This is a genomic window from Ochrobactrum sp. Marseille-Q0166 (genome assembly GCF_014397025.1).
In the GTDB taxonomy this organism is placed as follows: Bacteria; Pseudomonadota; Alphaproteobacteria; order Rhizobiales; family Rhizobiaceae; genus Brucella.
Window position 1 is genome coordinate 542501 of the sequence record NZ_JACJUO010000002.1, and the last position, 57671, is coordinate 600171.

Here is a 57671-nt window from a genome sequence, read left to right on the forward strand (position 1 = left end):
CTTAATTGAGTAAAGTGGAACAATCTGGAAAGGTTGGCTAGAGTGGGTGATAGCCCCGTACACGTAATGCGAGATTAAGTCCTTGAGTAGGGCGGGACACGTGAAATCCTGTCTGAACATGGGTAGACCACTATCCAAGCCTAAGTACTCGTGCATGACCGATAGCGAACCAGTACCGTGAGGGAAAGGTGAAAAGCACCCCGACGAGGGGAGTGAAATAGTACCTGAAACCGAATGCCTACAAACAGTTGGAGCCCAAGATTTGTTCTGGGTGACAGCGTACCTTTTGTATAATGGGTCAGCGACTTAGTGTAACGAGCAAGCTTAAGCCGGTAGGTGTAGGCGTAGCGAAAGCGAGTCTGAACAGGGCGTTCAGTTCGTTGCATTAGACCCGAAACCAAGTGATCTAGCCATGAGCAGGTTGAAGGTACGGTAACACGTACTGGAGGACCGAACCCATATCTGTTGCAATAGATCGGGATGACTTGTGGCTAGGGGTGAAAGGCCAATCAAACTTGGAGATAGCTGGTTCTCCGCGAAATCTATTTAGGTAGAGCGTCCAGCGAATACCCCCGGGGGTAGAGCACTGAATGGGCTATGGGGACTCACCGTCTTACTGATCCTAATCAAACTCCGAATACCGGGGAGTACTACTGGGCAGACACACGGCGGGTGCTAACGTCCGTCGTGAAGAGGGCAACAACCCTGACCACCATCTAAGGTCCCTAAGTTATGGCTAAGTGGGAAAGGATGTGAGGATCCCAAAACAACCAGGATGTTGGCTTAGAAGCAGCCATCATTTAAAGAAAGCGTAACAGCTCACTGGTCTAAATAAGGGTCTTTGCGCCGAAAATGTACCGGGGCTAAAGCCATACACCGAAGCTGTGGATGCACGTATGTGCGTGGTAGCGGAGCGTTCCGTAAGCCTGTGAAGGGACAGTCGTGAGACATCCTGGAGGTATCGGAAGTGAGAATGCTGACATGAGTAACGATAAAGGGAGTGAGAGACTCCCTCGCCGAAAGTCCAAGGGTTCCTGCTTAAAGTTAATCTGAGCAGGGTTAGCCGGCCCCTAAGGCGAGGCCGAAAGGCGTAGTCGATGGGAACCACGTTAATATTCGTGGGCCTGCAGGTAGTGACGGATTGCGTGTGTTGTGAGGTCTTATTGGATTGATCTTGCAGCGAAGCGGTTCCAGGAAATAGCTCCTGCATATAGACCGTACCCTAAACCGACACTGGTGGACTGGTAGAGAATACCAAGGCGCTTGAGAGAACTGCGTTGAAGGAACTCGGCAAAATGCACGCGTAACTTCGGAAGAAGCGTGACCCTTCTTTAGGCAACTATTGGAGGGTGGCACAGACCAGGGGGTAGCGACTGTTTACCAAAAACACAGGGCTCTGCGAAGTCGCAAGACGACGTATAGGGTCTGACGCCTGCCCGGTGCTGGAAGGTTAAGAGGAGATGTGCAAGCATTGAATTGAAGCCCCAGTAAACGGCGGCCGTAACTATAACGGTCCTAAGGTAGCGAAATTCCTTGTCGGGTAAGTTCCGACCTGCACGAATGGCGTAACGACTTCCCCGCTGTCTCCAACGCAGACTCAGTGAAATTGAATTCCCCGTGAAGATGCGGGGTTCCTGCGGTTAGACGGAAAGACCCCGTGCACCTTTACTATAGCTTTACACTGGCATTCGTGTCGGCATGTGTAGGATAGGTGGTAGACTTTGAAGCCGTGGCGCCAGCCATGGTGGAGTCATCCTTGAAATACCACCCTTACCTATATGGATGTCTAACTGCGGCCCGTTATCCGGGTCCAGGACCGTGTATGGTGGGTAGTTTGACTGGGGCGGTCGCCTCCTAAAGAGTAACGGAGGCGCGCGATGGTAGGCTCAGAACGGTCGGAAATCGTTCGTCGAGTGCAATGGCATAAGCCTGCCTGACTGCAAGACTGACAAGTCGAGCAGAGACGAAAGTCGGTCATAGTGATCCGGTGGTCCCGCGTGGAAGGGCCATCGCTCAACGGATAAAAGGTACGCCGGGGATAACAGGCTGATGACCCCCAAGAGTCCATATCGACGGGGTTGTTTGGCACCTCGATGTCGACTCATCGCATCCTGGGGCTGGAGCAGGTCCCAAGGGTATGGCTGTTCGCCATTTAAAGCGGTACGTGAGTTGGGTTCAGAACGTCGTGAGACAGTTCGGTCCCTATCTGCCGTGGGTGTAGGAATATTGATAGGATCTGTCCCTAGTACGAGAGGACCGGGATGGACGTATCTCTGGTGGACCTGTTGTCGTGCCAACGGCATAGCAGGGTAGCTATATACGGACGGGATAACCGCTGAAGGCATCTAAGCGGGAAACCCACCTAAAAACGAGTATTCCCTATCAGAGCCGTGGAAGACTACCACGTTGATAGGCCGGGTGTGGAAGTGCGGCAACGCATGTAGCTTACCGGTACTAATAGCTCGATCGACTTGATCACTCCCATTTACAATATCCATCGAACGAAGTTCGATGTCTCTTTTGTCCTTGCGAAGTAAACTTCGAAGATGACAATAAGCATACGACTGTATGCCGCCGAATGTTCGGCGCGCCCGCGCAGCCATTCACAAAGTGAATGTGGCGTGAGCGAAAATAACAGCACGAAAGACAACAGCTTCTCATATTTGTGTTCTTCGCCGACCTGGTGGTTATGGCGGAGCGGCTGCACCCGATCCCATTCCGAACTCGGCCGTGAAACGCTCCAGCGCCAATGGTACTTTGTCTTAAGACACGGGAGAGTAGGTCGCTGCCAGGTCTGCTAAGCACACAAATCAATCCATCTTCTCATAATTACAAAACAGTCACAAAACGCGTAGTTCGCCAAAAATAACAAACCGGTTCATAATAAAAACCATGGCGCGGGGTGGAGCAGCCCGGTAGCTCGTCAGGCTCATAACCTGAAGGCCGCAGGTTCAAATCCTGCCCCCGCAACCAATGATCCCTGCGATTGAAACAAGCCCTTGTCATGCAAGGGCTTGGTGTGTTGATTGCCGCTGGGAACTGACCCGGGGAGGGTGCGGACGAAAACTTGGACTGGTTTTACGTTACAATGCCAAGACTGTTTCGATTTTCGATTGGGCTTCGAGCACCAAGCGATATCTTGATCCGTTTCTCGTTGTACCACCGAATGTAGCCATCAACTTCATTGATAAACTGCTCGAGTGTGGTGCTCTTCCAATCGCTGGGATAAAAGTATTCTGTTTTCAGCCTTCCGAAGAAGCCTTCGCATGCAGCGCTATCTGGGGAACAAGCCTTGCGGGACATTGAGTGCACCAGCTTCGCATCACTGATCCTCGATAGGCAACCCGGCCAGCGATAGTGGGCACCCCGATCAGAATGCACTATTGGCCGTTTATCTGCGTCGCTCACAGTTTCGATGGCGGCATCGCGCATCGTGTTGACCAATTGCGCAGCTGGTCTCACTCCGATAGACCAGCTGATGACCAAACCATCGAAACAGTCGATGATGGGTGAGAGATACACCTTGCCAGCGGGGATATCGAACTCCGTGATATCAGTCAGCCATTTCTCATTCGGCGCTGTGGCCTGGAAGTCGCGATTAATAAGGTTCTCGGGTGCCGGACTAATTTCTCCAAGATAAGAGCGATATCGCCGCCGCTTTGGCGTGGCAACGATCAGGTTCTCTTGTTTCATCAAGCGCTGCACAACCTTCTATGAGATTGTAACGCATTGTTTGGCCAATGACGCCTGTAGCCTGCGGTAGCCGTAGCATCGACGGTTGGCTTCGAAGATTTCGGTGATGTTTTGACGAATAGTGAGGTACTTATCGCTCATCCTCATGCGGGTTCGATGGTAAAAATATGAGCTGCGCGCCAGGCCCAACTGAGCAAGCAGATCCGGGAGTTGATAAAGATCTTTTAGGGCGTCGATCTGAACCGCCCCGGCTTTACCGGAGACCTTTTGGTTTAAGTTATGCGGCCATGGCTGGCGCGTCCAGCATGGCGTAATATCGTTCTTCGGCCTCGGCTGGCGGTATGTTGCCGATGGGCTCCAGAAGGCGTCGGTTGTTGAACCAATCGACCCATTCCAAAGTGGCGAACTCCACGGCTTCGAAGTTTCTCCACGGTCCTCGTCGATGGATGACCTCGGCCTTATAAAGGCCGTTGATCGTTTCGGCGAGAGCGTTGTCGTAACTGCCGCCGACACTCCCGACGGACGGCTCGATGCCCGCCTCCGCCAGCCGTTCGGAATAGCGAATTGACACGTATTGCGAGCCGCGGTCGGAATGATGAACCAGCCCGCCCCGTTTGACGGGTCGCCGGTCATGAAGTGCTTGGTCGAGGGCATCGAGCACAAAGCCCGCATGGGCAGTCCGGCTCGCCCGCCAACCGACGATACGGCGTGCGAAGGCATCAATGACGAAGGCCACGTAAACGAAGCCCTGCCAGGTCGCGAAATAGGTGAAATCGGATAACCACAGCATGTTCGGCGCTGGAGCGAAGAACTGTCGGTTCACCCGGTCTAGTGGACATGGAGCGGACTTGTCCGACACGGTGGTTTTGATCGGCTTGCCGCGAATGACGCCTTGAATCCCCATTGTTCTCATAAGCCGCGCGACGGTGCAGCGGGCGATGTCGTAACCTTCTCGCTGCAATTGCCGCCAGACCTTGCGCACGCCATAGACCTGGAAGTTCTCGTTGAACACCCGGCGTATCTCGACTTTCATGGCAATATCATTGCGTTCGCGGGCCGACAGGCGGTCCACGTCTGTGCGCTTGGCGATGACCTCATAATAGGTGGACGGGGCAATCGGCAGCAGTCTGCAGATCGGCTCGACCCCGAGCACCGAGCGGTGTTCGTCGATGAAGGAGATCATCGCTTCAGTGGGCGGTCGAGCTCCGCCTGGGCAAAATACGCCGAGGCCTTGCGTAAAATCTCATTCGCCTGACAAAGCTCGCGGTTCCCCCGCTCCAGAGCCTTCATCTTCTCCGCCACGTCAGTCGGCAAACCCGCACGCTTGCCGCTGGCGACCTCCGCCTTCTTCACCCATTCATGAAGGGTATGCGCCGAGCAGCCGATCTTGGCCGCTATCGATGATACCGCCGCTCAGCGCGATGAGTGTTCGGCTTCATGTTCCGTCACCATCCGAACGGCACGGGCGCGGACTTCAGGAGAGAATTTGTTCGTCGTTTTGCTTGTCATAGACCCTACTTCTCACGAGTTGGAGTCTTCGGCAAAGCCGGGGCGGTTCACGGATTACCTTAACCAAGGTCGTACGCAACCGACGAAATGCTGCGGCCGCTTGTCGTTAAAATCCGAACGGCTTCGCGTTTGAAAGCTTCTGTAAATTCTTGTTGCTTCAGGTCTTCAGGCCATCCCGAAAAGTTTGAAGCGGTTCTCGGAGCAAGATTCTTTTAAAAAATATAGCATTTCAAATGACTCAAATAAAACTAGATATGCTCTAGTTCTCCTGTCAGTTTTTTCTAACAGAAGTCCTCCGATTTTGAAGGAGAAATCCAGCCTTGGATCAAAGCTATTTGTGAATATCGTGATAGTCTCTTGGACTCTCAAATGACGAAACTTTGCCCGCGGCTATAAATGGCCGCCTTTAGCTCTACTGCGGGACGATGAACTGAAGATTAGCGCCTTAAGGTCTCCTCTAAATCAAAGTAATTCGATCCAATTTCTCAAATCTGCTACGATCTTCGGATTGGCCAGCTTATTAGCGAAATTGTCTGCCCCATTTTTTTTGAGTGGGTGCTAATCAAATGCAGTTATTCGCATATAACGCAATGGCATCATTTAACTTCCATACTAGTCTACCATATGCTATTTACCGCATATGATTCATGGAGGATTAAAATGAGGCAGACTTGGCGGTGGTTTGGACCACAGGACCTGACTTCAGTTGATGACATGCGACAGGCCGGTGTAGAGGGTGTCGTTTCTGCCTTGCATCATGTCGCTACGGGTGCCGTGTGGACGCCCGAAGAAATTGCCCGGCGGCAGCAGCAAATAGCAATTATGAAGGATGGCGCGCCTTCGCATCTGAAATGGGAAGTGGTTGAAAGCCTGCCTGTTTCTGAAGACATAAAAAGGCAGTCCGGGGATTGGAAAATCCATATCGAGAACTGGAAAACCAGCATGATCAATCTGTCCCGTGCCGGGATAGAAATAATCTGCTATAATTTCATGCCGGTACTGGATTGGACAAGAACTGATCTTGCATGGCGGCTTGATAGCGGCGCAACGTGCATGCGTTTTGATCTGATTGATTTTGCGGCCTTCGATATTCACATTTTAAAGCGGTTCAATGCTGCTGAAAGTTTCTCAAGTAGTGTAGTTGAGGAAGCACAGCGACGTTTTGATGCCATGAGCGACGTGCGATGTCAGCAACTTGCATCGAATGTTGTTTACGGCCTGCCAGGTTCTGCAGAGACTTTCTCGCTTGCTGACGTGCGCCAGCAACTGGCCCTTTATGATAATATCAGCGAAGAGATATTGCGGCGTCATCTGATAGACTTTCTATCGGAGGTGGCTCCGCTGGCAGAGGAATTAGGGGTACGCTTATGTTGCCATCCCGACGATCCGCCTTTTCCGCTGCTTGGTCTTCCACGGATCATGTCTACGGAAAGTGATTATCGCAAGATCATGGAAGCCGTTAATATTCCTGCTAACGGGATTACGCTTTGTTCGGGTTCGCTCGGCACGCGCCGCGATAATGATTTGCCTGGTATGATGCAGCGGCTAGGCGATAGGGTTCATTTTCTGCATCTGCGCAATGTCATGATTGAAACAGATGATAATTTTGGCTCTTTCCACGAGGCTGGGCATCTTGAAGGTGGCACCGATATGGTCGCCATGATTGCTGCAGTCCTTGCTGAGGAACGCCGACGCAAAGCTCTTGGTCGCAAGGACTGGCAGTTGCCCATTCGTCCTGATCACGGACAGGATATTCTGGACGATCTTGGACGCAAGGGGCAGCCTGGCTATCCTTCTATTGGTCGCCTGAAAGGTCTTGCAGAATTGCGTGGCATTATGACTGCTCTCGAACATCCCAACTTTCGGCGAGACGCCTGATGCGATTATCAGCAAAAAGCCCTAAGACAAATGGCGTATCATGGCCTGATTACGAACCAGAATTGCATGATGCAGGAATTTTGCATCTTGGTTTGGGGGCTTTTGCGCGGGCACATATTGCAGCTTATACCGATGCTGCAATATCGGCTTCGGGTGGTGACTGGCGGATTGTCGGCGTATCTTTACGCGGTACCGAAGTCGCGAATGCTTTGAATGCGCAAAATGGCCGTTATACGCTGGTTGTGCGAGGTGTTGCCGATCACGCCCGCGTTATCGGCTCGATAGCGCAAGTCCTGTCCGGTGATTCTACTGGTATCGATGCACTTGATGTGATGTCCCGCCCTAATTGTCGTATTGTGAGTCTCACGGTTACCGAGAAAGGATATGGCCTGTTGCGCAACGGTGGTTGCGATCTCGATCATGCCGCAGTTAAAGCTGATCTTACCACGCCGTCCAGTCCGAGAGGTGTGTTGGGGTTATTGACGTTAGGCTTAAAGCGGCGTTTCGAAGCTGGTTGGCAGCCGTTTACGGTGCTGTGTTGCGATAATCTTCCAAATAATGGTGCCTTGCTGAAGTCCGCAGTAATTGACTTTGCGCAGCGTGCCCATGGCAATTCGCTGGCTCAGCGTATTGTTGAGGAAGTCGCGTTTCCCTCCACAATGGTTGACCGCATTACACCAAAGGCGACAGATCAAACGCGTACCGATGCAGAATTGGCGACAGGTTTTGAAGATGCTGCCGCAATCGAAACTGAAGCTTTTTCGCAATGGGTTATAGAAGATAATTTTCCCGCAGGTCGCCCGGCATGGGAAGCCATGGGAGCGACCTTTACCGACAAGGTGGAGCCATTCGAAAAGATGAAGCTTCGTATGCTCAATGGCTGCCACTCGATGTTAGCCTATACCGGCTTTCTGTGTGGGAAAACCTACGTCCGGGATGTTATGGCAGATGCCCAATTGAACCTGCTGGTCCGGCGCTATCTGATGATGGCAGCGCAAACCCTGCCTGCAAGTGATATTGACATCAATGCTTATGCTCAAGCCTTGATTGAACGTTTCAGCAACCCTTCAATTGCGCATGAAACCCGTCAAATTGCGGCAGATGGCACTGAGAAAATGCCACAACGTATTTTTGCGCCAGCAATTGATATGCTTGAAAAAAGTGGTGACGTTGCACTCTTCGCTTTCGCTACTGCTGCATGGATGCGTTATGGCCTTGGTTATAACGATGATGGAGACACTTATCACCTCGCAGATCCTCGTTCTGAAGAAATTTCGAAGGCGGTTTGCGGTGCTTCAAATGCTGTCGACATATTTGAAGCTTATGCGGGTTTGCGTGACTTACTGCCACAGACGCTCAAAGACGCACCTTTTGCGGTGCAGGTACAGAACCACCTGCAAAGCATGTTGTCGGAAGGAATGGTAGCCGCTGTCGCCAAAGCGTCGCAGTGAAGAGCATTTCGATTTATTCAAATTGAATAAGAATCGCTTGAAACTTGTCAAATGTCATTGAGAATGAGATCAGGATAACGTTGCGCCAATTGGTCTGTCACTTTGAGAACTTCCGAAAGATGTACACGGACGGCTGTTTCTGCGGCTGCGGGGTCTCTTCGTCTGATTGCAGTGAGCATGTTTTTATGCTGCTCGATAAGCAGCTCGACCGGCGTGACATTGGGTAGACTGAGAAAGCGCAATCGGTCAAACTGCGCTTTTTCGCGTTCGAGTAGGCCCCAGATATCACCGACGCTGATACTGTTGGCAACGGTCCGGTGAAAGGCATCGTCCGCTAGCGTAAATTCTTCAGGAAGGTCTTTTGCACTTTCCTGTGCAGCAATAGTTGCATCGAGTTCGCCCAGAGCGGCGTTGCTCAGGCCATCTTCTGCTGCTCGTCTGAATACAGCGATCTCGACTGCATTTCGAACAAACCGTGCGCGCTGGACTGCGGAGAGGGAAATTGGCATGATGAAGGTCCCGCGTTGTGGCCATACCTCTACCAATCCCTGATCTACCAGTCGGAGCAATGCCTCGCGTACTGGGGTGCGGCTGGTGCCAAAATGTCGTGCCAGTTCATTTTCGGAAACACGTTTTCCCGGCATTAAGCGCAAAGTGATGATGTCGTTGCGGATAGCTTCCAGAATCGTCCCAACTGCTGGTGGCAGCCCGCCGCCAAGCGCTGATTTGCTTTGAAGGTGGGGCGGGACAGGTGAAGCTTCATTCATGTGTTTATCCATTCCAACCCAAATGACTGAGAAAGTCTTTTGTACGTGCTGTGTGAGGGTTATCGAATATTTGTTCCGGTGGCCCTTGTTCGATAATCTGACCGTTAGCAAACACGACTACCTGATCTGCCACCCGACGTGCAAAAGTCATCTCATGAGTTACGACAATCATTGTCATTCCATCATCTGCCAGTCGTTTCATAACATTGAGCACTTCACCGATTGTTTCGGGGTCAAGTGCCGAAGTAGGCTCATCAAAGAGCATGACTTCTGGCTCCATTGCAAGGGCTCTGGCAATGGCAACACGCTGTTGCTGGCCACCGGACAGATTAGACGGATAATTATCGGATTTGTCTGACAGTCCAACTTTCTCTAGCAGAGCGACCGCCCGCTGACGCGCTTGCTCTTCAGATAGTCCAAGTACGGTTGTCGGGCCCATCATTATATTGCCGAGTGCATTTTTATGCGGAAAAAGCTCGAAATTCTGAAACACCATTCCCATACGCTGACGCATGGCACGTGCCTGTTTTGGATTTTGCGTCAGCAATTCGCCATCGATGAGAATCTCGCCGCCGCTCATTGCCTCCAACCCGTTGGTGCAACGCAGCAATGTTGACTTTCCTGAGCCAGACGGGCCGATCAGACATACGACTTGCCCTCGCGAGACCTTGAGGCTGACACCATTAAGCGCGACAAAATCACCATAGCTTTTACGTACGTCGCGATATTCGATAACGACATCGTCAGCTTTTGCGGTTGCTTTCTTGGGAGATGTCATTCGGTAACCCCATATTTACGATGAATCCAATCTACGATTTTTGCTTGCGGATATCCCAGCAACCAATAAATCGCAGCCATTGCGGTAAGAAGTTCCAGCACCCGGAAACTCTGCGATCGTATCTGCATCGCGGTATGAGCCAGATCACTGACAGCAATCACCGATACGAGTGATGTATCCTTGAACAGGGTGACCCATGTGGTTGCCAGCACCGGCAATACTCGCCGGGATGCCTGTGGCAGAACAATTTTACGAAAGGCGGTCCATTCACTCATGCCCAATGCAAGTCCGGCTTCTGTCTGTCCCTTGCGGATCGATCGAATGCCAGAACGGAAAGTCTCGGAATTATACGCAGCATTATTTGCAACCAGAGCTACGAGCCCCGTCATGAAGGGCGAGAATGAAATGCCGCTCATGATTGGCATCACATAGAAGGCCCAGTAAACGACGAGGATGATCGGCAGATTACGCATCAATTCAACGTAACAAGTCGCAATCAAGGCAACGGGTTTGAAACGCGATTCTCGCATGACCGCAATTAGAATGCCCAACGGGGTCGCAAAGAGCATCGTGAGTACTGTGAGAAGTATCGTTATCAGCGCGCCGTAACCCAGTAATGGCAGGCTTTTCCAGATTATATACCAATCGAATGTCATGAGCGCCCCAAGAAAGAAATGCGGCGGTAAAGCATGTCAACGCCTCTGGTGAGCGGAAAAATGATGATAAAGAATAGGATCATGACGGCGGTGTAGGCCTCTACAGGCGCATATTTCTGACCTGCGATAGCCTCTGCGCGACGCATGAGTTCAGGAACTGCGATTACACTTGCAATGGCCGTGTCTTTGACTGCAAGCGAGAGCAGGGAGCCAAAGGAAGGCAACATTCTTACGAATGCCTGCGGCAGAACGATTTTCCGCATAACCTGGCTTTGTGACATTCCCAGCGCCAGCCCTGCGCGGACTTGCCCGGGGCGCACAGATTGTATGCCGGCGCGCACAACTTCGGCGACATAAGCTCCCAAGTGCAGAGACAGAGAAAGGAGTGCGGACCAAAAAGGTGGCAGGTTTATTCCTGTAGCCATAGGCAAAGCAAAATAAACCCATACCAATACGACAAGCACCGGGATGGCACGCATTGAATCTATGTAAAATACAGTAATGCGGCGGAGCCAGTTAGGTCCATAAAGACGGGCGAAAGCGAGAGCTAGACCGAGCAGGAAACTTAAAATACTCACGCCCGCTGCAAGCACGATCGTGACCAAAAGTCCTTCAAGCAAGAACTTCCAGCTGTCTAATATTATACTGAAATTGAATTCCATCTGTCCTTGACCCTGAAGATGCTGGGACCTTGAAACGGCGTCAGCAGAGTGGGGTGCCACGCGCAACCGCAAGAGCTGCGCGTGGACGTTCCCTTTACTTACATCCTGGCTACTTCGGCCTCTTCAAGTTTAAGAAGCTCTGGAAGCTTAGGCTCTGCGACAGCCTTCAGCCATTCAAGGTATTCCGGCTGATTTTTATCGATGGCAAGACCGATTTCGTTCACTGCCTCTGTGCTATCCTGGCAATTATTCTCGCGTGGTAATGCGTCTAATCCCTTTACATTCTTGCTAAGAGCTATGAAAGGAATGCGGTTGATCGGCGCCACATCGGCCCGACCAGCCATTATTTCTTCCATTGGCGCCGCCGTTCCAGCGCTGGTCACACCACGTAATGTGGCGTTTGGAAAGCGTTCCTTGACCCAGTTTTCTTCACCCCCACCGGTGAAATAGGCGATTGTTACTTCCGGGCGATTGAAATCATCAACGGATTTAGCATCGGCAACTTTAGGATTGGAAGCCTTTCCGAAGACGCAAAGGGCAGTACGTGAATATGTTACAAAATCAACGACTTCCTGCCTTTGTTTTGTCATTGAAAGTGGAGATATGGTCATGTCAACCTGATTTGCAGCCAGGACCGGCACTTTCGTTTCATGGGACACCAGAACCGGGACCAGTTTTACACCCAAATCATCCGCGTATGTTTGCGCCAAGGACCATGCCGGTCCGCGCCAGCGTTCGTTAGACCCCGTAGTGTCTTCAACGAGCCATGGTGGGTTTGCAAGAACGCCCACCCTTAATTCACCCGCCTTTTTTATTGAATCAATGCGTTTGCTCACACCGGGAGCAGGAACTTCCTGTGCCCACGCGGCTCCAGAACCAAACAGCAGGCTTATAGCAGTGATAGCTGCAGCCGCGTATGAAAGCTTATTCATGGTAAAACGCTCCTCACCTCAATTTACCAGCACTCCCCTGGTAATAAAAGTATTCTAGTATACAAGTTGTCGGGTTGCAAGTGTGGCCGGGTCAAATCATTGACTTGAGTTTGTCTTTGGTGCAACGCACGCTTCGTTGAAGCAACGGCCCAATCGCAGGCAGCGAAATATTCTTCCGATTTAGTCCCATAGGGAACGCTCTATCATGCCTAGAATGCACCGCGAAAAGTGCGAAACATCTCTAAGCGCAGATCAGTCCAATGGACTGATTTCTGATCCTATTAGTCTTAAAATATTTTATTTTTAAACACTTAGCTTTTCGCTGAGTGTAACTTTAACTGCGTTGGCTTCTTCCTGCATTAAAGTGATGAATTTGGCGATTAATCGCGCATTCTTGCTTTTGAGTGGGTGCCATAAGTGCATTGTGTAAGGAATTTCGACGTCAAAACGACGAAGCGTAACGCCCATTTCGAGATAATCGCATGCTGTCAAAGGATTGACGATTGAGACGCCCAGCCCAGCCATCACCATTGAGCAAACACTTGCTGCCGTTGTCGTCTCAACAGAGTAGCGACACATAATGCTATTTTGAGCAAAAATTTCGTCGACTTTACGTCGATATGGATCGTCCTGTGAAAAAGAAATATACGGCACACAGTCGAAATCTTGCGGTGTCAGCACAGTTTTTTGCGTCAGTGGATGATTGACCGGCAATACGCATACAAGTGCTCCAACATCAATTTTCTCATGGCAAAAGCCTTGATATTCGAACTGCCCCTCGGTGATGCCAAGGTCGAAAACAGTTGTCATCATCTCGTTTTGGAGCGAAATTTCTTCATGAGAATGTAGAGAAAGATGAATGCTGGTCTTCGCACTCTGTAGCCTCTTTGCAACCCTCGGAATGATGGATTCTGCATAGGCGGGAATAGTTGCGATACGAAAATTTGCTGCATTGTGCGTGCGTATCGCAGCAGCAGCTCGGCTGATTTCATCCATGCCAATAAATGCTCGCCGCACAACATCATGAAGAAGAAATGCCTGATCTGTTGGTGTTAAGCGCTTGCCGAAACGAATGAACAGATCAAAGCCGATCCGCTCTTCCATTTCGCGCAATTCCCGGCTTATCGTGGGTTGCGATGTGCGCAGATGAGCCGCCGCAGTGGTCATGTTTTTATTGACCATAATGGCATTGAACACTTCAATTTGTCTTTGATTCAATTTTGTCATCGGCGCACGACTTCCTATATATCAGTTTTGAATAAAAAAGATTTTCTGCGCATTTCACAAGCATAAAAAACTTTGGAACTATGTCCCCAAAAGACGCCTCACAGGGATTGGGGAAAAATGGGTGACAATATGACAACGTCTTCGTTGGTTAATCAGCGAGAGTCGAATAGCGAATGGTTCTCTTACAAAGGGGGAGAGCTTCACGCAGAACAGGTTCGTCTTAGCGAAATTGCGCAAGATATACCGACACCTTTTTATTGCTACTCTACGGATGCTATAAAATGGGCTTACCAAACACTGGAGGAAGAGCTCAGAAAGATTGACGTGTCGATTTGTTTCGCCGTCAAAGCAAACAGCAATATTGCCGTTTTGCGTTTGCTTGCGAAGTTGGGTTGCGGCATGGATATTGTTTCCGGTGGAGAGCTGGAGCGTGTGCTCGCGGCGGGCCTGCCGGCTAAGAGTGTCATTTTCTCAGGTATTGGTAAAACCCGGCGGGAAATCAAGAGGGCTCTTGAGGTCGGTGTTCAGCAAATCAATGTTGAATCCGCTGCTGAGCTGGATGTCATCATTGAAGTGGCCCGCCTTCTTAAAACGCGTGCACCCGTCGCCTTGCGTGTTAATCCCGACGTTGATGCCAAAACTCACGCCAAGATTACAACAGCAACCAAGAAAAGCAAATTTGGTATTCCAATCGCCGAGGTGCCGGCTGTTTACTCCGTAGCTTCAAAATCTCCCGAACTGGAGCTCAAGGGGTTGGCAGTTCACGTCGGCTCCCAGATGCAGGATCTTTCGCCTTTCAGGCATACATTCTCAACGATGTCAGATTTGGTACGTGATTTACGCTCTCAAGGTTTGGAGGTTCAGCACCTTGACCTTGGTGGAGGCATAGGGATTTCTATTGGAGAAAAGCCCGGACCTGATGTCAAGGAATACAGCAAGATAATTGCTGAAACCGTTGGTGATCTCGGTTGCAAACTGACTGTGGAGCCTGGGCGTTGGCTTGTCGGCCGGGCTGGGGTTCTTGTGACTGAAGTCCTGTATCTCAAAGATGTCGACAGTGACACTGTTGTAATTATCGACAGTGGTATGAATGATCTCATCAGACCTGCGCTCTACGACGCAACGCATCCGGTTATCCCCATCAACGAACCAGACCGGGATACAAAAACGCAGCATCGGATTGTTGGCCCTATCTGTGAGAGTTCAGATGATTTTGGCTATTACACGGGCCTTGGGAAAATAGCAGCTGGCGATCTGGTCGCTTTCGACTGTGCTGGCGCCTATGGCGCTGCGATGTCTTCCACTTACAATTCACGCGATCTTATCGCGGAAGTTCTCGTGGAAAATGATCGATACCGGCTTATTCGCAATCGGCTCGATATCCAGGAACAGCTGAAGATAGAGGACAAAGGGGAATGGAAAACTGCTGTTGGCTTCTAGTGGAGTGCGACGCGGACCCTTTCAGCTTTGGTGTGGCATAAGAACAAAGGTTGAATGCCATAAAACAATCGATCTCCAACCTTGAGAAAGAACATAAAGCATTAGAAATATTGCGCAATTTTCCATGACTGTCCGGTTTGGAACGTTGCGCAAACCAAAGTCGTAAAGACAAACAAAAGGGGAATATAATGTTACAAACAATCAAGACCATTCTGTCGGCAAGCGTTGTCAGCTTTGCTCTTCTTGCACCCGCAGCGGCATCAGAAAATATGCTGCGTGTATCATATCAGGAAGATCCCAAGACGGCGGATGTCCAGAAAACAACAGATGCATATACTCTTCCGCTTAACGTTTTTGATCGGCTGATTGAGGCCGAGACAACAGCGCCAGGTCAATCGACCCTTGTTCCAAGTCTGGCTGAAAGCTGGACTGTTTCTGATGATGGTAAGGTCTACACTTTCAAGTTACGTCAGGGCGTACTTTTCCATAACGGAGAAGAACTGAAGGCTGACGATGTCGTCTATACTTTTGATCGTATGCTTGACCCATCGACCAAAGCACTCAGTACTGACATTCTTGACTTTGTCGATGGGGCAACAGAACGATTGAACGGCAGTGCGGATAAAGTGCGCGGTCTCGAAGCGATCGATGACTATACCGTCCGCATTACGCTAAAAGAGCCGTATGCCGCGTTTACAGCACTGATGGCCAGCCCACAGGCATCAATTTATAACCGCAAATTTACTGAACCGCTTGGTGATCAGTTTGGTCTCTCACCAGAAACAACCAATGGTACAGGCCCTTTCATCCTGCGTGAGTATAATCTCAACGACAGCCAGTTGCTTGAGGCGAATGAAGCTTACTTCAAAGGAAGGCCAAAGCTTGATCGCATCCTCGTCCGCGTTGTCGCAGATTCAGAGACCTTGCGTCTTCTGTTCGAAGCCGACGAACTTGACGTCTTCGATCTTGATTATGCAATGAGCCAGACGCCATATTTCTATGGTAGCGACAAATGGAAAGACCACATTAAGAGTGGCCCTCGCGTTGGTATGTACTATTATCATATCAATCAAGCGAACAAGCCTTTTGATGATCCAAAGGTGCGCAAAGCTTTTCAAATGGGTATTAACCGTCAGGAAATTCTCGATAAGAATTTCTACGGTAAGGGCAAACTCGAAAATGGCGTCATGCCCCGGGGGCTGATCTGTTATGAGGACGCTACGCCGATCGAATATAACCCTGAGAAGGCCAAGCAACTGCTCGCTGAGGCAGGTTATCCCGATGGTGTTGATATAAATTTGGCACAGGTTAGCAGTTGGTCGTCGAAGTGGTCGGATATGAACCAGATCATCCAGGCGCAACTTAAAAATTCTGGCTTCAATACGCATATTAAGACGATGGATGAATCTGCGTATTTCGATTTGCGCAAGGCAGGGAAGATCGATAACTACACGCAGACCTGGTCCGCTGATTTCAATGACCCCGATAACTTCTTTTACACATTCTTTAGTAAAAGCGGGACTGGCGTTCGCGGCTTCAACAACAATGACCCCAAAGTTTTCGAGGAAGTTGAGAAGGCGCGCGTTATGACTGATCCGGCAGAGCGTTGCGCGGTCTATAAGGCGCTCACAGAGCAGATTGTTCAGCAGGATGCGGCATGGGTTCCGCTATTTAGCCTTGATCACAATTATGTGGTCCAACCACGGGTGAAGAATTTTACAATCCCTTGGAATGGCTGGAGCGACATGAGCTACTACAAGACGGAAGTCGAGTAAGCTCTCGGAGCACGTTGCAGTGACATGCTTCGCTGTGGCGTGCTCGCAGCTTTTCTTAACGTTCCCCCTTTTGAAAAGAAGTTTTCCTGTACCTGATTTCGGGTGGGCTACTTCTTCTGAATAATCACGCCACAAAATGCTGGCGCATTGTAAAGGAATTCCTTGCGATGCTGAATTATGTGATAAAGCGCATCGCGATTTCGATCCCCGTGCTGATCGGAATTACCGCTTTGTTATTTGTGATGCTGAATGTCATACCCGGTGATCCTGTTGCTCTTCTAATGAAGGAGCACGCTAGTCCCGATGTAATAGCACGCGTGCGTGCTCAGATGCATCTCGATGATCCGCTGATAACGCGCTACTTTCGGTTTCTATTTGCTGCGTTACAGGGCGATCTGGGTACCTCTATCAAGCTCAATCGCAGCGTGACGACGCTGATTATGAATGCCTTCCCAAATACACTGCTTTTGGCTGCCTGTGCTGCAGTGGTCTCCTGGATAATTGGCATACCCGCCGGAATCATTTCTGCTGTGCGCCGCGATACGATGGTCGATCATTTTTTTATGGGCTTTTCACTCCTCGGCGTTTCGATGCCGATTTTTTGGTCGGCTTTGTTGATGCAGTATATTTTTGCGGTCCAGCTCAAATGGCTGCCCGTGTCGGGTTTCTATGGATATCAATATGTCATAATGCCAGCGCTTGTTCTGGGCTGGAGTTCAGCCGGTGTGATTGCGCGTTTGACCCGATCAAGTTTGCTGGAAGTCATGCGCCATGACTACATTCGAACCGCGCGCGCGAAAGGCCTGCATGAAACGCTCGTCATCACGCGCCATGCGCTCAAAAATTCACTTATTCCGGTTGTAACTATCATGGCTATTCAGGTGGCCAGCCTGTTATCCGGTGCTGTTATTACCGAAGCAATTTTTGGCATTCCCGGTGTTGGACGAATTTCTGTAAATGCAATTCAAGCGCGCGACATGCCGCTTCTTCAGGGATCGGTGTTGTTTGCAACTGTTCTCGTCATCCTGGGTAATCTGCTCGCGGATATACTCTATTCTGTCCTCGATCCTCGCATCCGTAATCAAATGAAGGGTGGCTCGAAATGACGCAAATCGCACAAGTTATCGAGAGTGTCGAAGAGCAGATTCAAGACACGCAAAGCGACAGCTTTTTAAGTGATACGATCCGCAGCTTCAGAAAAAATAAAAAAGCGATGATCGGGCTTTTCGTCATAGCCTCTCTTGTTTTTATCGCAATTTTCATTCCCTGGATTAGCCCGCATGACCCTTACCGTGTGGAGTTGAATGAGCAGTTACTGCCTCCCTCCACGACGTACTGGCTGGGCACTGATAACTTTGGACGCGATCTGCTGACCAGAATACTGTACGGTGCGCGTATTTCGCTGTTGGTTGGTATCATTCCAAGCATGATAGCCTTGATACTGGGCACGATCATGGGCGTGATCAGTGGCTTTTATGGTGGGCGTGTGGACTTTGTCATTATGCGTCTGGCCGATGTGATGATCTCCTTTCCGTCCCTGCTGCTTGCAATGGTAGTTATGTACACATTGGGGGCAAACCTTTTTAATATCTTCATAGCGTTGAGTCTGGTCGGTTGGGCCGGTGTGGCCCGCGTGGTGCGCTCACAAACCCTGGCGGTACGAGAAAAAGAATTTATCGAGGCGGCTCGCGCGAACGGTACTTCCAAATCGGTCATCATGTTTCGGCACATATTCCCCAATGTCGTACCGACATTGATCGTGCTTTTTTCGTTGAGTATTCCTGAAGCCATCATGTGGGAGTCGAGCCTGAGCTTTCTGGGTGTCGGAGTTCAGCCGCCAGAAGCAAGTTGGGGGCTTCTTGTCGCCAAGGGTAAGGAATATCTCTTTGCCGCTCCGCTGGTCGCTATCATGCCGGGTGTTGCCATTCTCATTACGGTTCTCGCATTCAATTTCATTGGTGACGGTCTGCGCGATGCGCTTGACCCTTACATGAAAGACTGAGGCTCAAATCATGTCGAATAATGACGACCTTCTTAAAGTCCGTAATCTTTGCACCGATTTTAAAAAGCAAAGTGGCTCAGTACGTATTCTCGATCATGTTTCCTTCGATGTTGGCCGGGGAAAAATTGTTGGCCTCGTGGGAGAGTCTGGCTCCGGGAAAAGTATGACTTCGCTTTCATTGATGGGGCTGGTTCCTTCGCCTCCCGGCAAAGTCACAGCCGAGAGCATCATGTTGGATGGTTCTGATTTGAGCAGGCTGAAACCCGATGAGATGCGTCGCAAGCGTGGTCGTGAAATTGCAATGGTCTTTCAGGAACCCATGACTGCGTTGAATCCTGTAAAAACCATGCTTCAACAAGTTGGCGAACCACTTGCTATTCAGGGGCAGCTTAGCAAGCGTGAAATTCGAAAAAAAGTTCTGCAAATGTTTGAGATGGTGGGGATTCCAGAGCCTGAGGCGCGTCTGAGTGCTTATCCCCATGAACTGTCCGGTGGCCTTCGCCAGCGCGCAGCCATTGCGATGGGACTGATCTGCAAACCGAAATTGCTGATCGCAGATGAACCCACCACGGCACTTGATGTGACCACTCAGGCACAGATCCTCCGATTGATGCTTGAGCTGCGTGATAGGGCATCGACGGCGATTCTACTGATTACCCATGATCTCGGCATTATCGCTGAGATGTGTGATGAAGTTAACGTGATGTATGCAGGACAGATTGTCGAACAGGCGAATGTTTTCGACCTTTTTGACCGTCCTTCACATCCGTACACACGAGGCCTTCTGGCTTCCATACCCAAAGCAACTGAACGACCGACGGCAAGCCGTCTCAACAGCATCAAAGGCATGGTACCCAATTTGGCCCATCTGCCGACAGGCTGTCGGTTTAGCCCACGTTGCACAGATGCAATGCCTATCTGCCGCGTGCAAGCACCAGAAATAACAGACATCGGAAACGGACATAAAGCGCGTTGCTGGCTTCATGATAAAAAAGGAGTTGCAGCATGAGTGAAGCTTTAATTTCGACGAAAGACGTCAGTAAATATTATCACATGAAGAGCGGCTTCTTTACGTCCAAGGAGAAAGTCGTCCGCGCGGTGGATGGAATCACGCTTGATATATATGAGCGTGAAACTTTCGCCCTTGTCGGGGAGTCTGGTTGCGGAAAAACCACTCTCGGGCGTGTTATCTTACGGCTTTTGGAAAAAAGCAGTGGCGGTATTCGCTATCGAGGCCAGGATATTCACGATCTCGATGGTGAGCAGATGCGGTCTTTACGCAAGAAGCTTCAAATCGTCTTTCAGGACCCTTATGCATCGCTCAATCCGCGTATGCGTATTAAACATATTCTCGCCGAACCGTTGCGTGCGCATAATTACGGTACGTCTGCACAAATAGAAGCGCGGTGCCGGGAACTACTGGAAATGGTTGGCCTTCGTGCTGATTTATTGAACCATTACCCGCACCAGTTCAGCGGTGGTCAGCGGCAGCGCATTGGCATTGCACGGGCGCTGGCCAATAATCCAGAATTTATTGTGTGCGACGAAGCGGTTTCTGCACTTGATGTCTCGATTCAAGCGCAGGTTCTTAATCTTTTGCGCGACTTGCAGGAAAAGATGAAACTTACCTATCTGTTTATTACCCACGATCTGAGTGTCGTGAGGCAGTTTGCAGATCGTGTCGGGGTGATGTTTTTAGGGCGCCTCGTTGAGGTGGGTACGACGGAAGAGCTATTCACAAGTCCACAGCATCCCTACACAAGGTTTTTGATTTCAGCCGTTCCGCGCCCTGATCCGCACCAGAGAACGCGAGAACGTCTCATTCTGAAGGGCGATATACCAAGCCCTATGAACCTACCCTCCGGCTGCCGTTTTCATACACGGTGTCCTTATGCTCAGGATATTTGTCGTGTGGAAGACCCGGCTATGAAAACGCATCACGCCAGAAGTGTGGCGTGTCACTTTCCGTTGAACGAACCTGCTATGCAGTCGCAATGAGACAGGACTTATGATGTGCTGGCAGACTGAAACACTGCGGAACAATGATTGAAGAGTATGATGATGGATCTGTTGATTAAAAAAGTTGACGATAATCTTTGGAACGCGCAGTTCGGTGAAAAGACCTGGCGCTGCGCCGTTGGAAGGGGTGGAATCCAGAAGCAGAAACAAGAGGGAGATGGCGTAAGCCCCATCGGTCGCTGGCCGCTTCGCCGTTTATTTTATCGGGCGGACCGCATTTCAAAACCAGAAACGGTTATTGCCTGCCGTAAAATGACAGAGCTTGACGGGTGGTGTGATGATCCTTCAAGCGCAGCTTATAATATGCATGTAACTTTGCCTTTTGCGGCACGACATGAAGTTTTCTGGATGGACGACGATATTTATGACTGTGTTGTGGTTCTTGGCCACAATGACAACCCGATTATACCCGGTGCCGGTAGCGCAATATTCTTGCATATTGCTCGACCGGACTACACTCCTACTGCTGGCTGTGCAGCTCTTAACAAAGATGACCTGCTGGAGTTTCTGAAATTGGCGGACAAGGATACCCATCTGCAATTTCTTGATGAGTCCTGAGCCTGGATTTGAAATGTTCATGCTCTCGAGACCGAGAGCATTTCCTTTCTTGATCGATTGGAAATGCTCTATCTCTTCGTTTTTAATTGGCGTTTTATCCAATACTGTTTCAATTATGCAGGCCGGGGGAAAAAATGTGAGCCGCTGGCCGACATGCCGATTTCTTTTGCCGCCTGCTCCATATGAGGGGCGAGTTCTTCCATGCGCTCTAGCGTCATACGGACAGCCGGCCCAGCGATTGATAGGCAGCTTATCACCCGATTGCCGCTGAAAACCGGCACCGCCATGGCCGCCATGCCGACAATATAACTGTCGATTGATACCGAATAGCCGCGCTTGCGGGTTTCACTGAGTACGTTGAGCAACTCGGCAATCGTTCGCGGCGCACCCGGCCCACACGGCTTGGACTGGTCAACCAGTCCCTGCCGGGCGACCCTTTCCAGCGCCTCTTCGTCGCTCATCGCCGATAACCATGCTTGCCCACCGGCACTCGACGCAAGATGCACAACAACACCCTGTTCCTGGCCTGGGTCATAGCGCAGTCCACTGGTTGCGCCTTGCGCCACGGCCACCCAGATCAGGTCATCACCATCAATCACAGAGAGACGAATCAACTCGCCACTTATTTGGGCCAGTCGATCAAGAATAGGCTGGGCAATGTCACCAACACCGGTACGTCCAAGAAAACCAACGCCTAGGGCCGCGAGTTTCATGGTCAGCGCATAATCACCCTGATTTTGTACCTGCCGCACATAACCCAATCGAATCAATTCGTTAAGGGTGCGATGCACGCCGCTGGCCGGTTGATTGACCTCATGCGCGATCGAGGAGACGGAGAGGCCATCCGGTTTGATTGCCAGCAATTCGATGATGGAAAGGGATTTCTCAAGGGTGCTCATGCATTTTCCATTTTGGATTATAATTCCATTTTGGCATGAGATACCGTACAGTCAAGGCATTTCGTAAAATCGCAGAGTTTCAATCAGAAAATTTGAACAGCTATCCACGATGTAATAAAAGCGCCACTCTGTTTTATACAGAATGGCGCTTTGATCATTTTATTGCTTGAAAAGAGGGTTATACCTTTTCAAGTGCGACGGCGATACCCTGACCAACACCGATACACATTGTCGCGAGAGCTTTTGATTTTCCGGTCAGCGACAGTTCAAGTGCTGCCGTGCCAGCGATGCGGGCACCCGACATGCCAAGCGGATGACCAAGCGCAATCGCCCCACCATTCGGATTCGCACGCGGATCATTATCAGCGATTCCGAGCTGGCGGAGCGTTGCAAGGCCTTGGGAGGCAAAGGCTTCATTCAGCTCAATGACGTCAAGGTCGTCGGCCTTCCAGCCAAGGCGGTTCAGCAGTTTCTGCGAAGCAGGAGCCGGGCCTATACCCATGATGCGGGGTGGAACACCTGCCGTTGCTCCGCCAGTGATGCGGGCAATCGGGGTGAGGCCGTATTTTTTCACTGCCGCTGCGGATGCGATGATCAGCGCTGCCGCACCATCATTCACACCTGATGCATTGCCAGCGGTGACAGTGGCGCCGTCCATGCGGTTCACCGGTTTCAGTTTGGCAAGTGCTTCAAGGCTGGTGGCACGCGGATGCTCGTCCTTTTCGACACTCAGCGGATCGCCCTTTTTCTGAGGAATACTGACCGCTACGATTTCCTTTTCAAGGCGACCATTGGCCTGTGCTGCTGCGGCTTTTTCCTGACTGCGGACGGCAAATGCGTCCTGATCTTCGCGCGAGACCTTGTAGTCAATGGCAACATTGTCGCCGGTTTCGGGCATGGAATCGACACCATAAAGCGCTTTCATCACCGGATTGACAAAACGCCAGCCGATGGTGGTGTCATAAACTTCGGCCTTGCGGGAAAAAGCTGCGTCAGCCTTCGGCATGACAAAGGGCGCGCGGCTCATGCTTTCGACACCTCCGGCAATCATCAATTCAGCTTCGCCGGACTTGATAGCGCGTGCGGCGATGATCATGGCATCCATGCCTGAGCCGCAAAGACGATTGACGGTGGTGCCAGTGACAGAGACCGGTAGGCCCGCCAGTAGCAGCGACATGCGGGCAACGTTGCGATTATCTTCGCCAGCCTGATTGGCGCAGCCGAAGATTACATCATCAACAGCTTCCCAGTCGAGTGACGGGTTGCGCTCCTGCAATGCTTTGAGCGGTACGGCTCCAAGATCATCGGCACGTACCGATGACAAAGCGCCACCAAAGCGGCCAATGGGGGTGCGAATATAATCGCAGATGAAGACTTCGGTCATGGAGCTATCCTCAAAGTTGCGGGGCGATGAGATCGGCGACGGGGCCTTCAGTGTGCAGCTTTGCGCCCGTTTTGGCCTGAAGTTCCTCAAAGGAGATGCCCGGCAGCTTTTCACGCAATACGAAATGACCATCCTTGATGTCGATCACCGCAAGGCTGGTATAGATGCGGGTGATGCAGCCAACGCCGGTCAGCGGGAAGGTGCAGGCCTCTACCAGTTTCGGCTTGCCGTCTTTGGTGACATGTTCGGTGATGACAAAGACCTGCTTGGCACCATGCACAAGATCCATGGCGCCGCCCACAGCCGGTACCCCCTTGGAACCAACACGCCAGTTGGCAAGATCACCATTCTGCGCGACCTGATAGGCGCCAAGAATAGCCACATCCAGATGACCGCCCCGTACCATGGAAAAACTGTCAGCATGGTGGAAGAAGGCAGCACCGGGTTTCAGCGTCACGGCCTTTTTGCCGGCATTGATGAGATCCCAGTCTTCTTCGCCCTCAGCCGGTGGTTCACCGAAATCAAGAATGCCGTTTTCGGTGTGGAAGATCGCCTGCCGTCCGGGCGGCTGGTAGCGTGCGACCATTTCCGGAAAACCGATGCCGAGATTGACATAGGCACCGTCACGGATGTCCTGCGCGGCACGCCAGGCGATCTGGGCGTTGGAAAGCTTGAGGTCTTGAGATGTTTCGACGGTCATGCGTAAACGGCTCCCGACCGAATGAGGATTTCTTCCTGTTGCGGATTGGCGATCTCGACGACGCTGTCGACAAAAATACCGGGTGTGATCACATGCTCAGGATCAATGCCGCCGAGTGGCACGAGTTTCGAGACTTGCACGACGGTTTTGGCGGCAGCCATGCACATCAGCGGATTGAAGTTGCGCGCCGCCTTATTATAGGTGAGGTTACCGTGAATATCGCCGACATGCGCTTTGATGAGAGCGAAATCGGCCTTGAGCCAGCGCTCCTGAACATAAGAGCGACCGTCAAATTCGGCGATGACCTTGCCTTGCGCAAGCTCGGTACCAAAGCCCGTTGGTGTGTAGAAAGCGGGAATGCCCGCGCCGCCCGCGCGGATGCGCTCAGCGAGTGTGCCTTGAGGGACGAGCTCAAGTTCCACCTTGCCTGCGAGATAGGCCTCGGTGAAGGCGCGTGGATCAGAAGACCGGGGGAAAGAGCAGATCATCTTTTTGACCATTCCGGCATCAATCATTGCAGCGATACCGATGCGGCCATTTCCGGCATTGTTATTGATGACAGTGAGATTTTTCGGCCCCTTGTCAATCAGGGCGTGGATCAACTCGATCGGCGCACCGGAGCCGCCGAAGCCGCCAATCATGACGGTTGCACCATCATTAATCCCGGCAACAGCTTCCGCCGCGCTGGTGATTGTCTTGTCCATGTTTGAACCCTCCATGTTGGCGTTGAAACTAAGACGGTCAGCGGCTAGACGGCAACCGATTTGTGCGTTATATAAATTTTGTTCGACTATCGCACAAAATAGAGGGCGCAATGACCGTAAAAGAACGCGACATTATGGGCGGTCTTGCCAAGGGGCTAAAAGTGATTGAGGCATTCAGCGCCGAGCGGCCGCGCCTTTCCATAGCTGAGGCGGCGGAGATTGCCGGTCTTGACCGCGCGACGACACGCCGTTGCCTGTTGACGCTCTCGGAACTGGGCTATGCCGCTTATGACGGTAAGTTTTTTACTGTGACGCCACGTATTCTCAGGCTTGGCACCGGCTGTCTCGCCACCATGCCGCTGCCGCGTATTGTCCAGCCGACGCTTGATCGGCTATCGGAAGAGATCGGCCAGAGCACATCGGTGTCGATCCTTGATGAATGGGAAATTGTTTATGTGGCGCGAGCTGCCCAAAGTCGGGTGATGTCCATCGCCCTGATGCCGGGCTCAAGACTGCCGGCCTATTGTACCTCAATGGGGCGTGTCTTGCTGGCCGCGCAGACGGAAGAAAAGGCTGCGCAACTGCTCAAAGATTCTCCGCGCATTGCCCGTACGGAACGCACCGTGACAGAGATTGCCAAATTGATGGCGGCGCTGCACGAGGTACGTCAAAACGGTTTTGCGACCATCGATCAGGAAGTAGAAATGGGGTTGCGCTCGATTGCCGTACCGCTGCGGACATCGCGTGGCAAAACGATCGCGGCGCTTAATGTGGGGCTTGCCGCCACAGCAGAACCGATGACGACGATTGTAGAGCGCTATCTGCCTGCGCTTTTAAAAACGCAGGCAGAATTGGCTTCCATGCTGGCCTAGCTGCTTTCTACGAATTATTCTTTATAAAAACGCTAAACACTTTTGGTGGAAATACTCTTATCAGTAGGGCAGGCCAACATAGTTCTCTGCAAGTGCGGTGTGGGCTGCTTTGGAACCCGCCAGATACTCGACTTCCGCGCCCTGCATACGGCGAAGGAATGCACCTTCTTCCGGGAAGGAATGCAGCATTCGGGTCATTGACCAGGAGAAGCGTGACGCTTTCCAGACGCGGGCGAGTGCTGTGGCTGAATAGGTCTTCAGATAAGTTTCGTCACCGGCGTAGCGGGCGATCAAAGCTCTCGATAGATAGTAGACATCGGAGGCCGCGAGGTTCAAGCCCTTTGCCCCGGTTGGCGGTACGATATGGGCGGCATCTCCCGCCAGATACAGCCGCCCCCAGCTCATCGGCTCGGAAATGAAGCTTCTGAGCGGCGCGATGGATTTTTCAATTGACGGCCCGGTCTCAAGGGTTTCTGCGAGTTCTGCTGGCAGGCGGCGGCGCAATTCGTCCCAGAATGCATCGTCGCTCCAGCTTTCCGGCTTGTCGGTCAGCGGCACTTGCAGGTAGTGGCGGCTGAGATGGGCATTGCGCATGGAGCACAGCGCAAAGCCGCGATCCGAACCGGCATAGACCAGCTCTTCATGCAGCGGTTTTGTTTCCGAAAGAATGCCGAGCCAGCCGAACGGATAAACGTGTTCATATTCGCGGCGGGTGCCTTCGGGGATGGTTTTGCGGCTGACGCCATGGAAACCATCGCAGCCAGCAATATAATCGCAATCAATGCGATGGCCGGTACCCTTATGGCTAAAGGTCACATAGGGTGCATCGCTGTCCGCGCCATGGATTTCCACGCCTTCGGCCTCGTGATAGATCGGCGCGCCGGTTCTTTCCAGCTCGTCATAAAGATCACGGGTGACTTCTGTTTGGCCGTAAATAGTAACGGAACTGCCGGTCAGTGCTTTAAAGTCGATATGGACTTGCTGGCCATGTGCGGTGATCAACGTGCCGTCATGAACAAAGCCTTCTGCATCCAGCCGTTTGCCTACACCCGCCTCACGCAGCAGATCGCACAAGCCCTGTTCCAGCACACCAGCCCGGATACGGCCAAGCACATAGGCGCGGGTGCGCTGTTCGAGCACGATCGCATCTACACCTTTGCGGCGCAGAAGGAGTGAAAGCAGCAGGCCGGAAGGCCCGCCGCCGATAATGATTACCTGATGACGCATTTAATTTTCACTTTCGGAGTTCAAAGCGGTGAAAAGGCAAGAGGGCGCAGCACGATATGCTTGCTGCCCTTAGCTAAAGAGTTGGATGGAATAGGATTAACCTGACGCGGCAGCAGGGAAATGATGTCTGTCGCGCCGGAAACCGCCTGCCATGTCGCGACCGCCCCGCTGGTTGCCTGGCCAGTGACAAGTGCTGCACAATTTGGGGAAAAGAGCGGCGCGTCAGCCTTTCGCGCCGCATGGGGATTGCGCCTGTTGGCAATCACCGTCTCAAAAGTGGGGGATGATTCAACTGTGTGCAGAAAACGGTTTTCCTGCTCTTCCACCAGCGCGAAAGCTCTGGGAATGAAGCCTTCAACCCATGCTGTCTCGGTCGCGAGTGATGCGCGGCAGGCTTCACGTTCCGTCCAATCCGCATAGCTCCACAGATGATGAATGGTATTGAGTGGCCCGGTTTCACCCAGCCAGTAGCCGGTAAGTGGCAAATGCCGTGTTACCAGCGGCAGTCCTTCATCGGCCAGCAATGCAAGATAGGCAGGGGCTGCACCGGGTTTTAACCGATAGCTTCGCCATTCGTGAATCATAGTTTCCTCCATTTGAGGAAACTGACCAAGATAGATAATTTGTGAAATGGACTGAGCGGCGGAAAGATTGGACGATACCCGGCATAGCGCGTATCAATTCTCGTGGTGAAGTGCCTGTTTGCGAAATGCACCGGGCGAAAGACCCACGCGCTGTGTGAAAAAGCGGTTGAAGTAAGCCGGGTCGTCGAAGCCGGTCATGTGCGCGACTTGCGCGACACTGCTTTCGGTATAAACAAGATAACGTTTGGCTTCGATGATAATGCGCTCATAAAGCAGCCCTGCAGCTGTATTGCTGGCGCGTGCCTTGCAGGCAGCATTCAGACGAGCCTGCGTGACAGCAAGATCTTTAGCATAAAAGGCAAGTGAACGTTCGGTGCGGAAGTGCTTTTCCAGCAGTGCACGGTAACGCACCAGAAGGTCATAATCCCGGTCAGGTGCGGCAATTCCGGGACCATCATGGGTGATATAGAGCCGCAGAACCACGACCAGAATGCGCATATATTGCGCTAGGATCGCTGTGCGCCGACCGGGCGCGGCCCAGATAAACTCCCGATGCAGCCACTCGAATGTATCATTGACGGCCGGGATATTGACGCCGGTTCCTTCAAGCGGATAGGCGGCGGGCTGTCCTGCCGCGCTGGCAAAACGCTGATCAAAGGCCTCGGCTGATTTGAGACAGCCCAGTGCTGCCGTCACCACAAAGCCGTCAGTGCCGAGGTCGAAGTCGATCTGATGGACGATTCCCGCTGGTATCACGAGAATTCCGGGAGCCGGGATGGGTAGAATACGCTCTTCCATACGGATAAAGCCGCCGCCGCTTTTTACCAGCAGAACCTGCATGTGATCGGGGTGGGAATGCGGACGAATTCTCCAATCATTGGGGCCGGAACGGTCGCGAATAGGCTCAATGTGCAGGAAATCGAGTTCAACATCCGCGCCCTGATCACCATAGAGATAATAGTGTGGAATTTCGCTCCTGACATGAACGGCCATTTTCCCTCCCGAAAGTCGTCCTTGCAAATTGTGCAACAATTGCGCGGGTGTGTCCATTGGAGTGATTTGCGCTGATGGTTAGCAAAGGTCAATGCCCGTGAACCAGGGGCAATCAGTCAGCGGCAATCAACCAGGGGAGGAACCAATGGTGCTGGTGAAGGAAGAGGGGCGCGTCTGCGACGTGCTCGTTATAGGATCGGGGGCCGGGGGACTTTCAACCGCTATTACTGCAAAAAAACACGGGCTATCGGTAATTGTTATCGAGAAAGAACCGGTTTTTGGCGGCACCACTGCCTTTTCGGGTGGGGTGCTCTGGATTCCCGGAAACCGGCACGGAAAATCCAATAATCCAAACGATACGCTTGAGGCAGCGCGCCACTATTTGCAGGCCGAAACCGGCAACTGGTTTGATGATGCGGCGATTGATGCCTTTCTTGATGCTGGCCCTAAGATGCTTGATTGGTTTGAGACCGAGACGGCAGTAAAATTTGTACCAACACTTTACCCGGACTATCACCCGACCGTGACCGGCGGTGTCGATGTCGGGCGCTCTGTGCTTGCCGCACCGTTTGATACCAGCTTACTTGGCGATAATCTCAAACGTTTGCGTCCGCCGCTCTCGACCATCACTTTCATGGGCATGATGTTCAATTCGTCCAATGCCGACATCAAGCATTTCTTCAATGCCACTAAATCACTGACCTCCTTTGCCTATGTGTTGAAACGGCTTGCCGCCCATGCGGGCGAGGTTGTGCGCTATGGTCGTGGTGTGCAGGTGACGAGCGGAAACGCGCTTGCGGCACGGTTGGCGAAAAGCTGCTTTGATCTCGGGATTCCGATTCTGACGGAAACACCGGCTCTTCGCCTCGTCAAGGAAGGCGAGCGTGTGACGGGCGTGGAGGTTGGAGGCGCTCAACCGGGTATTATTACTGCGCGATGCGGTGTGGTGCTGGCCTGCGGCGGTTATGCTCATGATCTCGCGCGGCGTGCCGATGCCTATGCCCATCTCAAATCAGGCAAAGCGGGGCATTATTCACCTGTGCCGGAGGGTAGCAGCGGCGACGGTATCCGGCTGGGCGAAGAAGCCGGTGGCGTCTTTGAAGCCGAGTTTCCGCAGCCGGCGGCATGGATGCCGGTTAGCCGTGTGCCGGGCAAGGGCGTATTTCCGCATCTGCTTGATCGTTACAAGCCGGGTATGATTGCCGTTCTTGCCAATGGCAAGCGCTTTACCAATGAGAGCGAGAGCTATCATGATGTCGGAGCCGCAATGATAGCCTCCGGCGAGGCCTCCGCATGGCTGCTTTGTGATCATCGCACCATTCGTAAATATGGCCTTGGTCATGCCAAACCCGCTCCCATGCCGCTGAGCACCTGGCTACGTTCCGGTTATCTCAAAAGCGGACGCACGCTTGCCGATCTTGCTCGCGCTTGCGGCATAGATGCAAACGGACTTGAAACGACAGTCAGAGATTTCAATCGCGGAGCGGTCAAAGGGCAGGATGAAGCCTTTCATCGTGGTGAAACTTCTTTCAATCGCTATCTTGCTGATCCTGAACACAAGCCAAACCCTTGCGTTGCACCGATTGAAAACGGGCCGTTTTATGCGGTGAAGATGGAGATGGGCGATCTTGGCACCTTTGACGGGCTGAAGACCACTGTTCCGGGCGAGGTGATTGATCGGCAGGGTGGGGTCATTCCGGGCCTTTATGCAGTCGGGAATGACCGCGCTTCGATCATGGGCGGCAATTATCCCGGTGCTGGTATTACACTTGGACCTGCAATGACGTTCGGCTGGATAACCGGTCGCCATCTTGCGGCGGAAAAATCTGCAAATAAGGGAGAGGCGATATGAGCTGGCTTGGGTTAAGTGGAAAAACCGTTGTCATCACTGGTGCCGGTGGCGGCATAGGTCAGGCGCTGGCCAGATCTTTTGCGGGTGAGGGTGCGCGCGTGGTTTTGCTCGATCGCGATGAGGAGCGGACGGCACCGCTGGTTACTGAGCTTGGCAATGATGCCCTGACGCTTGCCTGTGATATTTCCAAGGCGGGTGAGATTGCAGCCGCTGCCGAAAAAATTGAAGTGCTGGGCGGTGCGGATATTCTCGTCAATAATGCCGGTATTTTGCGACCCAGCCCACTGGAAACCGTATCAGAAGCCGACTGGTCGGCCATGCTGGCGGTTAACCTGAACGGCTATCTTGCAGCATCGCAGGCTTTCGGCAAAAGCATGATCGCACGCGGACAAGGAGTGCTGGTTCATGTGGCGAGCATTGCGGGTACCCAACCGCAACCGGCGAGTGGTGCATATTCTGCTTCAAAGGCTGCCGTTTTGATGCTGTCGCGGCAGCTCGCATATGAATGGGGGCCAAAGGGTATTCGCTCAAATACTGTCAGTCCCGGACTGGTTCGTACGCCGCTTTCTGAACCATTTTATCAAAACGAGGCGGTGAAGGCGCAACGTGAGGCCATGGTGCCGCTCAGACGTATCGCAACGCCACAAGATATGGCGGATGTTGCGCTTTTCCTCGCCTCACCGCGTGCGTCCTATGTCACCGGACAGGATATTGTGGTCGATGGCGGTCTTTCACAAACCCTGATGGGACTGGTTCCGAGGCCCGGCTATGCATGACATTAAAAATGCTTTGGTAACAGGCGGTGCCGATGGAATTGGCTTTGCGATTTCCAAGGCGCTGGCAGAGGCTGGCTTCCGTGTCACCATTGCAGATATTGACGGCGATAAGGCGCGGACACGGGCGCTTGAACTGGGTGCAGACCATTGCGGCCTTGCCTGTGACATATGCGATGAGGCACAGGTTATTGCTGCGGCAGCTACGGCGCCGTTTGACGTATTGGTGAACAATGCCGGTATCGGTGACAGCCACTTGCCAACGCTGGAACAGGAGATCGACGCCTTCCGCAAGGTGATTGACGCGCATCTTTCCGGGACGTTTTTGATGACGCGGGAAGTGAGTAAGGGCATGGTGACGCGTGGATCCGGCGCTGTTGTCAATCTCTCCTCCATTGCAGGCTTGACTGGTTTACCGAAGCGCAATGCCTATGGTGCTGCAAAAGCGGGTATTGTAGCGATGACGCGTGCCATGGCTTGCGAATGGGCGGGCAAGGGTGTGCGCGTTAATGCGGTTGCACCGGCCTTTGTCGAGACGGCGCTGGTGAAAAAGCTGGCTGATGCCGGGCGAATTGATCTGCCGACGATTCGGCGGCGCACGCCGATTGGTCGGCTGATCGGGGCGGAAGAAGTGGCAGCAGCTGTTGTCTTTCTCGCATCGCCATCGGCTTCGGGCATCACGGGCACTGTGCTTCCCGTCGATGGTGGCTGGACTGCATTTGGTGATTTCGGCGATGCGGCGGTGATCTGATCTCAATGCCTGTTTCAATAAATAAAAGCCCGGTTGGATCATCCAGCCGGACTTTTTATTTTTCAGATTAGGCAGGATCAGGCGGCGTCTTCGATATGACCGCCAAGGAAAAGCTGGCCGACACGCGGGTCTTTCAAGAGCGTATCTGCTTTGTCGAACATGCGGGTTTGACCGAGTTCAAGCACAAGCCCATAATCCGACATGGCAAGTGCTGCCTTTGCGTTTTGTTCAACCATGAGAATGGTCACACCCTGATCACGCAGCCTTATCAGTGTCTGGAACACTTCCTGTACCAGATTGGGCGAGAGGCCGATTGATGGTTCGTCGATCAGGATCAGTTTGGGATCAAGCAATAGCGCACGGGCGATTTCCAACTGCTTTTGCTGGCCACCGGAAAGCTCAATGGCCTTTTGATCCTTGCGCTGACGCAGCATGGGAAACTGGTCCATGACCTCTTCCATGCGGCGCTTGATTCTCGTTTGATCTTTCGAGGTAATGCCGCCCAATTCCAGATTATGCAGCACCGATAGTTGCGGCACCACGTTGCGGCCCTGAGGCACATAGGTTACGCCGCGCGCGATCATTTGCGCCGGTGTTTTGCGGGTTACATCCTCGCCATCCAGCATGATCTGTCCGGAATTGATATTCAATAAGCCGAAGATTGCTTTGAAGACAGTGGATTTTCCCGCCCCATTTGGCCCGATGACCGTGGTAATGGAGGCCTTGGGGATCGTGAAGGAGGTGCCGTTGAGAATGGTGATGCGGCCATAGCCGCCGGTAATGTTTTTAAGCTCCAGCATGTCAACCTCCCAGATATGCGTCGATGACCATCTGGTTCGACCGGATTTCATCCGGCGATCCTTCCGCTATGATCTCACCCTGTGCCAGCACAATGATGCGCGTGCAGAGCGACATGACAAATTCCATATTGTGTTCGATGACCACGAAGGTTGTGCCATGCTCACGGTTATAGGTAATCAGCCTCTCCTTGAGATGACCGAGCATGGTGAGGTTCACACCGCCCGCCGGTTCATCGAGAAGCACAATACCCGGCCCCGCCATGAAGGCCATGGCGGCATCCACCAGCTTCTGCTGGCCATAGGAGAGAGAGCCTGCTTCTGTATCGCGATAAGGCGTAAGGCGGAAGAACTCGATGAGCTGTTCAGCCTTTTCTGTCAGTCCGGCATCCGGCTTGCCGAAAAGACGCGACAGCATGGAGCCTTCATGTTCCTGACCGGCGAGGATAACGTTGTCCAGTACGCTCATTTTCGGAAACACCGAAAGCTGCTGGAAAGTACGCCCGATACCCATCAGCGAAAGATCAGCCGGACGCACGCCATCGGTGCTTTGTCCGTTGATTTCGCAATGGCCCTCAGTTGGTTTGAGCTGGCCGAGGATGCAGTTGAACAGCGTTGATTTGCCGGAGCCGTTTGGTCCGATCAGACCGAGGATTTCGCCGCGTTCAACGTCAAAGCTCACACCGTTGACGGCGCGGATGCCGCCAAATTGCTTGGACATATTGCGGACTGAAAGAATTGGGCCATCGTGATTTTTGGCATGGATGTTCATAGCTGTGCTCCCTGCGTCAGATCGCGGCGGGATTCGTGCTTGGGTTTGAATTTTTCAAACAGCTTCTGGCCGAGGCCGATAAGTCCGTTTGGCGAATAAACCATGAGAACGATGACGAGAAACGCATAGATGATGAGGTAATAGCCTTCGGTGAAGCGCAGTACTTCCGGCAATATAATGACAACGGCAGCTCCAAGCATTGGCCCGAAGAAGAAGCCGGAACCGCCAACAACCACCATCAAAAGCAGTTTGAGTGAGTGAATAAGCGCAAAGCTGGAAGGTTCGATAAACTGAACCAGGGGTGCCTGCATGGCACCGGCAAGACCGCCAAAGGCCGAACCGATAGCAAAAGCAAGCAATGTCTGGCGACGAACCTTGAGTCCCAGGCTTTCAGCACGGATCGGGTTTTCACGCAGTGCCTTGAATGAACGCCCCCAGGGGGAGCGCAGGATCCACCACAAGGTTCCGGCTGCCAGAAGGAAGCAAACCAGCGAGAAATAATAAAAGGCGATGTTGGAATCGGTGCTGATGCCAAAGAAGGAAGGGCGCTCCATACCCACAAGTCCAAAGGAACCACCTGTGATCTGCTCTTCATTACGCAAGACCAGGAACAGCAACGTGTTGAAGGCGAGAGTGACGAAAGCCAGAAAATGGTGCTGGACACGCAGCGCGGGATAACCAAGCAGCAGACCGACGGCGAAACTCGAGATGATCGATATGATCGCCGCAAGGCCCCAATGAATGCCGTTGAGTGTCATCAGAGCCGTTATATAGGCGCCGATACCCATAAACGCGGCCTGTGCGAGGCTGACTTGTCCGGCATAGCCGAGTGTCAGATTGAGTCCCATGGCAGCAATGGAGAATAAAAGCCATGAGCAGAGCGTGTAGACGATATAGTTGCCTTGCCCGATGGGCGCGACGACCAGAGCCGCAATACCGAGAAGGATGAGGACGGTTCGAAGATGGGTCATACGGTTCTTCCTTCCGGAGTGCCAAGCAGGCCCTGCGGACGCAGCAGGATAATGGCAATAAGCAGAATGAGTGGTATCGCCGAGCGGTACTGGGCCGAAATATAGACGGCTGAAAAATTATCGATCACGCCGATCAGCAGGCCGCCGACAAGCGCGCCGCGAATCTGGTTAAAGCCGCCGACAATGGCCGCGATAAAGGCGACAAGTCCAAGCGTTTCGCCATTTGAGAATTTGGCAAGATAGATTGGCGAGATCAGCACGGAAGCAATGGTTGCCAGTGCGGCATTGATCAGGAATGTATAAAGCACCATGCGCTTGACATTGACGCCCAGCACTTCCGCAACGGCAGGGTTTTGTGCGCTGGCCTGCATGCAGCGGCCTGTGCGGGTGCGGCTCAAAAAGAGCTGGAGTCCGGCAATAGCGAGCATCGACGCGATGAGGTTGCAGATATCCTGAACAGAAACGCTTGCTCCGGCGATATTATAGACCGTTTGCGGGAAAATCGCAGGAAATGGCTGGGCGGTTGCGCCATAGAATTCTTTCACGCTCTCTTTCATCAGCACACCGAGCGCGATGGTGGCAATAACCAGCGGCAATGTGCCGTGCGGTAACATCGGTTCCACGATCAGACGTTTGAAGGCGACGCCAAGAATGAGCAGCGAAAGTACAAGACCGAACACGATTGCGCCCCAGAGCGGCAGCCCCAGAGCCGTCATGCCGATCAGCACAAAAAAGGCTGGCAGCATGACAAATTCGCCTTGGGCAAAGTTGATTGTCTGCGATGCCTGCCAGAGCAGCGTGAAACCGACGGCGGCAAGTGCATAAATGGAGCCTGCTGCCAGTCCGGATATAAGGATTTGTAAAAGCTCGGCCATAATATGATCCTCAACGGCTGGTCGATGGCTTTGTGAATGCGGATGAAAAAGGGCGGCGGCAAAAGATCGCCACCGCTTTTTGAGCAGTTTTCAGACTCAATTCGGAGGCAGAATCGCTTCGACGGTCTGTTTGCCGTCTTCGACCTTCACGAAGAAGCTCTCGCGGGACATTTCGCCGGTGTCGTCCCAGCTTACATCCATGAGAACGCCTGGATATTCGGACGCTTTCAGCGTCAGCCCATGCAGCTTTTCGGCAATGGCCTTGCTGTCCGGCTTACCAACCATTTCGGTGACATATTTCAGCGTCCAGGCAGCCGTGTAGCCCTTGATGGCATTATGGTCGGGCGTGTATTTATACTTGGTCTTGAAACGCTCAACCATGTCCTTGACCGCAGGAACATTGGCATCCGGTGTTAGGCCGACATGGCCCATCGCACCGTTCGCGGCATCCCCTGCAAGCTCAATGACCTTATGACCAACAAGGGTGGTTTCACCGATCATGGGCTTGTTAATGCCCTGTTTGCGGGCTTCGCGCAGGAAGCGGGCGCTTTCTTCTTCGGTGTAGTAAACGAAGAAGGCCTCGGCGTCGGAGTTCTTGAGCTTCAACACGTCGGCCGAAAAATCAGCCTGTGCCTGTTCGGAAGGAACATCAATGACGATTTCAAGGCCGGCATTCTTGGCTTCATCGAGGAAAGCCTGATGGCCACCCTTACCGAATTCGGTATTTGCCCATGCAACGCCCACCTTTTTGATGCCCATTTCTTCAATCATGTATTTCACCATCTTCGGGATGCCCTTTTGCGAACCGAAGGCGGTGCGGAAGATGTAGGGGTTGCCCTTGGCGGTGATAGACGGGGCTTCGGAACCGGTGAATTGCGGAATGCCGTATTGTTTGGCAACCAGCATGTTTACGACGGTGGAAGACGAAAAGACGGTGCCCATGATCGCATAAACTTCATCATCAATGGCCTTTTGAACCATCGCGCGAGAAACCTGCGGATCGGTTTGGCTGTCATATTCGATGATTTTTACGGGTTCTTTGAGAATCCCGCCATCGGCGTTGATTTCCTCAAAACCCATTTTAACGCCATCACGGAAATTCGTTCCGGCGGCGGCGCCTGGCCCTGAAAGCTCAACGATTGAGCCGACCTTCATCTCTGCGAGCGCGGCTGTCGCACCCAGTGCCAGCATGATTGCTGTTGTAGAAAGCAAAGTTCTGATCATCATGTTCCTCCCGTGAATGATCATTATTTCAAAAGTTCCGCTTTCAAGCGGAGCGTGATCTACTTTGAAATATTGGCCTCATATCTCCTGCTGAGGCCCGGTTTTGTAAGCGTCCACCCTCCCAGGTGGATGATTGCGGACAAAACGGGTTTTACTCCTGATTATTGACGAAAGGCGTTGGTTTCCCGGCTGTTTGTAATTTCATGCTGATGGCGTTCGAATGAAATTACCTTCGTCTGTTCGGTTGTTGACAAGACCACGCAGCGCACATCCGGAAAATGGACGAAGATTGCTAAATGTTGGACGATTTATAGAGCGTGGGTTTCAAAAACATCGCGAAAATGCCTCCCGAAGCTGCATCTGTTTTCCTTCTCGCCGCGACTTTTGCAATTTATGGAATATAATTCAAGATTAAATTCATTTTCCATATTGATTTTTGTTTTTATTAATCGCACACCGTCACCACGGAGGATAAATCATGGAAAAACTCAATGTGGCAGTCATTGGCGCAGGCGCGATTGGACGCACGCACATAGATACATTGGCACGAATGCCTGATTTGCAGCTTTGTGCTTTGGTTGACCCTGCTCCGCAGGGGGCGGCTTTTGCTTCTTCGCTCGGTGTTCAATGCCTGCCGGATGTTGCGGCACTCATCGATTCTGGCCTGGCGCAAGCGGCCATCGTTGCGACACCGAATGAAACGCATCTTCCGGTTTCCGCGGCCTTGCTTGAAGCTGGAATACCCGTGTTGCTCGAAAAGCCGGTAACGGAAAACCTCGATTCTGCGTTAAAACTCATCCGTATTGCCGAAACGACCGCCGTGCCGCTTCTTGTCGGCCACCATCGCCGCCATAATCCGATTATCCGTGCAGCACATGATGCCATTCACGCCGGCAGGATAGGTGATCTGGTGATGGCAACAGTGACGTGTTCACTGGCAAAGCCACACTCCTATTTCGAAGCAACTTGGCGGCGCATGCCGGGTGCTGGTGGCCCGCTGCTGATCAATCTCGTGCATGAGATCGATCTGTTGCGTCACTTCTTTGGTGAAATCGCTACCGTACAGGCGATAACCAGCAATGGGCGGCGCGGTTTTACGGTTGAAGATACGGCAACAGTAGCTCTTCGCTTTGTTAATGGCGGACTGGCAACGCTGTGCATTTCCGACGCTGCGGTTGGGCCTTGGGCGTGGGACCTGTCAGCGGGTGAAAATCTTGCGCGTTTTCCGGCGCATCCTGTTACGGCTCATCATTATGCCGGGAGCCACGCCGGTCTTTCCCTTCCTGATCTGATGCTTTGGCAAGCGGAAGGCGAACCCGACTGGACCCGTAAATTGAAGCCGTCACGTCTGGAGTTCAAGGCCGGTGATCCCTATGAAGCACAATTGTCTCATTTCGCTGGGCTGATCCGTCATGGCGGCACGCCGCTTGTATCCGCACGCGATGCTACTGCCAACCTGATCGTTTTGGATGCAATCGCTGCCGCTGCTGAAAGCGGAAACACAGTTGCCGTAGATTTAACGCCGCTTCAAATTTAGCGCATACTTACGCTAATTAGGCCGCAGCGCGGCCTAATTGTTTGATGCGTTCAATGAGGGCAAGTGCGGCTTGCAGTGCCACACCCGTCGCCATCACCATCTGTGGCAAGGTCAGCCATTCCAGCATCCAGGCAGCGCCGGAACGCTCCTGTTCGTGCACCAACGCATGATGTTGGGCGGCCAGTTGCGACGCGTTGAAACGCGCAAGTGTCACCAGAAGTTCGGCGGCAACCGGGTTCTGCTTATGCGGCATGGCTGATGAGCCGCCGCCGCCTGTCAACTGGATTTCCTGTCCTGCCTCTGCCAGAAGAGCAACATCCTGACCGAATTTGCCAAGGCTTCCCGTGATGAGCGATAAAAGCGAGGCAAATTCTGCCAAAGCATCGCGCTGGCTGTGCCATTGTGGTTGGTCGATAAGTGCAAGTTTACGGGCGAGGGCAGCGCGAACAGCATCACCTCTGTCGCCAAATTTTTCAAGCGTTCCGGCAGCGCCGCCAAATTGCACAGCAAAACCAGTTTGTGAGAAATCAGAAATACGCGTCAATGTTCGTTCAAGCGGCGCTTTCCAGGTCGCGATGCGCTGACCGGAGGTAATAGGGATTGCCGCCTGCATACGGGTATAGCCCATCAGACTATTGTGTCCGTCTCGCTCTGCAAGGGCAGAAAGGCCAGCGGCGATGGCCGAAAGCCTTTCCGTGATGATATGCGTCGCCGCCTTGACGCGCAGGATGAGGCTTGTATCAATCACATCCTGACTGGTGGCGCCGAAATGAACCTTTTCCGCAGGCTCCCCCCCGACCGCCTGGCGCAATTGCCGGACGAGTTCGGGAATGACCACGCCGTCCTTTGCCATGCCCTGAGCCAAAAGTGCCATGTTCGGCGAAAAGCCGCTCAACTGCGTGACAATCGCTTTGGCTGTCTCACGGTCGATGACATCGCATTCCGCCTCAGCTTCAGCGAGTGCTGTTTCAAACCGCAGCATGGCTGCGATATCCGCATCCGCTGAAAAGAACGTTGCGATATCCGGATCCGCAAACAGGCCGGAAAGGAAAGGGTGATCAAAGGCGGAAAGGCCCATTGTAACCTCAGATGTCGAAGAACACTGTTTCGCCATCACCTTGCAGTCGGATGTCGAAACGATAGGTGTTATCGCCTTCCTTTGTCGCAATCAGCGTTGGAATGCGGTTTTTATGTTCAATGCGCGCCAGCACTGGATCAATGGCATTCGCCTGTTCTTCTTCTGGGAAGTACATGCGGGTATGCAGTCCGATATTGATGCCGCGCGCCACAATCCAGAAGGTGACATGCGGAGCCATCAAACGCCCGTCTTTGAAAGGCACCTGACCGGGTTTGATCGTCTCAAAGACGAATTCTCCGGTATCCATGTCACCGGGCGAGCGGCCCCAGCCGAGAAAGTTCGGATCAGCCGTGCCGCGCGTTTCGCTTGGACTGTTGTAAAGGCCAGATTCATCAGCTTGCCAGATTTCCACCAGCGCGTCTCTGAGCGGATTGCCACCGCCGTCATAGACGGTGCCGCGAATGGTGATGCGGGTGCCGCGTGTTTGATCGTTATAAAGGGCGCCAGAGCCGAGATCCTTGTCGAAAACGCCGTGAATACCGACAAAATTCGGCGTACAGCCAATGTGGACGTAAGGGCCTGCGGTCTGCGACGCGCTTTCCTTAAGGTAGTTGAGCGGTTGTACCATATCAGTTGCCCTCCGGACGGTTCTCGAAGAAGGTGGAGCGGCGGCCCCGCAGAATGATATCGAACTTATAGGCGAGCATGTCCATCGGAATGGTCGCATTCATGTCGAGCGGTGCAATCAGCTGCCGGATTGCATTCTCGTCGGGAATGGTCTTGACGATCGGGCAGCGCCAGATCAGCGGGTCACCCTCAAAATACATCTGGGTGATCAGGCGCTGCTGGAAGCCATGACCGAAGATCGAGAAATGAATATGCGCTGGTCGCCAGTCATTGACACCGTTCGGCCATGGATAGGCGCCGGGCTGGATGGTCTTGAACCAGTAATACCCGTTTTCATCGGTGATGGTGCGACCGACACCACCGAAATTCGGATCTATGGCGGCAAGGTAGGTTTCTTTCTTGTGGCGGTAACGGCCGCCGGCATTGGCTTGCCAGAATTCCACCAATGCACCGGCAACACCAATGCCGCGTTCATCCAGCACACGGCCATGCACCAGAATGCGCGGGCCGACCGGCATTTCGCCGGGCTTGGCGTAGTTGTGGATGAGGTCGTTGTCGAGCGGGTTCAGCATGCCATGACCGAAGACAGGGCCGGTGATTTCGCTCTTGGTTCCTTCCAGCGAAATCAGTGCGCGCTGTGGCGAGCGCAGGACTGTCGTCTTGTACCACGGCGCGTAAGCCGGTGGGTGCATATTGCGGTCACGCGCGAAGAAAGGTCCGGTTTCGGGTGGTTGGTTGCTCATTTTATCTCCTCCTTTGCAGCCTTGTCGGCACGCATCCCCGCGAGTGTCGTCTTTGCAATCTTGAAAGCATGATTTGCCGCCGGAACACCGGCATAAATGGCCACATGCATCAGCGCTTCGCGAATATCTTCCTCTGTTGCACCCGTATTGGCAGTTGCCCTGACATGCATTGCAACTTCGTCATCCTGACCAAGAGCGGCCAGAAGTGCGATGGTAATGATGGATCGCTCACGCTTTGTTAGTTGTGTGCCAGACCACACCGTGCCCCAGGCGGATTCGGTGATAAGGGTCTGAAATGGCTGATCGAATTCTGTGGCACTGGCGCTCGCCTTGTCCACATGAGCATCGCCCAGCACAGAACGGCGTGTCACCATGCCTTGCATGTATCGTTCGGTGGGCTTGGTGGGTGCGCTCATTGGCGTTCTCCAGCAGGAATTAAGAGAGAGATTGAAGGAAAGCAGAAACATGGGCCGAATAGGCTGCAGGCTGCTCAATACAGGGAATATGTCCGCAATCGGCGATCTCGACGAATTTGCTGCCGCTCACAAGTTCTGAGAGTGAGCGCACAAGGTCGGGCGGACTGGCGCCATCCTGGTCACCGACCACGCAGAGCGTCGGCACGGCTATCCGGCTTGCAGCTTCTGTATAATCTGCATCGCGAAGCGCTGCGCATGTGCCACAATAGCCTTCAACCGACTGGCGTGTGAGCATGGCGCGGCATCCGGTATAAAGTGCATTGTCGGGTGTGCGGAACGCAGGCGTAAACCAGCGTTCCATGATGGGGTCGACCATGCCGGAAAGCCCATTTTCAAGAATGTGCTCAATACGTCCATTCCACATATCAGCGGTGCCGATTTTATGGGCGGTGTTGGACAGAACCAGTGCCCGCACGAGATCAGGCCGCTTGGCATAAAGCCCCTGTGCGATCAGCCCCCCGACCGAAAGCCCCCAGATGACAGCTTGTTCAATGCCCAGATGTTCGAGCAAAGCGATCAGATCATCGGCATGCGTTTCAATTGAATAAGGTGGATTTCCAAGCGCGGAAAGCCCGTGACCTCGCTTGTCATGCAGCACAAAAGCGTAGCTGTCACCGAGCGCAGCAACCACTGCATCCCAGATGCGGAAATCAGTTCCGAGCGAATTGACGAAGGCAATAACCGGACGACCTGTTCCAAGACCTTCAGTGCGATAATGGATGGCGGTATCACCAATATTCAGAAAATTCATTGTCACTCTTCTCCCGGCATAGATATTGCAGCGATAATCAGGTTAAGTAAAATAAGTTTTTTTAGCTAAAGGATAACTATTAGGTTATGGTTTCACCTATTAATCCTCGTATCAAATTTCGCCATCTGCAAACTTTCGTTGAAGTCGCCCGGCAAAAAAGCGTCAATCGGGCGGCGAATATTTTGCATGTCAGCCAACCGGCTGTGACAAAAACCATCCGTGAGTTGGAAGACATCCTCGGTGTCTCTCTGTTTGAGCGCGAAGGACGCGGCATTCGCACAACCGGATATGGCGAGATATTTCTGCGTCATGCAGGCGCGACCTTGACCGCATTGCACCAGGGTGTCGATGCTGTTTCACAGGAGAGCGTTCACTCTGGCGCTCCTGTCAGGATTGGTGCTCTGCCGACTGTTTCGGCCCGTATCATGCCGCAGGCGATGAAGCTCTTTATTGATGAAAGAACCGGCAGCCCGGTTAAGATCGTCACCGGAGAAAATGCGGTTCTTTTGGAGCAATTGCGGGTTGGAGAACTCGACCTTGTGGTTGGGCGCCTCGCTGCGCCGGAAAAGATGACCGGCTTTTCTTTTGAGCATCTCTATTCAGAGCAGGTGCTGTTTGTTGTCCGCGTGGGGCATCCGCTGCTTGAAAATGTTGGCGATATCTTCGATCGGCTTGGAGATTATCCGGTGTTGATGCCGACACGCAATTCGGTCATTCGTGTGATCGTTGAGCAATTTCTTATCACCCACGGCATTTCAGGACTCCAAACTCAGATTGAGACGGTGTCGGATGCTTTCGGACGCGCTTATCTGCGTATGAGCGACGCAGTCTGGATTATTTCTGAGGGCGTGGTTGCGGGCGATATTGCTGATGGAGTTCTTGCAGCGCTTCCACTGGAAACTACCGATACGCGTGGCCCTGTGGGGCTAACGGTGCGAGCAGATACATTGCCGTCCCTTCCTATGACTTTGTTGATACAGGCTATTCGTACTGTTGCCGCCCAGAGCTCAGCAAGCAGCAAATAAACGAGGGATTTCGGGCTTAAAATAAGCTGCGCGATTCCAGAAATTCATTAAATGGAAGATATTTTTATTATTGAATGTCATTCCAATCTGTGCATTATTCCAGAAATCGATGCCTGGGGAGGCAGGCGATGGGAGGATGCAAATTGGTTATTGCGAGCCGGGCGTTTATTGAGCCGACAAATGGTGTCGATACCAAAGGATGTGCGAGATGAATCGCGTGCTTCTGATTGGTGGAACCGGTTTTATCGGTAAACGGGTAGCGCTCGCGCTGAAAGCGCTCAATGTCGCGTCGCGTATTTTCGATTTGCCTCAAGCGATTGAGCGCACACTTTTGCCGGACGGCTGTGACGTTGTTGCCGGTGATGTCACCGATCCGGCAAGTCTTGCCCGAGCGATGGAAGGCTGCGCGGCAATTGTTCATTTGGCGGGTATTATGACGGTTGATTGTGCGGCCGACCCGCTTCGGGCGGTGCGCATCAATGTGCAGGGCAGTGTCAACGTGTTCGAGGCGGCACGTATTGCCGGCGTTCCGGTTGCTTATTTAAGCACATCCGGAGTGTTTGGCCCTGATGATGCATCACAGCCTTATCCAATGACGATTTATGGTGTGACCAAGCTGGCGGTTGAAGGTATTGCCCGGGTTTACGCTGCTGATCATGGTGTGCCGAGCCTTGGGCTGCGCCCCTATATTGTCTATGGGCCGGGTATCTCGAGCGGCATTGCCGCCGGGCCTTCGATTGCCATTGCGGCTTCGGTCAAGCAGGAAGCCGCTGAAATTCGTTTTTCCGGCAAGGTTGGCTTTGTCTATGTCGATGATGTTGCGTCGCTTCTTGCCGCTGCTGTCACCCGGCCAATCAGCGGTGCAACCGTTCTCACGGTTGCGGGTGATACACGGGAAATGGCTGACTTCATCGATGTGCTGGCATCAAAAAGCGGCTGGAATGGCATTTCCGTTGAAGGGGTACCGCTGCGTATTCCATCTGATCTTGCATCAGACCCGGTGCCGGACTGGCTTGGAAATCATCCGATAACGAACATTGAAACCGGTATTGCCTTGTCGCTTGCCGAACTTGGGCATGTTGACAGGCAATAGTCGGGCGCTCTCGGCGAAGACTGCAAAAGAGGAAATACCCTTATGAACAATTCTTTTCACCTCGACGGCGCTACCCGCATCTATCCGATTATCGGTGACCCTATCGCACAGGTGAAGTCACCGGCCGGTATGACGAACGCCTTTGCCGAACGCGGTCATAATGCGATGGTGGTCCCGGCGCAGATTTCGGTTGATCATGTCGATGATTATATCCAGACCTGCGGACGTACGAAGAATGTCGACGGCATTATTGCGACAATTCCGCATAAATTCGCAGCCCTTGAACATTGTTCCACAGCCACTGAACGTGCACGTATATGCGGTTCGATTAATGTCCTGCGTCGGAATGCCGACGGAACATGGCACGGCGATAATTTCGACGGACTGGGTATGGTTGCTGCACTCCGTGCACAGGGGGCAGAACCCACTGGTCAGAAAACGTTGCTCGTCGGGGCGGGCGGGGCTGGCATCGCCATTGCTCAGGCGTTGTTAGAGGCTGGGGTTAGCGAACTGGCGGTTCATGATGCTGATATGGTGCGGCGTGACCATCTGGTTGCCCGCATGCGGGAATTTTATGGTGAGCGCGTGCGTGCCGGTAGCGACAATCCGGCTGGCTGTGGTCTTGTGGTGAACGCAACGCCAATGGGCATGCGGCCTGAACATCCATTTCCGGTTCAGGTGGAACATTTGTCGCCTGACACCTTTGTTGGCTGCGCCATTACATCGCCCGCCGTCTCGCCATGGGTTGCGGTGGCTCGCGCCAAGGGTTGCAAGGGGTGCGTCGGCATCGACATGTACAAGGCTGTGCAGCAGATGATGATCGAGTTCTTCCTCGAAACCATCCACGCATGATTATGCGCGCCGTTTTCAAAAAACAATCCGGCGGGTGGTAATGACACGCAAAAGCGAAAATAGGTTCACGTGCGATGTGCTGGTGATCGGCTCGGGTGCTGCGGGGCTGACCGCAGCGGTGACTGCCGCCCATTACGGACTCAAGGTGGTGGTAGCTGAAAAGGCGGCGGTTTTTGGTGGGACTTCGGCATGGTCAGGTGGCTGGTTATGGATACCACGCAACCCGCTGGCCCGCGCTGCCGGTATTGATGAGGCTGCTTCGGAGCCGATGCGCTATCTGCGCAGTGAAATCGGCAATCGTGCCAGCGATCCACGTGTACAGGCCTTTCTTGAAAATGGCCCTGATATGGTTGGTTTTCTTGCCGAGCATACGGCGATGCGCTGGGTTGACGGTAACAAGATGCCGGATTTTCATGAAACACCCGGTTCGGTAAAGGGTGGGCGATCTGTGTCGGCTGCACCCTTTGACGGACGATTGCTGGGCGAATTTATAGCCAAGATGCGGCGTCCGCTTGGCGTCGCAAGTCTGTGGGGTATGGGTATCGCCAGCGGCGCGGATATGGGGCATTTCTTCCGTGCCAGCCGCAGTCTGCCGTCGGCTTTATATGTCACGCGCCGCCTTGCAAAGCATATGCGTGATCTTGCATTGTATGGACGCAGTATGCAGCTCGTTAACGGCAATGCACTGGTAGCGCGTTTGTTACGTTCTGCGCTTGATAAGCAGGTTACGCTTCTTAACAACGCACCCGCAGCAGAGTTGCTTAATGATGGCGCACGCATTTGTGGTGCGCGTCTTCAGACACCGGATGGTGAAGTCGTTGTGAAGGCCCGCAAAGGTGTTGTGCTGGCAACGGGTGGATTTCCGCATGATCCGGCGCGGCTTGATGCGCTTGCCGCGCAAGCGGGTGGCGGGGCCGGGCATTTTTCGGCAGCACCGACTACCAATAGCGGTGACGGCTTGCGGTTGGGCGAGACGGCGGGCGCGACGATTGAGGATGGTTTCCTCTGGAATGTGGCCATGGCCCCTGTTTCCCGCGTGCCGCAAAAAGACGGAACATATGTCAATTTCCCACATCTGGTTGAGCGTGCGAAACCCGGAATTATCGCCGTGACCCCGGCGGGTGAGCGTTTTGTCTCGGAGGCTGACAGCTATCATGATTTTATGAAGGCGCTAATTCTTGCAACGCCGAACGGTCAGCAGCCCACTTGCTGGCTTATCGCCGATCATCGCGCCCAGCGTCGCTGGGGACTCGGTTGGTCAAAACCTTTTCCGTTTCCAACAGCGGGTGCGGTACGGTCTGGCTATCTGAAAAAGGGTAAGACACTCGCCGATCTTGCCCATGCCTGTGATATTCCCGCAGCCGCACTTGAGGCGACAGTTGCAGGTTTCAACATAAATGCGGCTGTGGGACGTGATCCATTCTTTCATCGCGGTGAAGCGATTTATAACCGCGTGCAGGGCGATGCCTTGCATGGACCGAACCCGTCACTTGCCCCGCTCGAAAAGGGACCGTTTTATGCGGTGAAGATCGTTGCTGGATCGCTCGGCACTTTTGCCGGATTGCATACAGATGCCGGCGCACGCGTGCTTGGCAGTGAGGGCCAGCCCGTCCCTGGTCTTTTTGCAGTTGGCAATGATATGGCATCGATCATGGGCGGAAACTATCCGTCGGGGGGCATAACGCTCGGGCCGGGGATGACCTTTGGCTACATTGTCGGTCGGCTTCTTGCCGGTCAGCCCGTGTCGGCTATCGAGCCGGAAAGGCAGACCCCATGATCCATGTTGCAGGCACATTCCTTGAAACGAGGCACAGATGACACATCCGCTTTCATTGGCATTTCTCACGACATTTGAAGCCACACCAATTGAAGCCATAAAAATCGCCGCAGCCGTTGGTTATGACATGGTGGGTCTGCGTATTCTGCCTGCTGCGCCGGGCGAGCCAGATTATCCGCTGCTTACCGATGATCGCTTGCTTGGGGAGGTTCGGTCAGTTCTTGCCGATACCGGCGTCCGGATTGGCGATATGGAAATTATCCGTCTGAAAGCTGAAAATGACTGGGATCTGTTTGCGCGCTTTTGCGAACGCTGCGAAGCGCTAGATGCAAAGCATGTACTTGTCGCGGGTGACGATACGAATATTGCAAGGCTGACAGAGAGTTTCGCGCGATTTTGCGACATGGCAGCGGCACATCGTGTGACGGCGGATTTGGAATTCATGCCATGGACGGCGATACCTGATCTCTCGGTGGCAAAGAAGGTTGTGGAAGATGCCGCGAGAACCAATGGCGGTGTGCTGATAGATGCGCTGCATCTTGATCGTTCGCCAACGACTTTGGACGAGGTTGCTTCCCTGTCGCCTTCACGCATCAACTATGTGCAATTTTGCGACGGCCCAGTGCCTTATGATTCAAGCACCGAAGGGCTGATTGCCGTTGCACGCGGTGCAAGGCTTTTCCCCGGTGAAGGTGGCATTGACCTGATTGGTCTCGCCAAAGTCATTCCGGAGGATGTCACGATCAGTGTCGAAATTCCGCATCGTGCGCTTGCAACAAAGGTTGATGCATTGGGGCGCGCCGCAATGGCCTATACCGCCACGCAAGCAATCCTTCGCGCTGCTGGCCGCGCATAAGCGCAAGACAGGGATAAGACGTGCTGATCGAGCACGGGTAGGAGAAATGAGAATGCCATCTGATCACGTGTCCGTTGTGCCGGAAGAAGTTGACCTGCTGGTATGCGGTGCCGGTGCCGGGGGGATGACTGCGGCGCTGGTCGCGGCGCTGGAAGGGCTTGATGTTGCGCTGATCGAGAAGACGGCTGAGGTCGGTGGAACCACCGCGACCTCGGGTGGCACGACCTGGGTACCGGGCACGCATCTTTCTGAACAGGCTGGTGTTCCCGACAGTGTCGAGGATGCTCGTGCCTTTCTCAAATATGTCGTGGCAGATAGGGGCGGAGAACGTATTCGGGACGCATTTCTGGACTCTGGTCGCGAAGCGATTGAGGAACTCGAACGCAAAAGCGATGTAAAATTTGCAGCAGCTCTCGCGCATCCTGATTATCTGGATGGCCCCGGTTCGGCTTATGGCGGGAGGGCACTTGGGCCGCTTGCTTTTGATGGGCGTCTGCTGGGTCACGCGGATTTTGAGCGGGTTCGTCCGCCACGGCCTGAGTTTATGGGGCTTGGCGGTATGATGGTGGCGCGAAATGAACTGGCAGCAATGCTTGCTCCTTTCAGCTCCTTTGCCAATTTACGCAGCGCCATATCAATTGTTGGCCGCTATGTGCTTGATCGGTTGCGCTATAAGCGCGGCACGCGGCTTTTGATGGGCAATGCGCTGGTTGCACGCTTACTTTTCAGCCTGCGCAAAGTCCGTGTTCCTATTCTGTTTGAAACGGCTCTGCGCGAATTGATTATTGAGAATGGCCGGGTTGTCGGAGCTGTGATTCACGGACCGCAGGGCACAAAACGTATCCGTGCCCGCAAGGGAGTTATTCTGGCAACGGGCGGTATTTGCTGGAACCGTGAAATCCGTGATAGGTTGTTTCCGGCTGGTACCCGTGATTATGCACTGGGGCCCATGACCAATACCGGGGATGGTGCAGTTGCGGCGATGGCAGCGGGTGCGCGTTTTGATGATGGCGGCGATAGTCCGGCATTGTGGATGCCTTGCTCCTCCTATCGCCGTGCGGATGGAACACTTGCGGTGTGGCCGCATATCATTCTCGACCGCGCCAAGCCGGGTCTGTTCGCCGTTGACGCCAATGGGCGGCGCTTTGTCAATGAATCAAATTCCTATCATGATTTTGCGATGGGCCAGATTAAGTCAGATGCAATTCCGGCTTACTTGATTTGTGATGCGGCTTTTATGAAACGCTATGGCATGGGGATGATCCTTCCCGGCGCACGTAATCTCAAGGCCATGCTTAAGGCCGGATATGTGATCGAGGCGCGATCCCTTGGCGAGTTGGCGAGTAAGGTCGGCTGCGATTCACAGGTGCTTGCCGAGACGGTTGAAAACTATAACCGGGCGGCTGCGAGCGGCGTTGATGAAGCCTTTGGGCGCGGTACATCGGTGATGAATCGCTTCAATGGTGATGCATCTGCAAAGCCAAATCCGTGCCTTGGACCCGTTGGTAGCGGTCCTTACTATGCCATGCAGGTCAGGCCGTCTGATCTTGCTTCCAGCGCCGGACTTGCCGGCGATGAATTCGGCCGTGTGCTTGATCAAGCAGGTAAACCGATTGATGGGCTTTATGCCTGCGGCAATGATCTCGCTTCAATCTTTCGCGGAACTTATCCGGGGCCAGGCACAACCATTGGCCCGGCCATGGTTTTCGGCTGGCGCATTGCCAAACATCTTGCCGGCAAACTTAATGATCAATCAGCAAATGATTTTGACATGAATGAAAGGAAGAACGATGCAGCGTTATGAAATCGCTACGCTTTCCACCACGCTTGGGGCCGCGGCAAAGGCAGCCCCCGCGATAGAATCCTTTGCCAAGGAAGGTAAGGGCAAGCTGCTCGGTATTTTCTATGCTGATATCGGGCTTCTTAATCAGCTTTTCGTTTTACGCGGATTTGACACTGTTGCCGATTATGACGGTGAGCGTGAACGCACTTTGCGTGCCGCCAATCCATTTGGTTCAGCCGAATGGCTGACATCGCTTGATCTTGAAGGCTATGCACCGTTTCCATTTCTGCCGCCGGTTGAGGTTGGAAGCTTTGGACCGGCTTATGAGTTTCGCACCTATGTGCTCAAGACCGGCGGTCTGGAACCGACGATCAAGGCATGGGAAGCCGCAGTGCCTGCACGTACTGAACTCTCAAAGTTGACAATTTGCATGTATGGTATCGACGGCAAGCCACGTATGACGCATATCTGGCCTTTTGCCTCGGTTAATGATCGCGGAAATGTCCGCGCTGTTTCCGTTTCAAAGGGCGTATGGCCGCCAAAGGGTGGCCCCGATTGGCTGACCAACGATATGCGATCCACCATTGCTTTCCCAACGGCCAATTCGCCGCTGAAATAAACTATGGGGCTGACATAAGTCGCGTGCCTTTAGGGCGTTGGGGATAATAGTGACATGAACTTTGCCTGCCGCGTCGCGACCGCGCTTTCCTTTCAGGTATTCGCTTAAATTCCCTTTATCGACTTCAATTTCACTACCCATGAAAGCCTATACCGAAAAGCGTGAAACCCCTATGCGGAGAAATCAGTCCAAAGGACTGATTTCTGATCCTGCTTTGATCAGAAAAAATGCGCGTTAGAGCATAACCCGACCGTAGTGGAACGAAGATCGAGAAGGTTATACTTAAAATGTATGAGGTGAGAGCGCCGATCTGATTCAATCGTATCGAAACGCTAAAACACACCTAATCCCTATCAATGTCACGACGCAAAACTATTGCTGTTGTTAAATCTTCAACCAGTTCATGTCCGGCGATCAGGTCACGTACACGATTAAGACCGTCGATAGTTGCGGCTTCCAGTTCAGCGATAAGGTCGAGCTGTCCGCTTACGGAAGAAACACGACGCACCTCCGTGTGTCTTGCAAGAATATCCAAAAGTACATGTGCTGGCGTACGTTTGAGTGTGATGAGAAGTGTCGCACGAATGACGTTTGCATCTATTTCGCCAATGTCGGCGCGATACCCTCTGATGATGCCATTTTTTTCCAGATTCGTAACGCGCTCGCTTGTAGCGCTACGAGAAAGACCAATGCGTCCACCCAATGTTTTAAGTGCTATTCGCGCTTCTTTGGACAGAATTGCCAGTATTTCACGATCTTTGGCGTCTAGTTCCCGCATTTCGCATCCATTCACAGTGCCGGACATGTGCCGGTCTATTCCGACAAAGTGCCGGTTCTCCCGACAGCTTACTTGATGCCTGAAAATGGCTGACGTGCCAAGCTGTTCACAAGAAATCTAACCCGGAAAACTGTTTATGACCGATCTGTCTCATCCCGCGCCGCAATTCTCTGCAATCGAAGCTGAAAAGCTCGCTAAGGACCTATTTGGCGTTACCGGAAGCGCGTCGCCACTGGATAGTGAACGTGACTGCAATTATCGGATTAAAACCGATACGGATGCAGGCTGGATTTTGAAAATTGTCAATGCCAGTGAACCAAAGGTTGAAAGCGAGTTTCAAACGGCACTTTTTAATCATCTGGCAACTTCAAGCTCCAAACTGGCAGTGCCTTATCTCAAGCCCAGCCTTTCCGGTGACATGCTTGCATCAGCCACTGCATCAGATGGCGAAAATCATGCCGTCCGCCTTGTCGGCTGGCTTCCTGGCACACCAATGGCGGAGGTAACGCGCACATTTGAATTGATGCGCAATTTAGGCCGTTCACTCGGTGAACTGGATCATGCGCTTCAGGGCTTTATTCATCCCGGTGCGGTTCGCGAACTTGATTGGGATCTGCGACACGCGGGGCGTGCCCGCACACGACTGCACTTTATCGGCGATGCCGAAAAGAAGGCATTGCTTGAACGGTTTATCATCCGATTTGAAACGCTTGTCGCTCCGAAACTTGCAAGCCTGCGTGCTCAGGTTATTCACAATGACGCTAATGACTGGAATATTCTGGTCGACAAAGAAAACAACGAGAAGATTGCAGGACTGATCGATTTTGGCGATGCCGTTCATACGGTTCTGATCGCAGAAGTCGCGATTGCCTGCGCCTATGCCGCGCTTGATACGGAGGACCCAATTGGTGTGGCTTCCGCTCTTGTGGCAGGTTTCCATGAAAATTATCCGCTGAAGGAAGAAGAAGTCGATCTTCTGTTCGACCTCATTGCAATGCGGCTTGTCACCAGCGTGACGTTTTCGGCTTCGCGCCGGGATAAAACTGACGATAATCCCTATCTTGCAATCAGCGAGGCACCAGCATGGAATTTGCTGGCCAAGATGGACGCAATGAACCCACGTTTTGCGACCGCTATTCTGCGTAAAGCCTGTGGTTTTGATGCGATTTCCGGCGCTGGCGCAATTCGCAAATGGATTTCCGATAACCACAAAACCTTTGCGCCAATCGTGCAGCCTGCACCGGCTACCATGACCAAAGCAATCGTACCTTATGGTGATGAAACGCACTTTATGACAGTGGCTTCTGCTGAGCAGCGTGCAAAAGAGGCAACCGAGTGGTGGGATAATTTCTGCGCCGAAAACAATATCGAGCTCGGTATTGGTTCATGGGGCGAAAAGCGCACCGTTTATACGGATACGGCCTTTGAATCGCGCTTCATCGATGGTGAGCGCCGCATTCATCACCTTGGCGTTGACTTATTTATGCCGGCTGGAACGCCGCTCTATACGCCGCTGGATGCAGTCGTAAAAAGCGTTGAAGTTGAACGCGAACCGCTCGGCTATGGCGGTTTGGTAACGCTGTTGCATAGCCCGGCAGGGTGCCCGCCATTCGTTACCCTATGGGGCCACATGGCACATGAGGCACTCGACCGATTGAAGCCCGGACAGCAACTCAATGCCGGTGAGCTTGTCGGCTATATGGGTGACATTCATGAGAATGGTGGATGGACTCCGCATCTGCATTTCGGCATGACGACTGATCTCAATCTGACAGCAACAGAAATTCTGGGTGTGGGGGAAACAGCCTATCTGGATGTTTGGGCAGATCTTTTCCCGGATGTTGCCGAGCTTGCCGGTATTCCACCTGAGACTTTCCACCAGGATGGTTACACCCGTACAGAAATCATCGAAAAACGTAGGCAGATATTGCTTCCAAACCTCTCGATTTCTTATTCAGAGCCGATCAAATTCGTGCGCGGTGAGGGTGCATGGCTGATCGATAATACGGGCCGTGCCTATCTCGATTGCTTCAACAATGTCTGTCATATCGGTCATGCTCACCCCGAAGTGGTCGAAGCCATTGCGCGTCAGGCGGCAGTGCTCAATACCAATACACGCTACCTGCACGATAATATCGTGAATTATGCGGAGCGTTTGACTGCCACATTGCCGGAAGGTCTGACGGTTGCCTCCTTTGCCTGTTCGGGAAGCGAGGCGAACAGTCTGGCGCTGCGGATGGCGCGCAACCATACCAACCGCAATGAAGCCATTGTTCTCGACTGGGCCTATCACGGCACCACACAGGAATTGATTGATCTCAGTCCTTATAAATATAAGCGCAAAGCCGGTAGGGGCCGTCCCGCTCATGTTTATGAAGGCATCATTCCTGACAGCTATCACGCTCCGGAAGACTGGCCGGTCGAGGAACATGCAAAGCGCTTTGCGGCCAATATTGCAGAACATATTGAGTCCATGCGAAAGGAAGGCCGTAGTCCCGCATTCTTCCTGGCTGAATCCATTCCAAGCGTTGCTGGTCAGGTATTTCTGCCAGAAGGTTATCTCAAGGAAGTGTACGCAATGGTTCGCGCTGCAGGCGGCGTCTGCATCGCTGATGAAGTGCAGGTCGGGTTTGGCCGTGTCGGCAGCCACTGGTGGGCATTTGAACTGCAGGATGTGGTGCCGGATATTGTCACCATGGGCAAGCCTATTGGTAACGGGCATCCGATGTCGGCTGTCGTAACAACGCGAGAAATTGCCGATAGCTTCAACAACGGCATGGAATACTTCAATACGTTTGGTGGTAATCCGGTTTCCTGTGCTGCTGGCCTCACCGTTCTTGATGTGATTGAACGCGATAAGCTACGTGAAAATGCGCTTGATGTCGGCAACTACCTGCTTGATGGTTTCCGTACGATGCAGAAGCGTTTCGATATTATCGGTGATGTACGCGGTAGCGGTCTATTCCTCGGTATAGAGCTGGTTACGGATCGTAAAACAAAAGCACCTGCAACCGCCTTGGCGAGAGCGATCAATGACGGAGCGAGAGAACGTGGTATCCTGATGGGCACTGAAGGCCCGCATGACAATGTTCTTAAAATGCGCCCATCCATGGTTTTCAGCCGGGCCAATGCGGATCACCTTCTAAGCGTATTAAGCGATAGTTTTGAAGCTGCTCTGAAGTAAATATATTCGTTGGTTGAACGACAGGCCGCATCTTTATCCCTGCTGGGATAAAGATGCGGTTTTTTTATTTTTGGAGTTTGCGTGTAAAAATTTCACACAATGGATGCCGACAATATGCCGGTCGATTCCGGCAATGTGGCGGGCTGGCAGACATATTGCTTGATGTTTGAGAATAAGGCCTGTGCCAAGTTCTGTAATGAAGGTTGATGGTAAACCATAACCCTAAAACAAAAAGACGAATCCAGAGGACACCGAAAATCATGAATTACAGGGTGAAGAGCCTGATTGCCGTCGCAGCTATGGCTATTGCTGCTACTTTTTCTGTCGCGTCTGTGCAAGCCGATGAGCTTGATAAGTTGAAAGACACCGGCAAGATGCGTATTGCGATGAGCGGACAGTATCCACCGTTCAGCTTCACCAATGAAAAAAATGAAGTTGTTGGTTTTGACGTAGCGATTGGTTCCGAGATCGCCAACCGTCTGGGCGTTAAGCCAGAGATCGTTACAACCCCGTTTGATGGCATTATTGCGGGTCTCTTGGCCAAGAAATATGATGCCGTTGTGGCATCCATGACCATTACGCCAGAGCGTGAAAAAGCAGTCGATTTTGTAGGGCCTTACTATCATGCCGGACGTACAATCGTCGTAAAAGACAGCTCGCCTGTTCAGAAGCTCGAAGAGCTGAACGGCAAGACGGTTGGCGTTACGATGGGCGATGCTCATGAAAAATGGGCCAAAGCTCAGGGTGACCTGACAGTCCGTACCTACAAGGGCCTGCCAGAAATGCTCATCGATCTTGATGCAGGTCGCCTTGATGCGCTGGTCATGGACAGCATTCCGGTGATGATCGCCGTGAAGGAAACCGGCCAGAAAGTACGCATTCTGGAAACACCAAACATCGAAGGTGCACGTGAAGCGCTCGGCATTGCTATTCGCAAAAACAATCCGGAATTGAAGGCCGCTATGCAGAAGGCATTGGACGATATGCTTGCTGACGGCACGTACGAGAAAATCTCGATGGAATGGATCGGTAGCGACATTCGCTAACCAGTTTCCATGCCGGCCCATTTCGTCTTAGCCGATAAAGTGGGCCGGTTCATACGAGTTCTCGGAGTAGTTTTATGGATCTAGCGTTAATGCAGCGCGTCCTCCCGTTTTTTCTGGAGGCTGCGTGGGTCACGGTGCAGATTTCCGTGCTGGCTCTTCTGCTAGGCTTTGTGATTGCCGGCGTTCTGGTTGCGGCACGTTTGTCGAATAGCGTAATCTTGCGTTCCCTATCTCGTGTCTATGTCAGCTTGTTTCGTGGTACGCCTTGCCTGGTACAGCTGTTTGTTCTTTATTTTGGTGGCCCTCAAATCGGGCTGGAGCTCGAACCTTACGCGGCCGGTGTTATCGGTCTTGGCTTGAACATCGCAGCTTATATGGCCGAATCCATTCGAGGCGCGATAGCCAGCGTGGATAAGGGCCAGACAGAAGCTGCTCGTTCTATTGGTTTTGACCGCGAGCGCACGCTTCGGCTGATTGTTCTGCCGCAGGCAGCACGGCTTATGATCCGCCCATTGGGCATAAATGCCGTGGCTCTTGTCAAAGGGTCAGCACTGGTTTCGACAATTTCTGTCGTGGAACTAACTTACACGGCGCAACGCTTCATCAGTTCGACATATAAACCGTTCGAGATATTTGCTGTCGCCGCAGTCCTTTACATGATTATCGTCTATGTCGTCGTCATGATTGTCGATTTACTCGACAAACGTTTTGCGCCGCGTTGAGGGAGGATTAGATGCCAACTCTCGACTTTACCATCGTGCCTCCTTATGCCGAGCTTCTGATTACGGGTTTATGGTGGACCCTCGTTCTCGCTGTTTCATCAAGTGCGTTGAGCTTCGTGTTCGGTATCCTTTTTGCGCTGATTGTTCTTTATGCGCCTAAGGTGCTGGCTTATCCGGTACGCTTCTTCATGTGGCTGTTCATGGGAACGCCACTGCTGTTGCAACTGTATCTTATCTATTATGGGCTGGTTCAGATCGGCATTGATATTCCGGCACTTTTTGCAGGCATTATCGGATTGAGCCTGCACTTTGCAGTCTATAATGCGGACGTTATTCGTGCCGGTATTGTCACGGTTGATCCAGGGCAAACTGAAGGAGCGAGATCTATTGGTCTTAGTCGAACTCAGACACTGCGTTATGTAATTATCCCGCAGGCTATCAGGAATACTGTCCCGCCTATTGGCAACAATATGATCGTGCTTCTCAAAGACACATCGCTCGTTTCCATTATCGGGATTGCCGAGCTTGTACACAGTGCACAAATTGCGATCAGCGAAACTTACAGTCCGTTTGAATTTTATCTGACAGCCGCAGCGCTTTATTACGCCGCCAATCTCGTTATGGAAGCTGGCTTGAGGCAAATCGAAAGAAAAGTAGAGGTAACGCGATGAGCACCTTGAGACCAATGGTGGAAGTTAAGGGTGCCCGCAAAGCCTATGGTGCCTTGGAAGTACTGAAAAATATCGATCTTTCAGTATCACGTGGACAAATTATTGCGATCATCGGCCCGAGCGGTTCTGGTAAAAGTACATTGTTGCGCTCCATCAATCATCTCGAAACGCTCAATGGCGGCGAAATTTGGCTTGATGGCGTTCAGGTCAATCAGCCACTGACCGGGAAGGCCTTCGAAAAACATATCAACTCTGTTCGTCAGCAGATGGGCATGGTGTTTCAGCACTTTAATCTCTTTCCGCATATGACGGTGATGGAGAACATTACGCTGGGGCCAGTCAAGCTTAAAGGGTTGCCAAAAAATCAGGCGCGCGAGCTGGCTTTGGATCTCTTATCTAAAGTTGGGTTATCGAGTAAGGCAGATGTCTATCCTTCACGCCTTTCTGGTGGTCAAAAGCAACGTGTTGCCATTGCTCGAGCATTGGCAATGCAACCGAAAGTGATGCTTTTTGATGAAGCTACTTCGGCGCTGGACCCGGAACTCGTTGAAGAGGTCAATCTCGTCATGAAGCAGCTTGCTGCCGAGCATATGACGATGTTGATTGTTACGCATGAAATGCGCTTTGCTGGCGAAGTTGCAGATCGCATTATGTTTATGGACGGCGGAGTTGTCGTAGAAGAAGGTACTCCCGAACAAATCCTGAAACAGCCGACACAGGATCGAACCAGAGCTTTTCTTAAGAACTATATCGGATCTTAATTATATGAATTGCAATTTCCTGCCGGTGTCCGTCTGCTGAGTTTTTATTAAACAATGAATTTTCCTACGAATTGAGTATACTCATATGATGCAATCAAGCTGAACTGTGTATCTCAATTCGTTTATATTTTCTTTTTCTTGTTGGGTTTAGGTCGTCCAGAATCTAAAGCGATTTTGAGGAGCAGTGGATCTTTGCCGTTTGAAATTGATTTATTTACTCATATAAATAGTAATTAATAGCATCCTAGGCCGGTTATCTGGCTCTGCATAAAATCGGTTTTTAAATGCATGTTTACGTTAAGGCAGTTACGTTATTTCATCGCGTGCGCTGAGCAGGGATCGGTTACACGTGCTGCTCACACTCTATCAATTTCGCAGTCGTCTATCACTGAGGCGATCAAAGAGCTTGAAGCCGATCTCAATGTTAGTTTGTTTGAGCGTCATCCGCGTGGGTTGATTGTTACCCATAGTGGCCATCAGTTTATGCGTCATGCGACCAAGATATTGGCCGATGTTTCTGACGCGAGACGCTCATTTTCAAGCAAGCAGGTGACTGAAAAGAGAACG

General features: G+C 52.5%; 51 protein-coding genes, 1 tRNA gene, 2 rRNA genes, 2 pseudogenes and 1 other annotated feature (2 of these 57 running past the window's edge). Of the genes and pseudogenes, 30 read left to right on the plus strand and 26 right to left on the minus strand.

The features are described 5' to 3' along the window. The 3 genes from H5024_RS13620 to H5024_RS13630 form a co-directional block, all read left to right on the plus strand. Window positions 1-2479, plus strand: a 23S ribosomal RNA gene (locus H5024_RS13620); it begins 443 nt to the left of the window's first position. A gap of 200 nt (window positions 2480-2679) precedes the next feature. Then, window positions 2680-2794, plus strand: a 5S ribosomal RNA gene (rrf, locus tag H5024_RS13625). A 102-nt stretch (window positions 2795-2896) separates the two neighbouring features. Beyond that, window positions 2897-2973, plus strand: a tRNA-Met gene (locus tag H5024_RS13630). Window positions 2974-3078: 105 nt separating this feature from the next. Here H5024_RS13630 and H5024_RS13635 read toward each other — a convergent pair. Further along, a pseudogene (locus H5024_RS13635) lies at window positions 3079-3930 on the minus strand (IS3 family transposase); the annotation flags it as partial. Window positions 3931-3970: 40 nt separating this feature from the next. Further along, a pseudogene (locus H5024_RS13640) lies at window positions 3971-5202 on the minus strand (IS3 family transposase). Then, window positions 4802-4918, minus strand: a sequence feature (AL1L pseudoknot). (Overlaps the previous pseudogene by 117 nt.) A gap of 660 nt (window positions 5203-5862) precedes the next feature. On the opposite strand from H5024_RS13640, the gene uxuA reads away from it, so the two are divergent. Beyond that, window positions 5863-7080: a mannonate dehydratase gene (gene uxuA, locus H5024_RS13645; protein WP_187547703.1), complete on the plus strand. Its 1218-nt coding sequence runs from the start codon at window positions 5863-5865 to the stop codon at window positions 7078-7080. Then, a complete protein-coding gene (locus H5024_RS13650; protein ID WP_187547705.1) occupies window positions 7080-8531 on the plus strand; it encodes a mannitol dehydrogenase family protein in 1452 nt (483 codons plus the stop codon). The genes uxuA and H5024_RS13650 overlap by 1 nt, the downstream gene beginning before the upstream one ends. Window positions 8532-8578: 47 nt before the next feature. On the opposite strand, the gene H5024_RS13655 is transcribed toward H5024_RS13650, so the two are convergent. From H5024_RS13655 to H5024_RS13680, 6 genes are all read right to left on the minus strand, one after another. Further along, on the minus strand, window positions 8579-9298 hold the full coding sequence (locus H5024_RS13655; RefSeq protein WP_187547707.1) for a GntR family transcriptional regulator: 720 nt from the start codon (window positions 9296-9298) through the stop codon (window positions 8579-8581). A gap of 4 nt (window positions 9299-9302) precedes the next feature. After that, window positions 9303-10076 carry an amino acid ABC transporter ATP-binding protein gene (locus H5024_RS13660; protein WP_187547709.1) on the minus strand — a complete coding sequence of 258 codons (774 nt, stop codon included), beginning with the start codon at window positions 10074-10076 and terminating at the stop codon, window positions 9303-9305. Then, on the minus strand, window positions 10073-10732 hold the full coding sequence (locus H5024_RS13665; RefSeq protein WP_187547711.1) for an amino acid ABC transporter permease: 660 nt from the start codon (window positions 10730-10732) through the stop codon (window positions 10073-10075). Before H5024_RS13665 ends, H5024_RS13660 begins: the two co-directional genes overlap by 4 nt. Then, entirely contained in the window at window positions 10729-11394 is a 666-nt protein-coding gene (locus tag H5024_RS13670; RefSeq protein WP_187547713.1) for an amino acid ABC transporter permease, read from the minus strand. The genes H5024_RS13665 and H5024_RS13670 overlap by 4 nt, the downstream gene beginning before the upstream one ends. A 98-nt stretch (window positions 11395-11492) precedes the next feature. Next, window positions 11493-12326 (minus strand): transporter substrate-binding domain-containing protein, encoded by an 834-nt coding sequence (locus tag H5024_RS13675; protein ID WP_187547715.1) that lies wholly within the window; start codon window positions 12324-12326, stop codon window positions 11493-11495. Window positions 12327-12629: 303 nt separating this feature from the next. Then, window positions 12630-13553, minus strand: a complete 924-nt coding sequence (locus H5024_RS13680) for a LysR family transcriptional regulator (RefSeq protein ID WP_187547717.1) — start codon at window positions 13551-13553, stop codon at window positions 12630-12632. Between the two features lie 117 nt (window positions 13554-13670). Between H5024_RS13680 and lysA the strand changes: the two genes are divergently transcribed. From lysA to H5024_RS13715, 7 genes are all read left to right on the plus strand, one after another. Beyond that, the gene (lysA, locus tag H5024_RS13685) at window positions 13671-14993 is read left to right on the plus strand and encodes a diaminopimelate decarboxylase (protein WP_247875290.1); all 1323 of its coding nucleotides are present in this window, start codon (window positions 13671-13673) and stop codon (window positions 14991-14993) included. 188 nt (window positions 14994-15181) lie between these two features. Next, the gene (locus tag H5024_RS13690; RefSeq protein WP_187547719.1) at window positions 15182-16768 is read left to right on the plus strand and encodes an ABC transporter substrate-binding protein; all 1587 of its coding nucleotides are present in this window, start codon (window positions 15182-15184) and stop codon (window positions 16766-16768) included. Window positions 16769-16935: 167 nt separating this feature from the next. Further along, window positions 16936-17874, plus strand: a complete 939-nt coding sequence (locus H5024_RS13695; RefSeq protein ID WP_187547721.1) for an ABC transporter permease — start codon at window positions 16936-16938, stop codon at window positions 17872-17874. Further along, a complete protein-coding gene (locus tag H5024_RS13700; protein ID WP_187547723.1) occupies window positions 17871-18770 on the plus strand; it encodes an ABC transporter permease in 900 nt (299 codons plus the stop codon). The genes H5024_RS13695 and H5024_RS13700 overlap by 4 nt, the downstream gene beginning before the upstream one ends. A 10-nt stretch (window positions 18771-18780) precedes the next feature. Beyond that, a complete protein-coding gene (locus tag H5024_RS13705) occupies window positions 18781-19779 on the plus strand; it encodes an ABC transporter ATP-binding protein (RefSeq protein ID WP_187547725.1) in 999 nt (332 codons plus the stop codon). Continuing rightward, window positions 19776-20768 carry an ABC transporter ATP-binding protein gene (locus H5024_RS13710; RefSeq protein ID WP_187547727.1) on the plus strand — a complete coding sequence of 331 codons (993 nt, stop codon included), beginning with the start codon at window positions 19776-19778 and terminating at the stop codon, window positions 20766-20768. Before H5024_RS13705 ends, H5024_RS13710 begins: the two co-directional genes overlap by 4 nt. A 57-nt stretch (window positions 20769-20825) precedes the next feature. Then, window positions 20826-21347, plus strand: a complete 522-nt coding sequence (locus H5024_RS13715; RefSeq protein ID WP_247875355.1) for a L,D-transpeptidase family protein — start codon at window positions 20826-20828, stop codon at window positions 21345-21347. A 113-nt stretch (window positions 21348-21460) separates the two neighbouring features. Here H5024_RS13715 and H5024_RS13720 read toward each other — a convergent pair whose 3' ends face one another. From H5024_RS13720 to H5024_RS13735, 4 genes are all read right to left on the minus strand, one after another. Continuing rightward, complete coding sequence (locus H5024_RS13720) at window positions 21461-22246, minus strand: IclR family transcriptional regulator (protein ID WP_187547729.1); 786 nt, start codon at window positions 22244-22246, stop codon at window positions 21461-21463. Window positions 22247-22424: 178 nt separating this feature from the next. Then, window positions 22425-23630, minus strand: a complete 1206-nt coding sequence (gene pcaF / locus H5024_RS13725; protein WP_187547731.1) for a 3-oxoadipyl-CoA thiolase — start codon at window positions 23628-23630, stop codon at window positions 22425-22427. Window positions 23631-23640: 10 nt separating this feature from the next. Next, complete coding sequence (locus H5024_RS13730) at window positions 23641-24330, minus strand: CoA transferase subunit B (protein ID WP_187547733.1); 690 nt, start codon at window positions 24328-24330, stop codon at window positions 23641-23643. Further along, window positions 24327-25034, minus strand: a complete 708-nt coding sequence (locus H5024_RS13735; protein ID WP_187547735.1) for a 3-oxoacid CoA-transferase subunit A — start codon at window positions 25032-25034, stop codon at window positions 24327-24329. The genes H5024_RS13730 and H5024_RS13735 overlap by 4 nt, the downstream gene beginning before the upstream one ends. Before the next feature lie 110 nt (window positions 25035-25144). On the opposite strand from H5024_RS13735, the gene H5024_RS13740 reads away from it, so the two are divergent. Then, the gene (locus H5024_RS13740) at window positions 25145-25906 is read left to right on the plus strand and encodes an IclR family transcriptional regulator C-terminal domain-containing protein (RefSeq protein ID WP_187547737.1); all 762 of its coding nucleotides are present in this window, start codon (window positions 25145-25147) and stop codon (window positions 25904-25906) included. Between the two features lie 60 nt (window positions 25907-25966). On the opposite strand, the gene pobA is transcribed toward H5024_RS13740, so the two are convergent. From pobA to H5024_RS13755, 3 genes are all read right to left on the minus strand, one after another. Further along, window positions 25967-27133 carry a 4-hydroxybenzoate 3-monooxygenase gene (gene pobA, locus H5024_RS13745; protein ID WP_187547739.1) on the minus strand — a complete coding sequence of 389 codons (1167 nt, stop codon included), beginning with the start codon at window positions 27131-27133 and terminating at the stop codon, window positions 25967-25969. A 20-nt stretch (window positions 27134-27153) separates the two neighbouring features. Beyond that, the gene (locus H5024_RS13750; RefSeq protein ID WP_187547741.1) at window positions 27154-27717 is read right to left on the minus strand and encodes an NIPSNAP family protein; all 564 of its coding nucleotides are present in this window, start codon (window positions 27715-27717) and stop codon (window positions 27154-27156) included. 93 nt (window positions 27718-27810) lie between these two features. Next, on the minus strand, window positions 27811-28710 hold the full coding sequence (locus H5024_RS13755) for a helix-turn-helix domain-containing protein (RefSeq protein WP_187547743.1): 900 nt from the start codon (window positions 28708-28710) through the stop codon (window positions 27811-27813). Between the two features lie 145 nt (window positions 28711-28855). Between H5024_RS13755 and H5024_RS13760 the strand changes: the two genes are divergently transcribed. Genes H5024_RS13760 through H5024_RS13770 form a run of 3 tightly spaced genes read left to right on the plus strand, consistent with a single transcriptional unit; the run spans window position 28856 to window position 32086 of the window. Continuing rightward, a complete protein-coding gene (locus H5024_RS13760) occupies window positions 28856-30562 on the plus strand; it encodes an FAD-dependent oxidoreductase (RefSeq protein WP_187547745.1) in 1707 nt (568 codons plus the stop codon). Beyond that, window positions 30559-31338, plus strand: a complete 780-nt coding sequence (locus tag H5024_RS13765) for an SDR family oxidoreductase (RefSeq protein ID WP_187547746.1) — start codon at window positions 30559-30561, stop codon at window positions 31336-31338. The genes H5024_RS13760 and H5024_RS13765 overlap by 4 nt, the downstream gene beginning before the upstream one ends. Further along, the gene (locus H5024_RS13770) at window positions 31331-32086 is read left to right on the plus strand and encodes an SDR family oxidoreductase (RefSeq protein WP_187547748.1); all 756 of its coding nucleotides are present in this window, start codon (window positions 31331-31333) and stop codon (window positions 32084-32086) included. The genes H5024_RS13765 and H5024_RS13770 overlap by 8 nt, the downstream gene beginning before the upstream one ends. A gap of 77 nt (window positions 32087-32163) precedes the next feature. Here the strand turns inward: H5024_RS13770 and H5024_RS13775 are convergent, their stop codons facing one another. The 5 genes from H5024_RS13775 to H5024_RS13795 form a co-directional block, all read right to left on the minus strand. Beyond that, window positions 32164-32886 (minus strand): ABC transporter ATP-binding protein, encoded by a 723-nt coding sequence (locus tag H5024_RS13775; protein ID WP_187547749.1) that lies wholly within the window; start codon window positions 32884-32886, stop codon window positions 32164-32166. A 1-nt stretch (window position 32887) separates the two neighbouring features. Then, on the minus strand, window positions 32888-33655 hold the full coding sequence (locus H5024_RS13780; protein WP_187547750.1) for an ABC transporter ATP-binding protein: 768 nt from the start codon (window positions 33653-33655) through the stop codon (window positions 32888-32890). Then, window positions 33652-34626 carry a branched-chain amino acid ABC transporter permease gene (locus H5024_RS13785; RefSeq protein ID WP_187547751.1) on the minus strand — a complete coding sequence of 325 codons (975 nt, stop codon included), beginning with the start codon at window positions 34624-34626 and terminating at the stop codon, window positions 33652-33654. The genes H5024_RS13780 and H5024_RS13785 overlap by 4 nt, the downstream gene beginning before the upstream one ends. Next, window positions 34623-35501, minus strand: a complete 879-nt coding sequence (locus H5024_RS13790; RefSeq protein WP_187547752.1) for a branched-chain amino acid ABC transporter permease — start codon at window positions 35499-35501, stop codon at window positions 34623-34625. The genes H5024_RS13785 and H5024_RS13790 overlap by 4 nt, the downstream gene beginning before the upstream one ends. 96 nt (window positions 35502-35597) lie before the next feature. After that, window positions 35598-36725: an ABC transporter substrate-binding protein gene (locus H5024_RS13795; RefSeq protein WP_187548625.1), complete on the minus strand. Its 1128-nt coding sequence runs from the start codon at window positions 36723-36725 to the stop codon at window positions 35598-35600. 478 nt (window positions 36726-37203) lie between these two features. Between H5024_RS13795 and H5024_RS13800 the strand changes: the two genes are divergently transcribed. Next, a complete protein-coding gene (locus H5024_RS13800; protein ID WP_187547753.1) occupies window positions 37204-38262 on the plus strand; it encodes a Gfo/Idh/MocA family oxidoreductase in 1059 nt (352 codons plus the stop codon). Window positions 38263-38278: 16 nt separating this feature from the next. Here the strand turns inward: H5024_RS13800 and H5024_RS13805 are convergent, their stop codons facing one another. Genes H5024_RS13805 through pcaD form a run of 5 tightly spaced genes read right to left on the minus strand, consistent with a single transcriptional unit; the run spans window position 38279 to window position 41937 of the window. After that, window positions 38279-39340 (minus strand): 3-carboxy-cis,cis-muconate cycloisomerase, encoded by a 1062-nt coding sequence (locus H5024_RS13805; protein ID WP_187547754.1) that lies wholly within the window; start codon window positions 39338-39340, stop codon window positions 38279-38281. Between the two features lie 7 nt (window positions 39341-39347). Next, window positions 39348-39968, minus strand: a complete 621-nt coding sequence (gene pcaG / locus H5024_RS13810) for a protocatechuate 3,4-dioxygenase subunit alpha (protein ID WP_187547755.1) — start codon at window positions 39966-39968, stop codon at window positions 39348-39350. Window position 39969: 1 nt separating this feature from the next. Further along, entirely contained in the window at window positions 39970-40710 is a 741-nt protein-coding gene (gene pcaH, locus H5024_RS13815; RefSeq protein WP_187547756.1) for a protocatechuate 3,4-dioxygenase subunit beta, read from the minus strand. Continuing rightward, on the minus strand, window positions 40707-41126 hold the full coding sequence (pcaC, locus tag H5024_RS13820) for a 4-carboxymuconolactone decarboxylase (RefSeq protein WP_187547757.1): 420 nt from the start codon (window positions 41124-41126) through the stop codon (window positions 40707-40709). The genes pcaH and pcaC overlap by 4 nt, the downstream gene beginning before the upstream one ends. Window positions 41127-41145: 19 nt before the next feature. Further along, entirely contained in the window at window positions 41146-41937 is a 792-nt protein-coding gene (pcaD, locus tag H5024_RS13825; protein WP_187547758.1) for a 3-oxoadipate enol-lactonase, read from the minus strand. Window positions 41938-42023: 86 nt separating this feature from the next. Between pcaD and pcaQ the strand changes: the two genes are divergently transcribed. The 7 genes from pcaQ to H5024_RS13860 all read left to right on the plus strand — a co-directional run bounded on the left by pcaQ (window position 42024) and on the right by H5024_RS13860 (window position 49942). After that, window positions 42024-42962, plus strand: coding sequence for a pca operon transcription factor PcaQ (gene pcaQ, locus H5024_RS13830; protein ID WP_187547759.1), 939 nt, complete (start codon window positions 42024-42026; stop codon window positions 42960-42962). A 208-nt stretch (window positions 42963-43170) separates the two neighbouring features. Beyond that, complete coding sequence (locus H5024_RS13835; RefSeq protein ID WP_187547760.1) at window positions 43171-44055, plus strand: NAD(P)-dependent oxidoreductase; 885 nt, start codon at window positions 43171-43173, stop codon at window positions 44053-44055. Between the two features lie 42 nt (window positions 44056-44097). Beyond that, complete coding sequence (locus H5024_RS13840) at window positions 44098-44907, plus strand: shikimate dehydrogenase (RefSeq protein ID WP_187547761.1); 810 nt, start codon at window positions 44098-44100, stop codon at window positions 44905-44907. 40 nt (window positions 44908-44947) lie between these two features. Next, the gene (locus H5024_RS13845) at window positions 44948-46684 is read left to right on the plus strand and encodes an FAD-dependent oxidoreductase (RefSeq protein WP_187547762.1); all 1737 of its coding nucleotides are present in this window, start codon (window positions 44948-44950) and stop codon (window positions 46682-46684) included. Between the two features lie 37 nt (window positions 46685-46721). After that, window positions 46722-47540, plus strand: a complete 819-nt coding sequence (locus H5024_RS13850) for a sugar phosphate isomerase/epimerase (protein ID WP_187547763.1) — start codon at window positions 46722-46724, stop codon at window positions 47538-47540. A 52-nt stretch (window positions 47541-47592) separates the two neighbouring features. Next, window positions 47593-49344, plus strand: a complete 1752-nt coding sequence (locus H5024_RS13855) for an FAD-dependent oxidoreductase (RefSeq protein WP_187547764.1) — start codon at window positions 47593-47595, stop codon at window positions 49342-49344. Further along, window positions 49331-49942, plus strand: a complete 612-nt coding sequence (locus tag H5024_RS13860; protein ID WP_187547765.1) for an NIPSNAP family protein — start codon at window positions 49331-49333, stop codon at window positions 49940-49942. Before H5024_RS13855 ends, H5024_RS13860 begins: the two co-directional genes overlap by 14 nt. Before the next feature lie 343 nt (window positions 49943-50285). On the opposite strand, the gene H5024_RS13865 is transcribed toward H5024_RS13860, so the two are convergent. After that, window positions 50286-50720, minus strand: coding sequence for an Lrp/AsnC family transcriptional regulator (locus H5024_RS13865; protein WP_187547766.1), 435 nt, complete (start codon window positions 50718-50720; stop codon window positions 50286-50288). 136 nt (window positions 50721-50856) lie between these two features. On the opposite strand from H5024_RS13865, the gene H5024_RS13870 reads away from it, so the two are divergent. From H5024_RS13870 to H5024_RS13895, 6 genes are all read left to right on the plus strand, one after another. After that, the gene (locus H5024_RS13870; RefSeq protein ID WP_187547767.1) at window positions 50857-53904 is read left to right on the plus strand and encodes an aminotransferase class III-fold pyridoxal phosphate-dependent enzyme; all 3048 of its coding nucleotides are present in this window, start codon (window positions 50857-50859) and stop codon (window positions 53902-53904) included. Between the two features lie 260 nt (window positions 53905-54164). Further along, complete coding sequence (locus H5024_RS13875) at window positions 54165-54950, plus strand: ABC transporter substrate-binding protein (protein WP_187547768.1); 786 nt, start codon at window positions 54165-54167, stop codon at window positions 54948-54950. Window positions 54951-55024: 74 nt separating this feature from the next. Beyond that, window positions 55025-55672 (plus strand): amino acid ABC transporter permease, encoded by a 648-nt coding sequence (locus H5024_RS13880; protein WP_187547769.1) that lies wholly within the window; start codon window positions 55025-55027, stop codon window positions 55670-55672. Between the two features lie 11 nt (window positions 55673-55683). Next, the gene (locus H5024_RS13885) at window positions 55684-56343 is read left to right on the plus strand and encodes an amino acid ABC transporter permease (RefSeq protein ID WP_187547770.1); all 660 of its coding nucleotides are present in this window, start codon (window positions 55684-55686) and stop codon (window positions 56341-56343) included. Continuing rightward, a complete protein-coding gene (locus H5024_RS13890) occupies window positions 56340-57104 on the plus strand; it encodes an amino acid ABC transporter ATP-binding protein (RefSeq protein WP_282186058.1) in 765 nt (254 codons plus the stop codon). The genes H5024_RS13885 and H5024_RS13890 overlap by 4 nt, the downstream gene beginning before the upstream one ends. Window positions 57105-57392: 288 nt before the next feature. After that, window positions 57393-57671, plus strand: partial view of a LysR family transcriptional regulator gene (locus H5024_RS13895; protein ID WP_187547771.1) — the start only. It continues 627 nt past the right edge of the window; the window shows 279 of its 906 coding nt (coding positions 1-279); the start codon lies at window positions 57393-57395; its stop codon lies beyond the right edge, outside the window.

What these genes read in the sequence shown, in the direction of transcription:
- uxuA (WP_187547703.1), top strand. Translation starts at nt 5,863, where the DNA reads ATGAGGCAGACTTGGCGGTGGTTTGGACCACAGGACCTGACTTCAGTT.
- H5024_RS13650 (WP_187547705.1), top strand. Translation starts at nt 7,080, where the DNA reads ATGCGATTATCAGCAAAAAGCCCTAAGACAAATGGCGTATCATGGCCT.
- H5024_RS13655 (WP_187547707.1), bottom strand. Translation starts at nt 9,298, where the DNA reads ATGAATGAAGCTTCACCTGTCCCGCCCCACCTTCAAAGCAAATCAGCG.
- H5024_RS13660 (WP_187547709.1), bottom strand. Translation starts at nt 10,076, where the DNA reads ATGACATCTCCCAAGAAAGCAACCGCAAAAGCTGACGATGTCGTTATC.
- H5024_RS13665 (WP_187547711.1), bottom strand. Translation starts at nt 10,732, where the DNA reads ATGACATTCGATTGGTATATAATCTGGAAAAGCCTGCCATTACTGGGT.
- H5024_RS13670 (WP_187547713.1), bottom strand. Translation starts at nt 11,394, where the DNA reads ATGGAATTCAATTTCAGTATAATATTAGACAGCTGGAAGTTCTTGCTT.
- H5024_RS13675 (WP_187547715.1), bottom strand. Translation starts at nt 12,326, where the DNA reads ATGAATAAGCTTTCATACGCGGCTGCAGCTATCACTGCTATAAGCCTG.
- H5024_RS13680 (WP_187547717.1), bottom strand. Translation starts at nt 13,553, where the DNA reads ATGACAAAATTGAATCAAAGACAAATTGAAGTGTTCAATGCCATTATG.
- lysA (WP_247875290.1), top strand. Translation starts at nt 13,671, where the DNA reads ATGGGTGACAATATGACAACGTCTTCGTTGGTTAATCAGCGAGAGTCG.
- H5024_RS13690 (WP_187547719.1), top strand. Translation starts at nt 15,182, where the DNA reads ATGTTACAAACAATCAAGACCATTCTGTCGGCAAGCGTTGTCAGCTTT.
- H5024_RS13695 (WP_187547721.1), top strand. Translation starts at nt 16,936, where the DNA reads ATGCTGAATTATGTGATAAAGCGCATCGCGATTTCGATCCCCGTGCTG.
- H5024_RS13700 (WP_187547723.1), top strand. Translation starts at nt 17,871, where the DNA reads ATGACGCAAATCGCACAAGTTATCGAGAGTGTCGAAGAGCAGATTCAA.
- H5024_RS13705 (WP_187547725.1), top strand. Translation starts at nt 18,781, where the DNA reads ATGTCGAATAATGACGACCTTCTTAAAGTCCGTAATCTTTGCACCGAT.
- H5024_RS13710 (WP_187547727.1), top strand. Translation starts at nt 19,776, where the DNA reads ATGAGTGAAGCTTTAATTTCGACGAAAGACGTCAGTAAATATTATCAC.
- H5024_RS13715 (WP_247875355.1), top strand. Translation starts at nt 20,826, where the DNA reads ATGATGATGGATCTGTTGATTAAAAAAGTTGACGATAATCTTTGGAAC.
- H5024_RS13720 (WP_187547729.1), bottom strand. Translation starts at nt 22,246, where the DNA reads ATGAGCACCCTTGAGAAATCCCTTTCCATCATCGAATTGCTGGCAATC.
- pcaF (WP_187547731.1), bottom strand. Translation starts at nt 23,630, where the DNA reads ATGACCGAAGTCTTCATCTGCGATTATATTCGCACCCCCATTGGCCGC.
- H5024_RS13730 (WP_187547733.1), bottom strand. Translation starts at nt 24,330, where the DNA reads ATGACCGTCGAAACATCTCAAGACCTCAAGCTTTCCAACGCCCAGATC.
- H5024_RS13735 (WP_187547735.1), bottom strand. Translation starts at nt 25,034, where the DNA reads ATGGACAAGACAATCACCAGCGCGGCGGAAGCTGTTGCCGGGATTAAT.
- H5024_RS13740 (WP_187547737.1), top strand. Translation starts at nt 25,145, where the DNA reads ATGACCGTAAAAGAACGCGACATTATGGGCGGTCTTGCCAAGGGGCTA.
- pobA (WP_187547739.1), bottom strand. Translation starts at nt 27,133, where the DNA reads ATGCGTCATCAGGTAATCATTATCGGCGGCGGGCCTTCCGGCCTGCTG.
- H5024_RS13750 (WP_187547741.1), bottom strand. Translation starts at nt 27,717, where the DNA reads ATGATTCACGAATGGCGAAGCTATCGGTTAAAACCCGGTGCAGCCCCT.
- H5024_RS13755 (WP_187547743.1), bottom strand. Translation starts at nt 28,710, where the DNA reads ATGGCCGTTCATGTCAGGAGCGAAATTCCACACTATTATCTCTATGGT.
- H5024_RS13760 (WP_187547745.1), top strand. Translation starts at nt 28,856, where the DNA reads ATGGTGCTGGTGAAGGAAGAGGGGCGCGTCTGCGACGTGCTCGTTATA.
- H5024_RS13765 (WP_187547746.1), top strand. Translation starts at nt 30,559, where the DNA reads ATGAGCTGGCTTGGGTTAAGTGGAAAAACCGTTGTCATCACTGGTGCC.
- H5024_RS13770 (WP_187547748.1), top strand. Translation starts at nt 31,331, where the DNA reads ATGCATGACATTAAAAATGCTTTGGTAACAGGCGGTGCCGATGGAATT.
- H5024_RS13775 (WP_187547749.1), bottom strand. Translation starts at nt 32,886, where the DNA reads ATGCTGGAGCTTAAAAACATTACCGGCGGCTATGGCCGCATCACCATT.
- H5024_RS13780 (WP_187547750.1), bottom strand. Translation starts at nt 33,655, where the DNA reads ATGAACATCCATGCCAAAAATCACGATGGCCCAATTCTTTCAGTCCGC.
- H5024_RS13785 (WP_187547751.1), bottom strand. Translation starts at nt 34,626, where the DNA reads ATGACCCATCTTCGAACCGTCCTCATCCTTCTCGGTATTGCGGCTCTG.
- H5024_RS13790 (WP_187547752.1), bottom strand. Translation starts at nt 35,501, where the DNA reads ATGGCCGAGCTTTTACAAATCCTTATATCCGGACTGGCAGCAGGCTCC.
- H5024_RS13795 (WP_187548625.1), bottom strand. Translation starts at nt 36,725, where the DNA reads ATGATCAGAACTTTGCTTTCTACAACAGCAATCATGCTGGCACTGGGT.
- H5024_RS13800 (WP_187547753.1), top strand. Translation starts at nt 37,204, where the DNA reads ATGGAAAAACTCAATGTGGCAGTCATTGGCGCAGGCGCGATTGGACGC.
- H5024_RS13805 (WP_187547754.1), bottom strand. Translation starts at nt 39,340, where the DNA reads ATGGGCCTTTCCGCCTTTGATCACCCTTTCCTTTCCGGCCTGTTTGCG.
- pcaG (WP_187547755.1), bottom strand. Translation starts at nt 39,968, where the DNA reads ATGGTACAACCGCTCAACTACCTTAAGGAAAGCGCGTCGCAGACCGCA.
- pcaH (WP_187547756.1), bottom strand. Translation starts at nt 40,710, where the DNA reads ATGAGCAACCAACCACCCGAAACCGGACCTTTCTTCGCGCGTGACCGC.
- pcaC (WP_187547757.1), bottom strand. Translation starts at nt 41,126, where the DNA reads ATGAGCGCACCCACCAAGCCCACCGAACGATACATGCAAGGCATGGTG.
- pcaD (WP_187547758.1), bottom strand. Translation starts at nt 41,937, where the DNA reads ATGAATTTTCTGAATATTGGTGATACCGCCATCCATTATCGCACTGAA.
- pcaQ (WP_187547759.1), top strand. Translation starts at nt 42,024, where the DNA reads ATGGTTTCACCTATTAATCCTCGTATCAAATTTCGCCATCTGCAAACT.
- H5024_RS13835 (WP_187547760.1), top strand. Translation starts at nt 43,171, where the DNA reads ATGAATCGCGTGCTTCTGATTGGTGGAACCGGTTTTATCGGTAAACGG.
- H5024_RS13840 (WP_187547761.1), top strand. Translation starts at nt 44,098, where the DNA reads ATGAACAATTCTTTTCACCTCGACGGCGCTACCCGCATCTATCCGATT.
- H5024_RS13845 (WP_187547762.1), top strand. Translation starts at nt 44,948, where the DNA reads ATGACACGCAAAAGCGAAAATAGGTTCACGTGCGATGTGCTGGTGATC.
- H5024_RS13850 (WP_187547763.1), top strand. Translation starts at nt 46,722, where the DNA reads ATGACACATCCGCTTTCATTGGCATTTCTCACGACATTTGAAGCCACA.
- H5024_RS13855 (WP_187547764.1), top strand. Translation starts at nt 47,593, where the DNA reads ATGCCATCTGATCACGTGTCCGTTGTGCCGGAAGAAGTTGACCTGCTG.
- H5024_RS13860 (WP_187547765.1), top strand. Translation starts at nt 49,331, where the DNA reads ATGCAGCGTTATGAAATCGCTACGCTTTCCACCACGCTTGGGGCCGCG.
- H5024_RS13865 (WP_187547766.1), bottom strand. Translation starts at nt 50,720, where the DNA reads ATGCGGGAACTAGACGCCAAAGATCGTGAAATACTGGCAATTCTGTCC.
- H5024_RS13870 (WP_187547767.1), top strand. Translation starts at nt 50,857, where the DNA reads ATGACCGATCTGTCTCATCCCGCGCCGCAATTCTCTGCAATCGAAGCT.
- H5024_RS13875 (WP_187547768.1), top strand. Translation starts at nt 54,165, where the DNA reads ATGAATTACAGGGTGAAGAGCCTGATTGCCGTCGCAGCTATGGCTATT.
- H5024_RS13880 (WP_187547769.1), top strand. Translation starts at nt 55,025, where the DNA reads ATGGATCTAGCGTTAATGCAGCGCGTCCTCCCGTTTTTTCTGGAGGCT.
- H5024_RS13885 (WP_187547770.1), top strand. Translation starts at nt 55,684, where the DNA reads ATGCCAACTCTCGACTTTACCATCGTGCCTCCTTATGCCGAGCTTCTG.
- H5024_RS13890 (WP_282186058.1), top strand. Translation starts at nt 56,340, where the DNA reads ATGAGCACCTTGAGACCAATGGTGGAAGTTAAGGGTGCCCGCAAAGCC.